The sequence below is a fragment of the Acinetobacter sp. 102 genome (assembly GCF_037028485.1).
Taxonomy (GTDB): Bacteria; Pseudomonadota; Gammaproteobacteria; order Pseudomonadales; family Moraxellaceae; genus Acinetobacter; species Acinetobacter higginsii.
This window is the reverse complement of sequence record NZ_JAZEZK010000008.1, coordinates 1-57,671: the sequence shown is the minus strand read 5'-3', so window position 1 is coordinate 57,671 and position 57,671 is coordinate 1. Positions and strand designations below refer to the sequence as shown.

Here is a 57,671-nt window from a genome sequence, read left to right as displayed (position 1 = left end):
GCAGGATTAATTTCTGGTCAGGCTGAATCGAATGCAAGAGTTGATATTATTGATCAATATGGAAATTTGATCACAACGACTGTGGCCTACAATGGCTCTTTTTCTCACTGGATCAACTATAGTCAATATCAAACACAAACCTTAAGTTTTGTGGTGAGAGATTCTGCAGGGAATCGCAGTGATGTTGTACAAAAAGTTTTGCCTGTATTACTCAATACCCCGCAAGCTGTGACAGATTTATTGCTCGATGCAGAAGGACATAATTTATCTGGTCAGGCAGTTGCTGGCCAGCAAATTATTGTGAGTAATGCAGTTGGCGAGCGTGTGGATAGTAATTGGTGGAATTTTGTTGTTAATGAAGATGGTACATTTAATGTGCAGCTTAATAGCTACTATTTACAAGGACAGACATTATATGTCCGCGCCTTAGATCCAACGAACAATCTATATGGTCCAATCACTGAAGTTATTGCACCTTTAGATAATCTTGCACCACTACTCAATGAATTGGTTATTAGTGAAAATGGGGATGAAATCAGTGGACAAACTGAACCAAAAGCAACAATCAAAGTCGTTGATGCTAATGGTGATGTTCGTGCAGAGTCCAGCTCAGATGAAACGGGTCATTTTAATCTAAGTATTTATCCTCCAGTGATACGTGGTGAGCAGTTGTTTATTACAGCAACGGATTTAGCTCAAAATATCAGTACACCAGTTCATATTATTTTTAATGCCGATAGCAATGCACCCAGCCCAGCTGGAAATATCGTTATGTCTGACAATGGTTTCTTTATATCTGGAGATGCTGCACCTAATAGTTATATCCGTATTGTGGATACCCATAATAATTTCATTAGTAGTGGTTTAACTGATAAATGGGGGCATTTTAATATTCAGTTTTTCATCGCTCAAATCAATGGTGAGGCTCTACGTATTGTTGTAGAGCAAAATGGTTATCAAAGTAACTATACCGAAGTTATTACGCCAGTCGATACTGTCGCACCAACTGCAGCAACACAAATTGCAATCAATGAATATGGTTATCTCATTGGACATGCGGAACCTAAGGCCTTAGTTGAAATAACTTATAATTTTGATGGTCAGCCGTCTTATACCAATACAGTTATTGTGAAAAAGGAGGGAATATTTGAAGTCTATATGAATAATAAAGCAACCTCATTGGCTGTGACTGTAATTGATAGTGCGGGAAACCAAAGTGCTACGGTAATAATTAAACCAACAGAGATTCCCCAGATTAAGGTAGATCAATTTAGAGGAGATCAGACCGATAATATTTATCAAGTAGATCATGGTTCTGATTTTATCCAAGAATATCGTATTGAGCATTATGAAAATTATAAAGAAGTGTGGGTAGATGATAGCCATTATGTATCTCAGTGGTTTGATGGATATTATGAAAAGCAATGGATAGAAGGCCATTATGAACCAGTTTTAATAGAAGGCCATTATGAGGAAATTTGGTTTGACAATGGGGAATGGCGCTACCGTGATTACTATAGTGATCAGGACGGTAAGCGTTACTATACTGATGATGGTTCATATGATGCTTATGTAAATCAGTATTTTGACTCCGAATTAGGATTATGGCAGGACGGTTATGCCCTTAATGGACCTGAGATTGAGCAAGAGTGGGTCAGTAAACTGTATTCTGAGCAGATTTGGTTTGGTGATTCTTACAAAGATCAGTGGGTTGAAGGTCATTATGAAAATGTTTGGATTGAAAGGCATGAGGAGTATTCGTGGGTTGAAAGTGGTTATTGGGAAAATCAACTAATCGAATCTGGTTATCGAGATGTAGACTTTGGTGGGCATGATAAAGTTTTGAGTTCTGTAAGTTATAGTCTGATGGGGAATTATGACTGGGTAAATGACCCAGAAAGTATAGAAAGACATTTAGAAAGTGGGCGTTATATTGAAGATCTTGAGCTAGTTGGTAGTGCAAATATCAATGCCACAGGTAATGGATTGGATAATGTGATTACAGGGAACGCTGGGAACAATATTTTGGATGGTCGTGGTGGTCACGATACCTATATTGGAGGTGCTGGTTCGGATACTGTGATTTATAACATATTGAATTATAGTGATGGACTTATTGATCGCTGGCAAGATTTTCATGTTGGTAATGTCTGGACAGATTTGCAAGCAGATAAGATTGATCTCAGTCAATTATTGATGGATTACACAGGGGATGGTTCGACTGCATCTCTGGAAAAATTCATTCATGTCAAGCAAGAGGGTGAGAATACCATCGTGAGTATAGATCGAGATGGTGAAGCCTCTGCTGAGAGCGGTGTTCAGTTAGTGCTACTCAACAATGTCAACACAACATTGAGTGAATTATTGGGTAACCACCAAATTATTATTTAAACATCTTTTTATGAAAATCTAAGAGCTGTCAATGACAGCTCTTTTTCTTGGCTGTAGACAATTTGTTCAATCAAAATCAGTTTGAAGAAAAAATACTAAAAAAGTCGAGTTTTTTTTAATTCGCCCCTTGAAGCTATTTTTTTTAACCCCACAAAAGTGGCATATCAAAATTTTATGTATTGCCATGAATTGGCGATACGAATTAATCAAAAAGACTAAGTCTGATGGAGTTAACTATGAGCAACATTCGTCCATTACATGATCGTGTTGTGATTCGTCGCGTAGAAGAAGAAACTAAAACGGCTGGTGGTATTTTACTTCCAGGCTCTGCTGCTGAAAAACCATCTCAAGGTGAAGTAATTGCAGTAGGTAATGGTCAAATCACTGACAATGGCGTTCGTGCTTTAGACGTTAAAGTTGGCGATAAAGTATTGTTCGGTACTTATGCAGGTACAACAGTAAAAGTAAGCGGTGAAGAGCTCTTGATCATGAAAGAGTCAGATATCTTAGCTGTACTTGAAGGCTAATCGATACATAACTCACAAATTAATCAGATACAGTATTTAAAAAGATTCGGAGTTTCACATGTCAGCTAAAGACGTAAAATTTGGTGATTCAGCTCGCTCAAAAATGATTGCAGGCGTAAACACACTTGCAGATGCAGTAAAAGTTACTTTAGGTCCTAAAGGCCGTAACGTTGTCATCGACCGTTCTTTCGGTGCACCGCACATCACTAAAGATGGTGTAACCGTTGCGAAAGAAATTTCTTTAAAAGACAAGTTTGAAAACATGGGTGCTCAACTTGTTCGCGAAGTCTCTTCTAAAACAAATGACATCGCGGGTGACGGTACAACAACTGCAACTGTACTTGCTCAAGCAATCTTAAATGAAGGGATCAAATCTGTAACTGCAGGTATGAACCCAATGGATTTAAAACGTGGTATCGACATCGCAGTGAAAACTGTAGTTGAAAATATCCGTACCAATGCAAAGCCTGCTGATGATTTCAAAGCAATTGAACAAGTAGGTTCAATCTCTGCGAACTCTGATACGACTGTTGGTAAACTTATCGCTCAAGCGATGGAAAAAGTTGGTAAAGAAGGTGTTATCACTGTAGAAGAAGGTTCTGGCTTCGAAGACGCTTTAGACGTTGTAGAAGGTATGCAGTTCGACCGTGGTTATATCTCTCCATACTTCGCGAACAAGCAAGATACCTTAACTGCTGAACTTGAAAATCCGTTCATTCTTCTTGTTGATAAAAAAATCGGCAATATCCGTGAATTGATCGCTGTATTAGAAGCTGTTGCTAAAACAGGTAAACCACTTCTTATCATCGCTGAAGATGTTGAAGGCGAAGCGCTTGCTACACTTGTTGTGAACAACATGCGCGGTATTATCAAAGTATGTGCTGTTAAAGCACCTGGTTTTGGTGACCGTCGTAAAGCAATGCTTCAAGACATTGCGATCTTGACTGGCGCGACTGTGATTTCTGAAGAAGTCGGCATGTCTTTAGAGCAAGCTTCTCTTCAAGATCTAGGTACTGCACACAAAATCACTGTTTCTAAAGAAAACACTGTGATTGTTGATGGTGCTGGTAATGCTGCACAAATCGCTGAACGTGTTCAACAGATTCGTGCGCAAATCGAAGAATCTACTTCTGAATACGACAAAGAAAAACTTCAAGAACGTGTTGCTAAATTAGCTGGCGGTGTTGCAGTTATCAAAATTGGTGCAGCAACTGAAGTTGAAATGAAAGAGAAGAAAGATCGTGTTGACGATGCTCTTCACGCAACTCGTGCAGCAGTAGAAGAAGGTGTTGTTGCAGGTGGTGGTGTTGCACTGGTACGTGCTGTAAACGTATTAGATGGCTTAAAAGGCGCGAACGAAGATCAAACTGCAGGTATCAATATTTTACGTCGTGCGATTGAAGCGCCACTTCGTCAAATCGTTTCAAACGCAGGTGATGAGCCTTCAGTTGTGATCAATGCAGTTAAAGCGGGTGAAGGTAACTTTGGTTATAACGCTGCAACTGGTGAATATGGCGATATGTTAGAGATGGGTATTCTTGACCCTGCTAAAGTAACGCGTTCTGCACTTGAACATGCAGCTTCTGTTGCTGGTTTGATGTTGACAACTGAATGTATGATTACTGATATCCCAGAAGATAAACCAGCTGGTCCAGATATGGGCGGCATGGGTGGTATGGGCGGCATGATGTAATTACATCTACGTCTAGATCAAAAAATCCCTGCATATGCAGGGATTTTTTTATTGACCATTTTAGAGGATTTAACGGAATAAAATAATCATCCAAGTAAAAAAGATAATCGCCAAGGAAACAAATTGCGCAGCACTGCCCATATCTTTTGCATTCTTAGATAACGGATTCTTTTCCAGCGAAACGCGGTCCACTACAGCTTCAATGGCGGAATTAAACAGCTCTACAATAATTGCCAATAAACAGACAGCAACCATCAGCGCTTGTTCAACGGCTGATACATGTACCAAGAAGCTCATCGGGATCAAGATCACATTCAGTAATAGGATTTGTCGGAAGGCAGCTTCATGACTAAAAGCGGCTTTAAATCCTGCGATTGAATAGCCTGTGGCATTTAAAATCCGCTTAATGCCACTTTTGCCTTTATAGGGAGAGTATTGCGTCATTACGATAGAGGAAAGAGAGAAAGGCTTATTATAAGAGCAAAGATGTTGCAGTAAATTGGCAATATGTCGCATGCGTGTACCATGAGCCACAGCTTTCTGCCATTAATCTCTACAAAGCTTGCATTTATAAATTGTCAATTTGTGCTGTGCTAAGGATAATAAGCACAGAATTATTGAAGGAAAGCGCTGCATGAAAATTATCGCAGATGAAAATTTGGCATTTACCGATTATTTCTTTGCGGAATTTGCAGAAATACAGCACCGAGCAGGACGTACCCTGACCCATGCGGATGTACAGGATGCCGATGCACTTTTAGTTCGCTCAGTGACCAAAGTAAACCATGCCTTAATTGATCAGAGTAAAATTAAGTTTGTAGGCAGTGCCACCATTGGAACGGATCATCTTGATATTTCTGCCTTAGAGCAACAACATATTGCGTGGAGTAATGCCGCAGGTTGTAATGCACAAGCTGTTGCAGAATATGTGATTACCGCGTTACTACACTTAGATATCAATCTTTTGGAAAAAAATAAAGCCTTCACTTTAGCCATTGTTGGTTTAGGGAATGTCGGCAGCCGCCTTGCTGTGATGGCTCAACTGCTGGGTTGGAATGTAATTGGCTATGATCCTTATGTGCAATTAGACGGTATTGAAAATGTCTCTTTTACTGAGCTGTTAAAACGTGCCGATGCAATTTCAATTCATGTGCCTTTGACCTTATCGGGTGATTTCCCGACGCAGCATTTATTTAATACGGCTGCTTTGGCTACAATGAAACCCTCTGCTGTTTTAATCAATAGTGCGCGTGGTCCTGTCATTGAACAAGGTGCATTAATGGCAGATATTATCACCACGCAGCGTCAAGTCGTTCTCGATGTATTTGAGTTTGAACCAGAAATTTCTGAGCAACTGTTGGATTTATTGGCCTTAGCAACGCCACATATTGCGGGTTATAGTCTGGAAGGGAAGGCCAGAGGCACACAGATGATCTATCAAGCTTTTTGCGATAAATTCTCTTATGAAGCCTCGAAGCATTTTGAGAGTCAATTGCCTCAGGTGGAACAATATTTCGGGCAGCAGGATTTAAAAGCTGTGCTTCGACAACATCTGACTCAAATTTATGATATTGCTGCCGATGATCAGCAACTACGAACTTGTGTACAAGCGGGTAAGGTAGAGCAAACCGCATTTGATTTACTCCGTAAAAATTATCCTTTACGCCGTGAGTGGGCTGCACATGGTGGGCCAAAAGCATGAGTCAAGATATGAAAAGCTACCAACCGACCTGTTCACTTGAGGCCTTAAAAGCACGTGCTGAGATGTATCAGAAAATCCGCCAGTTTTTTGCTGAGCGTGAGGTCTTGGAAGTGGAAACACCAGTTCTGTCTCAGGCAGGTGTGACGGATGTACATTTGGCTTCTGTGCAAGTACAGCGTCATATTCACGGCAAATTAAATACTCAATATTTACAGACCTCGCCTGAATTTCCAATGAAACGTTTATTGGCCAGTGGCAGTGGGGCAATCTATCAAATTTGCAAAGTGTTTCGTGATGATGAGCATGGGCGTAAGCACAATAGTGAATTTACGATGTTGGAATGGTATCGACCAGGATTAGATTTAAAGGGCTTGATGCATGAAACTGCAGATCTGTTAGAAAGCTGTTTGGCACATCGTTTTGGCGATATTCGTCCAGTTGTTCTCAGTTATAAGCATGCTTTTCAGGATCGTTTGGATATTAATCCTTTGCAAGCGAGCTTGAAACAACTCAAAGATACAGCCAATCGTGTTGGGCTTAATCTTGATTTGGGTGATGATCGTCTAGCTTATATGGACCTGTTATTTTCGCACTTTGTCGAACCTAGTCTAGGCTTTGATGCACCTGTATTTTTGACCAATTTTCCACCTGAAATGGCATCACTGGCAAAAGTAAAACAGGATGAGGATGGTGAATCCGTTGCAGCTCGCTTTGAAGTTTATATCGAAGGTTTAGAGTTGGCTAATGCCTATGATGAGTTATTAGATGCTAAAATTCTAGCATCTCGTTTTGAGGCAGATAATGCAGAACGTGCAAAGCAAGGGTTGGCGGTGATTCCAACGGATCAGCATTTATTGGCAGCTTTACCCCATATGCCTGAATGTTCTGGTATTGCTTTGGGTATTGATCGTTTACTCATGGTTGCCATGAATCAGGTCAAAATTGATCAGGTCATTGCATTCCCAGCAGAGATTGCCTAGGGTTTTTATTTTCAATTTTTATAAAAGTTGCATTAATAGCTGTATCAACTCACTTTGGCGATGTGTTCGGGTTTTTTTGAAAATTGATTGCAGATGCTTCTTTACCGTATCTGATTGAATTTCATGTGAAAGAGCAATTTCTTTGGTGGTTTTACCTTCTAGAAGTTGCTCACATATTTTATGTTCAACAGGTGTAAACATAAACAGCTGGGTACAAATGTCTTTTTGATATTTTGGCTTCTGTTTTAATCCAGAGAAGGTTGCAAGTAAGACTGGGCGAAGGCCAAAAATCTTATGGCTTTTTTCTGGGCTGAGTAAATCTAGCGTTAAGAATAAGTGTTGATCGAGCAGCATGACTTTTGAACGTTTATGATTCGTCTGCTCTGGATTGTTTTTATAATGTCGTTCGAGTTCAATCAGATTCTGGTCAAATTGTTGCTGATGTTGTTCATTCAAAACAAAACGACGCTGTTGGATTTGAATCTGTTGCTGATCTTGTAGTAATTGCTGAGCTTCGGAATTGATCTCTAAAATATCGCCATTGAGGTTAATAATTGCAATCGGTTGGTTCATTTTTTGAATTAACTGTGACCCAAGCAGGGTCATAGTGGAATATTCAAAATGATGACGATATTGCTGAATCTTTTGTTGCACGATCGGCAAAATTTCATATATCGGCTGAAGTTCAGTACAGCTTAATGCACCACGCTCAGGGCTAGTGAGAAAGGCAAGTAATACACAGACTTTATGATCATAAATGATTTGGATGGCTGAACAGAAGCGTAAATCCAGAGGCTGTAGCACCCGTTGGTATACTTGGGTTTGAATAATTTCATGTTCTTGAAAATGTTGAGTGCAATGCATCCATCCCTTCATTGGTCCCAAAAGCATTTTCTTTAAACGCGGATCATCATCTATGGCCAAGCGGATTTGGGTCAGTGCGGCTTGTTCAAGTTGATTGGAGTCAAAATTCACGCCGTGATGGACGCTAAAGGAGAGTGCTTGTACTTCAAGGTCAACAGCCAACAGTTGCGAAGCTTGCACATCAAAATAGTGATTCAGTTGCTCTAAGAAAATCATCCAATCATCAGCATGCTGAACTTTATTCAAGATATCCACGACTGGGCTGTGTTGGCTTAGAGTCATCTAAAATCCCATCGAAAATAGAATATATTCCATATAGTTTATATGGATTTTAACTAAATGAAATTATTAAATTAAAAAAATGTGACTTCTTATGCAATTATCAGATGAAATGAGTATTTAAAGTTAAATCAGCTTTGAAAGAAATATGCCTAAACGCAATAGCACATTTAGGCATATTGGGGTTTAGCAGCGTCCTTTTTTGGCTTGTCCTGGAGGGCAGAAATCACCACGACCATCATGATGGTTGTCTGGATCAACAATTACACTGCCATGTGGGGTATGTACGGCACAGGCTGATAAGCCGACTGTAAGTAAAGTGCTGAAGCAGAGCAGTATTATTTTCATCCTTGCATCCTATTGTTATTGCTTTCCCTTCTACTGTAAATCGATCAGTAGGTTTCAGCTAGCAGAAGGATGCAGGTTTTTAACATAGATTTGTATCATTCAGCTGTACGTAAAACCGTTCTAAATCCGACATGCGTTGCCGCCAAATCAAATTCTTGAGGATAGCGGCTGCTATTTCGATAACGGGCGCAAAAGTTGGAAGCACATAGAAAAGAACCGCCTTTAAGTACATATTGCGTTGCAGTGCTGTTTTGTTGACGCAGTTCTGCATAATTGCCCATGTGCTGATCATGTGCGCCGTGATAAACAGATGAGGTCCACTCCCAGACATTGCCAATCATATCGAACAGCTTAAAGGCATTGGCAGGGTAACAGCCGACGGGTGCGACACTTTGAAAATGATCTTCAACCGTATTATTGAAAGGAAATTCACCTTGCCAATAATTGGCTTGTGGATGTTGATGGGCATCCTGTGGTGCTTGGTGTAAAGGGGTATCGGTTTTCGAACCAGCCTTAGCTGCGTATTCCCATTCTTGTTCTGTAGGTAAATCCCGCCCCAACCAAACGGCATAGTGTTCAGCATCATTTTGAGTGATATAGCGAACTGGTTCAGAGGGAAGAGGGGCTTGGCCTGCTATACCATTCGGTGTTTTCCATGTGTAATCTGCTTTTAGTTGCCACCATTGATTTGGGTTATTCACATCAGGAGAAAATACTGCAGCTTGTTTCTGTTTTTCCACATCAGTGACATAGCCTGTTGCTTTAACAAAACTGGAAAACTGGGCAACCGTCACTTCGGTTTGATCGATCCAAAAACCTGCTACTTGGCGTTGTGGTTTGCCAAAATTCAGCTCATCAGGGTAGGCTAAGTTTGAACCCAATTGAAATGAACCTTTAGGAACCCATACCATTCCAGCGGTTTTAGTGTTTTGCCATGCTTCGGGTAAACCAGAATACTGTTGGCATTGCTGTAATGAACCTAGTTGAGCCTCGGTGCTATTTTGAGTATGTGAATGAGTGGTAGCAGGCTTAACTTTACTACAGCCTGTCACAAGGGACAGGCTGCTGAGTGAAACTAAAAAGATAATCCACTTCATTTAAGGAAATATTCCTTAACACCATTTTGTTGGGTGTATTTGTTATAGACATCCACCAGCTCTTGTAACTTGGCAGGATTATCTTGAGCAAGGTTTTGCGTTTCACCTCGATCATTTTTTAAGTTGTATAGTTCCCAGGTTCCTGTACCTAGTTCAGGAGTACCTTGTAAAGCAATTTTCCAGTCCCCCTGACGTGCATATTTACTGCCATGTAATTCATCGGCAAAGCTAAAATTGACTGGGCGAATGGCTTGGGCTTTATTGTCAAGTACGGGTTTCCAAGAATATCCGCTTGGCGTATTGATTTGACGGCCTTTGTATTGACCTTGTGGGACGGCAATATTTGCGTAGTCGAGCACGGTTGGAAACACATCCAAGACTGAGGCAAAACCATGATGAGTTGCTTGGGCTTTGGTTTGGTATGGCAGTTTTACAATTGCAGGTGCGGTGGTTGCACCTTCACCAGCAGTATCTTTCCAGAGATGGAATGGTGCCGCGCTGACTTCCGCCCAACGTGGTCCAACATAGTGATAAGAGCTTGAAGTCCCGACGTTATTAACGCTGTTATCAAAACCTACTTCGGCACCGTAATTGCCACGAATAAAACCTTCTGCACCATTATCGGAAACAAAGAAAATTAAAGTGTTGTCATATAAGTTATTACGTTTTAGATATTGAATCACCCGACCAATATTGGCATCTAGATTTTCCACCATACCTGCGTAGATTTCCATTCTGCGTGCTTCCAATGCTTTTTGCTCAGTTGAAAGCTCATTCCATTTGCCATATTTTTGAGGGGCATTTTGCGTGGCGATTGGTTCAGCCGCTTTAAAGTTTGCTGGAATTAATCCGAGTTGTTTTTGACGGGCTATGCGTGCATCGCGGATTACATCATAGCCTACATCGTAAACACCACGATAACGATCACGATATTCAGCAGGTGCTTGTAAAGGCCAATGCGGTGCGGTGTAAGCAGCATAGGCAAAGAATGGTTTACCTGAGTTTTTTCCAGACTCTAGATAACTGATCAGTTTGTCGGTGAAATAGTTGGTGGAGAAGAAATCATCAGGCAGAGATGAAATCGGAACTGGTTTACCATCTTCTGTATATGAGGCATTACGCTTGTAGGCGCTCGGTGCTTGTTTGAAATGTAGGTCTAAACCTTGCAATAGCGTAAATGAGTGATCGAATCCTTTGGCATGTGCGTTGGTTGCATCGGTCAAGCCTAAGTGCCATTTACCACTGATATAGGTTCGATAGCCGTTGTCTTTCAGCACTTCTGCAATGGAAAGCGAACGTTCATTTAAATAGCCCTCATAACCTGGTTGATTTTCGAGGTGAGGCTTATCACGTTTAAGCTCCGCCATTGCGCCAATACCTGCTAAATGGTGGTCAGTTCCCGAAATCAATTGTGAGCGGGTCGGTGAGCAGGTCGGGGCAGTATGGTAATCCGTTAAAATGCGACCTGCTCGGGTCAGTTCATCAATATTCGGGGTATGAATTTCCCCACCAAAAGCGCCTAAGTCTGAATAGCCTAAGTCATCTGCCATGATGAATAAAATGTTGGGTTGTTTCTTGGTTTCAACCACCGTATTGGAGTCATCGGAGTCACTATTGCTGCAAGCTGAAATTGAAAGGCTAAAAAGTGCAATGGAGAGTGTGCTAAGAAGGCTATTACGAGACATTAGAATCGACTTAATTTTATAGAAGAATTATGGCGAGTTTAGAGAGATGATTTTTATGATAAAAATAATTAAAATTTGATTATTAATCTTAAAAAAAGAAAAGCCCCAATACAGGGGCTTATTTCCAAGATGATTTAAAATGGGATTTTGGTGAGTTGATTCAAGAAATGTGGAATGACCCGTGGCTCTAAAATGATAGTCACCACCACACCATAGGCAGCACCCCAGAGATGTGCACTATGATTGATATTGCTATTGCCGCGTTTACCTGACCAGATGCTATAAGCCACATATAAAATGGCAAAAATAATCGCAGGAACGGGAATGAAGAACACAAAAATCAAGTTCCAAGGCTGGAACAGGATATAGGCAAACAGTACCGCTGAAACTGCACCAGAAGCACCTAAGCTCGCCCATCGTGCATCATGACGATGTTTCAGATAGCTAGGTAAAATGGCAACAATGAGTCCGCCCAAATAGAACAAAACAAAGCCCATGTCATAGAAAAACTGACGATAGAAGCTTTCGATAATATTGCCGAAGAAAAACAGCGTAATCATATTAAACAATAGATGCGTGCCATCGGCATGAATGAAACCATGCGTGATAAAACGGTCATATTGCCCGCGTTGCATTGCAGGAGGCCAGAAAATTAAACGGTTCATCACCGCCTGATTGGAGAAGGCCAATAAGGAGATTGCAACAGTAATAATGATAAGAGTCACAGTGTGACCAAAGGGTAGATGTAACATATAGGTTTTAAATTGATCAGTGTCTAAGCAATAATGCCATTAAAAACTTAATAAACAATGTTCTTGCATAGAATTCCTACAAAAATGGTTGATTTTTTTTTATTACCCTCCATCTTCGGTTAATATAACGACATCAGCTTGAGGATTATTGTTATGTCGACTGAGAACACCAACACTGCTGTCGCAGAAGAAATTCCAAACCTTTTAATTACTCCATCTGCACAAGAGTATTTAGGTGATTTATTAGCAAAGCAAAATACCCCAGGAATTGGCGTTCGTGTTTTTGTAGAGCATCCAGGTACTCCACGTGCTGAATGTTGTATGGCATATAGCGCACCTGAAGAAGTGGTGCCGACAGACTATAAACAGGATTATCCTAATTTTCCTGCTTATGTTGATGCGCCATCAATTCCGTATTTGGTTGATGCGGTGATTGACTACAACAAAGATCGTTTTGGTGGTCAATTAACATTCCGTGCACCAAACTCGAAAGTACCGCGTGTCGGCCCAGATGCTTCAATTGAAGAGCGTATTACCTATGTACTGCAATCTGAAATTAATCCAGGTCTAGAAGGACATGGCGGTAATTGTAGTTTGGTTGAAGTAAATAATGATCCAGAACATGGTTTAACTGCTGTATTGAAATTCGGTGGTGGTTGCCAAGGTTGTTCTGCGATTGATGTTACCTTGAAGCAAGGTGTAGAAACCACTTTAAGACAGCATGTGCCTGAATTACAGCGTGTAGTGGATCAAACCGATCATACACAAGCAGAAGGCGCTTATTTTAAATAATCGCTGGAAATTTACTGTATTTTTAAAAGCCCTTTCGAGGGCTTTTTTTATTGTTTAATCAAAACTGAGATGATTTTTCCTTATTCTATAAATAGATGTATGCAAAACAAAGTGAATATATAAATAATAATAATTATCATTTTTATTGAGTTTTATTTGTTTTTTGTTAGAATTCTCATGAATTTTTAAGCAAATTTTAAGATTTTTTCTGAATTGGGTGAAAATATGTCTAATACAATCGTGCGTCAATCGCTCCTCACAATTTCTGTGTTGAGTAGTATGATGACCGTTGCACATGCAGCAGAAACTCAAACGAATAAAGATGCTGTCCAACTTGAAAAAATTGTTGTGACTGCTAGTAGCCAAGCAGTAGATGTAAAAGATGCACCTGCAAGTATTAGTGTGATTACTCGAGAAGACATAGAAAAACAACCAGTAAGCAGCATTGGTGAATTATTGAATAAAGTTCCTGGTGTTACAGGTGGGACGAGTCCTAATGGCGACGGTTCAAAAATTAAATTACGTGGTTTACCAGATAATTACACTTTAATCTTAATTGATGGGAAACGTATTGGCTCTTCGCGTGATACCAATTATCGTCCTGATTTAGGCCGTCAGGATTTAAACTGGATTACACCTGAAATGATTGAAAGAATTGAAGTGGTACGTGGCCCAATGTCATCACTTTATGGTTCAGATGCGATGGGTGGGGTAATCAACATCATTACCCGTAAGATTCCAACCAAATGGGGCGGGAGCTTAACTCGTAATTATACTGTTCCAACGACTTCCGGGGATTTAGGGCATACTGACCAAATGGGCGTTATGGTGACAGGTCCATTAACTGATAGTTTAGGATTACGTTTAACTGCTGGTCGTACAGAGCGTGAAGCTGATCAGAATATTAAAGCTGGTAAAGGGACTTCTGGATACATTGATGAAAACTATAACGCATTATTGAATTATAAAATTAATGATAAACATCAAGTTGCTGTCGAAGCGGGAATTTCAACTCAAAAAAATAAGGCAGGATTTGGTGAGGTCGTTGGACGTGGTGGTGCGATTAGTGAGGGAGAGATCGCTTGGGGACCAGATAATTTAGAACATCACACTTATAGTATTTCCCATGATGGGGATTGGGGTTTTGGTAAATCTAAACTATCTGCATATTACAATGATTACGATAGTAGTAATGAGACTGGCATTGCGAAGTCAAATGAAACAATTGTTGAGGGGAATTTGAATATCCCATTCAATGTATTGTTTGAACAATCATTAACGGTTGGTGGGCAGTGGAAGAAAAATGAGTTAACCAATACTCAAACCATTGGAACATCACCAGATGGAAGTTGGGATGGGCAGAAATATTCAGATCCAACTGTTGATAATAAGACTTGGGCAGTTTTCTTGGAAAATAATATAAGTTTATTAGACAACTTAAATTTAACGATTGGTGATCGATTAGACCATGATGATAAATATGGTTCACATCATAGCCCACGAGCTTATCTTGTCTTCCATCCAGTCACTGATTTCACCATTAAAGGTGGGGTTGCAAAAGGTTTCCGAGCACCATCATTAAAAGAAACAACTGCAGGTGCTGCGACTTTTTCTAGAGGAGGCGGTTGTAGTTCTCTAATCCCACTGGGTTATACGACAGGTGGTTGTTACATGGCAGGTAATCCAAATCTGCAACCTGAAGAAAGTACCAACTATGAAATTAGCTTCAATTATACGGGCTTTAACGCTGATCTTGGTGTGACGTATTTCCATACTGATTTCAAAGATAAAATTGATTATGCAGCGTTAGATAAGATTAATGGTCGTTGGTATACCCGTTATGAAAATATTGGCAAAGCACGGACGAAAGGTTTAGAGGTTGTTGCAAACTTCCCACTCACAGATACGTTGTATTGGAATAATAATATGACTTATTTCTTTGAGGCAAAAAACTTAGATACGGGTGAAGAACTAATTACTACACCTAAAATTACAGTGAACTCAGCTTTAAATTGGAAACCAACAGATGCTTTTGCTTTTGAATTCAATGCAAAACATTCAGGAAAACAATATTTTGGTAATAATGTAACAACCAGTAGTCTGCAAAAACCGCATACAATTTTTGGGGTGTCTGCAAACTATAACTACAATGATAATCTTACCTTTAGAACGGGTTTGAGCAATTTATTTGATAAGAACTTATCAAATGGTGATGATTCATATTTAGTAGAACGTCAACGTGCATTTGTCGGCGTAACTGTTAAATACTAAGTGAATAAGTCAGAAAGATCGTTTAACGATCTTTCTGACTAAGAATGTTTTTAGTTTTTTCAGAATAATAAAACTTCTCTAAATACACGCGTGCGCGTTGTCTTAAATAACCTGTTGTAATCACTTGCTGTAAAATTGGTGAGAGCAGGTCGGTCAACTGATTTTGAATCAACTCTTCATCGATATTCAGATCACGTAATAAAAGGTCAAAAGTTCGTTCCTGATTACGTGCATACCATGCATATACGCCATCATGCACTTGCTGTTTTAGGTAAGGCGTTTGACGGATATGTTCCCAAATTTCATGTCCCATGCCCACGGTCTTAGGCAAATCTTGTACTTCGACATAATTACGCAAAACTGATAAAGGCATGACTTTAATTTTATGCCAGAGATTGGCTTGAAAATGGTAGAGCTTATTGTCATTAAAATGCTGATTTAAGACTTTTTCACTCATTTGACTGATTTTTAAAATATTTTTTTGCAGGTAATGTCCAATTGTTTCATTTAGATTGGAATCAGTCACTGATTCTAAAACCGATTTCCCCATTTTCATAAAATGTCCAACACCTGGAACACGTTTAGACACCATAGAGTTATCTAAATAATCTTGAATAGAATGCTGAATCAATTGGGTAATTAATGTAGAAAAGGCGGGGTTATTCACCACTGTTTTGATCAAGCGTTGGCGATGTCCACTCTTGCTTGCTACATACTGGGCGATTGAGTCGATGGTCAGTACAGGGATAACATCTTCAATGGTGGTCTGATCATTGATGGGGTGAATCAAGGCAAAGCGAATATGTTCCGCAATTTGTTCGACTAAGAATTCACTGGCAGGCGTGGCTAAAATTTGTTTTTCGATCAGCTCAAAGATTTGTTCAAATGACCAAATATGCTGTAGCTGTTGTAAACGCAACCAATGATAGAACTGTTTAAACTCAAGTTGAATGGTTTCTGCTTGTGCAAACTCAGCGTCAAGAAAATCAAGTTGAGCATCAATCAGTTGTTCTATCATCGGTTGTTTAGACATAAAATCTCAAATTATTCATCAAATTTATGGTGATGGTGCAGTTGCAGGTTTTTGCGCCTGAATCTTGTTTAAAAATGGTAAATATTGCTGAACCACCAATTGATCTGCTTCCAAGATTGGCATATGTCCAACATTATCCAAGATCACAGGTGCTTGCGCATTTTTCATCAGTGATTTTAACTCAGGTGCAACTTCAACATTGATAATTTTATCTTGTTTGCCCCATAAAATGAGCGTTGGTGCATCAATTGATCGTGCAAGTAAAGCAAATGAATCTGGTGTATATAATTTATTGAGTGCAATGATTTGATCGACCATCTTTTGAGTTTGTTCAACTTGGCCAATCATCATTTTCTCTTGGGCTTGAGCAATTTCCTTAGGAATGAAAGGTGGTGTATACATGGCTTGTTGCATTAAGAAATTAAAGTCACCTTTCTTACTCACAATCATGTTTTTCAACTGATTTGGATCTTTTAGGTAAGGGGTGGTAGCAGACTTATAAACACCAGCTGCATCAATCAAGAACAGGCTTTTGGTTTCAAATGGATATTGACCTGCATACAGCATCGCAATTGAGCCACCCAATGAATGACCTGCAACATGCGCTGGTCCTGTGAGATTTGCTGCTTCGACAAAACGACGCAATTTTTCTGTCACGTTTGGAACTGAATAATCAAAGTCTTTCGGAACTTGTGTTTCACCGCTGGCTGGCAGATCTGGAATAACCACATGATAGTTTGCTGTGAGCGCACGTGCGACACGGTTCCAGTTGTCGCGACTTCCCGCTAAACCATGTATCAAAATGACGATCGGTTTTCCTGCTTGCCCACCTTCACTATACGACCATGTGATATCACCGACTTTTAAAGTCTTGGTTTGCAGACCAGCCCATGCACGCTCTTGTTGCAGAACATTCTGAAAGCTCATCTCAATTTCCGCAGCTTGCGTCGTGCTCATCGCAACTGTTGTGAAACTACATACAAGTAACGCAGCGCTTAAGGTGTTACGAAAGGGGAAGGGAAATCGATTTCTCATGTTCATTGTTCTGTCCTTGATTTATTTTTAAACACATTGATTATTAGGGAAGACGCTACAGGAGTCATTTGCATAATTTACAGATGTATGGAAATTCTTGCCAATGAAATCATCAATTTTCTACGATTTTCTCAATGAAAAGAGTGCGAGTTTGATTGAGAGATTCTGTTTTTGTCAGTGACTTTCAAACAGGCGCACATTAAACTGTTTGCCTAGCTCAATCACAAATGGATACACGCATGCTCACCGCACAAGAAGCATTAGAACGTTTAAAAGCTGGTAATGCCCGTTTTGTAAAAGGAGAAGCAGTTCAACAAAAATTGTTGTCTCACCAAGAACGTGCCGAGATGGCAAGTGATCAAAATCCCTTTGCAATTGTTTTAGGCTGTTCTGATTCACGTGTACCCGCAGAAATGGTGTTTGACCAAGGTTTGGGTGACTTGTTCGTGATTCGTGTTGCAGGAAATATTGTTGCACCTTCACAGGTTGGAAGTGTTGAATTTGCTGCGGAACGTTATGACTGTGCAGTTGTGGTGGTATTAGGACATAGTCATTGTGGTGCGATTCAGGCCACGATTGATACCTTGATGCACCCTGATCACCCGCCTTCATCGAATTTAATGTCGATTGTGAATCGTGTTCGCCCTTCGGTTGAAATTTTGATGCAAACTGAATTGAAAAATGATTTGAAAAAGCTTTCTGCACATGCAGTTCGTTCAAATGTATTTGCTTCAGTGAATCAACTTCGTCATGGTTCTGCCGTGCTGGAAAGCCTGATTGAAAAAGGTAAAATGATTGTAGTCGGTGCAGAATATTCGCTTGAAACGGGTGAAGTAACTTTTTTTGATTTTTAAAGCTGATGGCGAGTTGAGAAACTCGCCATTATTTTATCATTCATGCTTTATATCCATCGTTGATAAAATGTGGATGTTTCAATCAGAGAGCAGCTTTACTATGAATATTATGCCGATATCTGAATCACAATTATCAGATTGGCTAGCATTAAGAAGCTTACTCTGGCCTGATCATGACGATGCGCATTTATTGGAAATGCATCAGCTACTTAAACAAACAGATACTTTACAATTATTAGCTTATACCGATAGCCAACAAGCAATTGCAATGTTAGAAGCATCGATTCGATATGAATATGTGAATGGTACGCAAACCTCACCCGTGGCTTTTCTTGAAGGGATTTATATCTTACCTGAATATCGACGTTCAGGCATTGCGACTCAGTTGGTTCAGTACGTAGAGGAGTGGGCGAAACAATTTGCATGTACTGAGTTCGCTTCAGATGCAGCGATTGACAATACGATTAGTCATGCAATGCATCGAGCACTGGGTTTTCACGAAACTGAACGTGTGGTGTATTTTAAGAAAAATATCGGCTAAGCGGCTTTAGCTTGTAATACAGGTACTTATAAGGCGCCTTTAATATAGGGATAGGCCACATTCAGCATAATCGGTTGTGCTTTGGCGTTGGGGTGGATTTGATCATTCTGGATTAAATGTTTCTGCCCAGCCACACCTTCAAGGAAGAACGGCAACAGTTTGACTTTATATTGCTGGCTTACAATTTTGTAATTATTTTCAAAAGCCGTGCTATAGGCTGTCCCATAATTCGGTGGTATTTTCATACCAAACAGTAAAACATTGGCTTTCTGTTTTTGGCTTAGCTGTACCAATTGAGCGAGATTCTTTTGAATCATTTGTGGCGGTTGACCACGTAATCCATCATTACCGCCAAGCTCAATGACCACGATTTCAGGCTTATAGGTTTGTAATAACTTCGGAAGCCTTGCTAAGGCACCGCTGGTGGTTTCACCACTGACACTTGCATTGACCACTTTGTGCTGTTTCGGATACTGTTGGTCTAGGCGTTGTTGTAATAATTGAACCCAGCCTTGCTTTACATCGATGCCATAACCTGCGCTCAGGCTATCACCTAAAATTAAAATAGTCTTTGCTGAAACCAGTGTTGGGAGCAATGCAATGGCAATGATTCCAACTGCTTTTGAAACTGACCAGATAACTTTAGATTTTTGCATCGTATTTCAAATTTGTCCTAAAGGATACGTGACATCATGCCACAACCGATTATCTCTGCCCAAAAAGTTACACAAAATATTCAAATCAATCAGCAAAGTCTCAGCATCTTAAAAGATATTAATTTAGACATCTATCAAGGTGAACAAATTGCTATTACAGGACGTTCAGGTTCAGGAAAGTCAACTTTATTAGGTATCCTCGCGACATTGGATCGACCGAGCCTGGGAGAGTTATGGGTCTGTGGAGAAGCTGTTCATACGCTTACTGAAGAACAACGTGCCCGTGTCCGTTTAGAGAATATTGGCTTTGTATTTCAATCTTTTCAGTTGTTGCCGCAGTTAAGTGCATTGGAAAATGTGATGTTGCCGTTACGTTTGCAACCAGATTTTAATTTCAAGCAGGCAGAACAAAAAGCCTTAGCATGGTTGGAACGGGTCGGATTGATTCGACAAGCACAGCAAACACCGAAAGTGCTTTCAGGTGGAGAGCAGCAGCGTGTTGCGATTGCACGCGCTTTGATTGCCGAGCCGAAAATCATTTTTGCAGATGAACCCACAGGGAATCTGGATGGGCAAACTGCGGAAGAGGTTGAACAACTGTTATTTGATTTAAATAAAGAACTCGGTACAACATTAGTGTTGGTCACTCATGATCAGAACTTGGCTGCACTTTGCCAACGCCATGTCAAACTCGCCGATGGTCAAATTCAGGAAATCGTCAAGTTGCAGGAGGGGGTATGAGTTCAGTCCTGAACCCCTTACTTTTACAAAGTTTTCGTACAGGGGGCTTATATCTGCTGATTATTGCATTGTCTTTGGCAATCAGTGCAACCACGGCACTCAAGTTTAGTAATACTCAAGTCCAAAATGCGGTGGCATTACAAGCTGCTGAAATGTTGGGTGGTGATTTAGTCCTATCAGACAAGGACCCTATTCAGCCGAATTGGCTGCAACAGGCAGATGAACTGAAGTTAAAGCATGCTCCTGTGACCGTATTTAGCTCAATGGCACATACCCAAGATCAATTTGTGATGGTGAATGTCAAAGCGGTAGATGCAAATTTCCCCTTACGTGGTCAGTTGCTGATTCAACCCAAAGCACAGGCGATACAACCAGGAGAAGTCTGGTTAAGTCAGCGAGCGATGGATTTATTGCATGCAAAAATGGGGGAGCCACTGGCAATTGCCGATGGTCAGTTTAAGGTCACGGGCATTATTGAACGAGATTCTAACCAAGAGACAGGATTTTCAGGGTTCTCCCCGACAGTGATTATTCACCAAGCCGATATTGCTAAAACCAATGCAGTTCAGGTTGGAAGCCGAATTGAATATCGATTGCTGCTTGCGGGTGAACCTGAGCCAATCAAGGCCTATAAAAACATATTTAAGCAATCTCAGAAAGATGAACAAGGTACGGATCAGGCCGCAGATCAACAGCTTGAAGGTGAGCAAAATTCACTGAAACTCAGAGATGCCAGTCAATCTAATACCCGCTTAATGAAGCCGATTGAAAATCTGGATACCTTCTTACAGCTAGCTAATCTATTGACCATTTTACTCTGTGGTATCGCGATTGCTTTAACCAGTCAGCGTTATGTACAGCAGAATCAAGATCATATTGCATTGATGCGTTGTTTGGGGGCGAGTAAGCGACAAATTTTATTGGCTTATACGGCCTTGCTTGGAATCGTCAGTGCCTTGTCGATTGTGTTAGGAAGTTTGATTGGAATTGCTTTGGGTTATGGTTTACTGCAGTTGATGTTGCAATTGATTCCACAACTGCAATTAAGCTTCGCAGTTGTCGATTTGCTTTATGCTTTGCCTATTGCGATTTTTACCAGTGTTATGGTGCTGATTGGTTTTATTTTGCCAAGCATTTGGGAATTATTAAACACACCACCGATTCGGGTGATTCGCCAACAGGAGCGTTCACGGAAGTCTTATGTGGCAATGTTCGCGATTGGGATTGTCAGTTTGATCATCTTTAGTTTGGTACTGAGCGATAACTTACAATTAAGCCTGTTGGTGCTCACTGCAATCTTGTTGCTCTGTGTGATCTTGTATGCGGTGATTTGGTTGCTACTTAAAGCAATTAAACAACTGAAACGTCCTTTAGCGGCTTATGTACGAATTCCACATCAAACCGCTTTGCAGATCACCGCACTGGCTTTAGGCTTAAGCTTGATTACGGTATTAAGTGTATTAAGAACGGATCTGCTGCAACGCTGGCAACAACAATTGCCTGTGGGTACGCCAAACCAATTTGTTTATGGTTTACCGCCGTTTGATATGCCTCAGTTTAAGCAACAGATTGAGCAAAATGGTTGGCAATCGACGCCACTGTATCCCAATATTCGCGGACGTTTACTGAGTAAAAATGGACATGCATTCGCACCTGAATTGGTCAAGCAAAACAACTCATTACGTCGTGAGCTCAATCTGACTCAAGCCAGTCTTTATCCTAAAGACAATGTGATTACCCAAGGCGTGGCTCATTTCAGCAAAGCAGGACAAGTGTCGGTTGAGGAAAAAACCGCGCACGAGCTTGGCATTCAAATCGGCGATCAACTCAGTTTTAGTTTACCTGAAGGTACATTAGAAGCAACGGTGGTGAACTTACGTACGGTCGAATGGGAAAGTTTTAGTCCGAATTTTTTCTTCATCTTCTCACCCGAAACCATGGATGAAAATGCTGGCAGTTATTTAGGCAGCTTCTATTTACCACCTGCCGATCAGCCGAAAATGGTGCAATTGATTCAGCAATTCTCCAATACAGTCTTTATTGATGTTGGACGTATTCTTGAGGAAGTGAAGCGCTTGATGAATGTGCTAGTACAGATTGTCACGGTACTCGCCGCATTGGTTGGCTTCTCTGGTGTATTGGTATTGATTGCCTGTTTGAATGTGCTGATGGATGAGCGTCGTAAAGAAGTTGCGTTATTACGTTCATTTGGTGTTGCTAAGAATAAACTCAAACGTATGCTCAGTCTTGAGATTGGTTTTATTGGATTATTGTCAGGTGTGGTGGCGTGTTTGTTTGCCGAAGTGATTAGCGCCATTGCCAGTCACAGGATGCAAATGGCCGTGCAATGGCATCCTGAGATTTGGTTGATTTTACCGCTGAGCATGATGATCATTTGTACTTTGATCGGTCGTTATCGCCTGAGCTACTTATGCGATATTCCACCGCTACAAAGTTTAAGAGAAATGAATCAGTCTTAAAATGTTGACTGATTCTGGCGCAGGATTTCATGCCATAAAGGATTGAGTCCTGTGCTTAAGGCCGTGCAATACCAATAAAATGCAGCAAGTAACAGCAATCCGACACTTAAAGCGATGATCTGGAATAAACCTTTGTTTTGAGTTTTTTGACTGAAATACCATGTTGCAGCTAATAAAGCTCCCATGATCATACCGCCGATATGTGCGGCATTATTAATGCCTGAAACGGTAAAACCAAAGACAAGGTTAATTCCCATAATCATCAGTAATGACTTTTTATCGAGCCAGAAACGCTGTTGTGGCAAAGGTGGAAATAATGAGACCACGGTCAACGCGGCACCAATGCCCATCACTGCGCCTGAGGCCCCAGCACTGATATGTGGAAGCAGTTTAGGATCAAACTGTTGCAACAGTTCATAACCATCACGAATGCTTAAATAACTTGAAAGTACACTTCCCATGAGGCCCGCAAGAAAATACAGACCAATATAGTAGCTTCGTCCAAAGAGTTGTTCTGCAACACTGCCAAAGATATACAGTGCCCACATATTCAGCATTAAATGGATCATGCCAAAGTGGAAAAACATGCTGCTGAATAAACGTTCAGGTTCACCTGTGAAGGTGAGTGGGGTAAAATCTGCACCCCAAGCGATTGCATCTACTGGGGCAGGGTCGGTAATATTCACACCTGAAAGAATCTGCCAGCCAAATAATCCGACATTGACTGCAATCAGTAGCGCAGTAAACCACCATGTTTGTATTTGCAATTTTTGATTGATTTGTGGTGGAGTCGTTTCAGTCATGTGTTTACGCTAGTTATTGATATAAAAAATAGCTTAGCATGAATTTGTTGCACGATGGAGTGATGCACTTTAATGAAAGCCTTTTTAGCACGCGCAGTAATGTTGATTATCGGCGTCATTCTACTGATTCAGTTATGGATCTTTGGTAGTTTGGTCTGGTGGCGTACCCATCCGGTCGAAACGACGATGTTTATGCGTGCAGACTATTTGACTGACTTCAAACCGATTAAACAGGAATGGCGCGATTACGATGAAATTAGTGATAATTTCAAACGTGCAATATTAGCGGGTGAAGATGCTAAGTTTATCCATCATCATGGTTTTGACTGGGCTGGAATTCAATTTGCATTGGAACGGAATAGTGAAAAAGGCGAGCTAGTCGCAGGTGGATCAACTGTCTCGCAACAGCTGGCTAAAAATTTATTTCTTTATAATCAGCGCTCATTCATCCGTAAAGGGCAAGAAGCCATTGCCACATGGATGATGGAACGAATGTGGTCAAAGCGCCGTATTTTAGAAGTGTATATGAACTCAGTCGAGTTTGGTCAGAACATCTATGGGGTTGAGGCAGCGGCTCAATTCTATTATGGCAAAAGTTCAAAAAGTTTAAGCCGAGAACAAGCGGCTTTCTTGGCGGCATTATTGCCTAATCCAAAGTACTATCAAGACAACCGCAATGATCGTAAGCTGCAATATCGCAAACGTGTTATTTTAAAATATATGAATGCGATACAAATTCCGCAATAATCCAAAAAAATTTAAAAAAGCCCAATATTTTTGGGCTTTTTTACCAAATTGACATAATTTTGCAGCATACTTAAATCATCACTTGATGAATGATAATGCGACAAGGTTCGGTATGAATACTGCAGTGACGACAACAGCGCCCATAGAATACAGTTACAACGATCGTTATATTAATCGTGAACTTTCGATTCTCGATTTTCACCTTCGTGTACTTGAACAGGCCGTCGACCCACTTCACCCCCTTTTAGAACGGATGAACTTCCTGCTGATTTTCTCACGCAATTTAGACGAATTTTTTGAAATTCGCGTTGCGGGAGTGATGGAGCAACTGACCTTAGGCAATGAAAGCCGTACACCGGATGGATTAACACCTAAACAAGTTTTAGATCAAATTTCAAAAACAACACATGCTGCAATTGAACGCCAATATCGAATTTTAAATGAACAAATTTTGCCAAAGTTGCGTGAAGAAGACATTTGCTTCTTACGTCGTGGTGAATTAACGCCTGCACAATCTGCTTGGATTAAAAAGTATTTCCAAGAGCAAGTTGCACCTGTACTGACCCCAATTAGTCTTGATCCTGCGCATCCATTCCCGCGCTTAGTCAACAAAAGCTTAAACTTCATTGTGACTTTGGAAGGGAAAGATGCGTTTGGCCGTCAGATTGATCTTGCCGTTGTACCCGCACCACGTTCCTTGCCGCGTGTGGTACGTTTACCAGATGAACTCACCGACGGCAAAGAACATCATGTGATGTTGTCTGCAATTATTCACGAGCACGTGTCTGATTTATTCCCAGGCATGACGGCAACGGGTTGCTATCAATTCCGTGTCACGCGGAATGCCGATTTAGCCTTGAATGAAGATGTAGAAGATCTAGCCAAAGCGCTCAAAGGTGAATTAAGTTCACGCCGTTTTGGTCGTGCAGTTCGTTTGGAAGTGACACATAATTGTCCAAAGCATATTTATGAATATTTACTGGATGAGTTTGATCTAAATGAAGAGCAGCTCTATCGTGTTGATGGACCAGTGAATTTGGCACGTTTATTGTCGAACTTTAAACGTCCACATTTGCGCTATGACTCACATACACCAGTCATTCCAAAAGCATTTAAAAAGTCGGAAAGTATTTTTGCTGCCATGCAGAAGCAGGACATTTTGTTGCACCATCCGTTTGAATCATTTGCGCCTGTGATTCAATTGTTGCGTGAAGCTGCGCGTGATCCGCAAGTGCTGGCAATTAAGCAGACCCTTTACCGTAGTGGTGCTGATTCAGAAATCGTGCAAGTGCTTGCCGAAGCAGCACGAAATGGTAAAGAAGTCACAGCGGTGATCGAGCTACGTGCCCGTTTTGATGAAGAATCCAATATTGAAGTAGCCAACGTTTTGCAAGAAGCGGGTGCGGTGGTGGTATATGGCATCGTAGGTTATAAAACCCATGCCAAAATGATTCTTGTGGTGCGCCGTGAAAATAATAAACTGGTGCGCTATGTACATTTGGGGACAGGGAACTACCATGCTACCAATGCACGTATCTATACCGACTATGGTTTGATGACCACTGACAAAGACCTGTGTGAAGACGTACATCGTATTTTCCAAGAATTAACGGGTATGGGCAAAATGGCGAAGCCGAAAAAGCTACTGCATGCACCATTTACCTTACATGCACAACTGATTAATTATATTGATGATGAAATTGCCAATGCCAAAGAAGGCAAACCTGCGCAAATTATTATTAAAGTGAATGCTTTAACTGAAGTTCAGTTAATCAATAAATTGTATGAAGCATCGCAAGCAGGTGTACAGGTTGACCTGATCATTCGCTCAATTTGCTGCTTACGTCCAGGCCTGCCAAATCTATCTGAAAACATTCGTGTCCGTTCGATTGTAGGTCGTTTCTTGGAACATACCCGTGTTTACTATTTCAGCAATAATGGTAACCCCCGTATTTATGGTTCAAGTGCAGACTGGATGGATCGCAATTTATTTAATCGTGTAGAAGCCTGTTTCCCGATTGAAGATCCAGCCTTGAAGAAGCGTATCTATCAACTCGGTTTATTGAATTATCTCAAAGATAATCAGCAAGCATGGTTGTTACAGGGTGATGGTGTATGGGATCGTGCACGACCTGTAGAAGGTGAGGCACCACATAATGCACAGCATACTTTGCTTGATGCAATTAAATAAATGTCTGAGTGTTCCAACAAGGTAACAGTACTTGTTGGAACATATTTAGCTTAAATCGGAAGAGATGCTTTTATCGCAGTTTTCCCAATCTTGGAGTAAATAATTAAAGTCCCACCCAAACGTTCTAAACGCGTTTGCATACTTCTCAGGCCGACACTCATTCCCGCAGTTTGGACCGCTTCAACATTAAATCCAATTCCGTTGTCCTCAATCTCTAAAATTAATTTTGCATCATTTGAAAAAGACAAGATAAAGCGCACTGAATTTGCTTGGCTATGTTTTAAAATATTCGTCAATGCCTCTTCTGCGACTCGTAGTAAGGTCAGACAAATGAGCGGACTTGGTTGGATTTGCCAAGATTCGGGAAAAGACCATTTTGATGCAATATCAAGTTCATCGAATAGCTGGCTAAACCGATAACGCAATGGAGCTCCCCAGAGCAAAGGCGTATCTGGTACTTTCGCCCCAGTACTTGAGCCACTATCAATCACCTGACGCAAGTCATCTCGTAATAACTTTAACATGGATAAAAATTGTTGATTGCTCAGATTTACATGGCTTTGATCGACAGTCACCATGGAACGAACCAGAGAACCACCTAAGCCATCATGTAAATCATGTGCAAGTTGCAAACGTTCTTGTAGCTTTGCATTTTCTAATTCAAGTTGATGCTGGGTGTTCAGTGAAACAGCCAATTCATCCCTTGCTTCAACAATATTCTGTGCCAAGGTTTGATTAAATTTTTCAATTTTCTTCACATTTTTGGCAAGCCTTAAAGCAAGAATAATCGCAATAAATAAAGTCATTAAAGGCGCTGTATAAGCAACAGCAGCAGCTCTAGTTGAGGACTTGCTAAGAATCAGATACGCGTCATGCAGTACAATAAATAAGAAGAAAACAAAAACACTCGCCAGTAAATAGGCTTCGATTTGTCTTACTTTATAAGCAATAAAAGGGAACGAAATACAGTTGGCGATATTAATAAAAACAGCGCAGATAAAGGTGAGTAGTAAAAACCATGTTAAAGCTGTATCTGGGAGTAAAAGAGCGGATAGAGCTACAACAATAAAGCCAATCAAAAAGATTCTTTCGATATGGGGAAAACGTTGATGCGCAAAACGCCATGCATATAAACAACCACAAATTGCATGCATAAAAATCATGAGGATATTGATGCGTGCAATTTGTAAGGTATTTAAGCCAAAAGGGGGATTGATGATGGCAATGTTGCTCATAATGATCACCCAGCAGAAGGAGGTTAGAGCAAACCAACCAAAAGCTTTTTCCTGTCGACGAAAGAGCCAGACCAGAAAAGCAATCAGGCCCAAGATCAGTGAGAAAGAAAGATTAAAAAAGTTTAAAACGCGTTGTTCATATATGAAGGTTTCATATTGAGGAATTGCGATTTCTGGTGTTGCTAAGATGACATGTCCCAAGCCTGGATCTTGGGTTGCAACCCCAACGACCCGAATCCATAAAGTATTTGAGCCTTGTTTTAATGTAGAGGGCAGTAAATCCCAGTAGCGTGGCATATTCCAACTACGAGACAGTGGCTCAACTAGAGATTTATCTTGCCAGAGGCGTTCGTCGTTTAGATAAATCTCTCCAGCCATGTTAATACTATTAATCACTAAGGTAATCGGTTCATATTGATGCTGTGGACAATGATAATCCCAAGCAATTTTATACCATGCACTACCGGTATAGTCAGGCCAACGTTGATGCCAATGATCAGGCAAAGTTATCGTTTGCCAGTCGGTTTGAGCACGTGGTGCCTGACTTTGTTGGTTTGCTTTTGCAACCTGTATTGAGGTGATTTGAGCTGTACAGCTTGAGTGGCTATTTGCAATAGATGGCAATGAATTCGCCAGCACTGCTTGTGCTAAGCAAAGCGACCAGCACAGTATGAGGTACTTTATAAAAGACCTAATGAACGTGCTGTATTGATGGCTTTGGAGCGACTGCCCACTGAAAGCTTTCGATAAATATGTTTGATATGACATTCGATTGTATATTTTGATAAATGAAGAAAATCAGCGATTTCTCGATTACTCATTCCTTGAGAAACCAGTTTTAAAATTTCAAATTCTCGCGCTGAAAGTAAATGATTTTGTTCTACGACTACAATATCTTTTGTTGTCGGTTCAAATGAAATTTTTGACAGAATCTGTTGGGCTATAAACGGGTCTATAGGTGCACCACCTCTTAATATACTCCGAATTGATAAGGTAATTTCAAAATCATCTCGTTCTTTTAACAGATAGCCTGTTGCACCCATTTGGATTGCTTTTAAAATCGTTTCCTGAGTGCTCCAAGCCGAAATAACCAGAACGGGCGAGCTTTCATCGAGCTGTCTTAGGCTTTCGATAAAATCAATGCCATTGCCATCGGGTAATCCGAGATCAACCAGTGCAAATGAAATTGGGCTTTGTTTAAGTATCTCTTTCGCTTGATAGAGGCTTTGCGCAAAAATGAGAGCTTCTTGTGTATAACCAATGTCCAGTAAGATTCTTTTTAGCCGCTGTTGCATGATTGCATCATCTTCCAGAATAAATACGGGCATAGGTAAAGTGAGTTCATTCTGAGACACAAAAATCATCCTTAACCATTATTGTTTTCAGTTGTCATCATAGGGGGGATTTAATTTTTTGACTATCACTGAAATTAGGTATTGTAAGGTCTATGTCTACAATGTTTTTTTTCAGGCCTCTTTTTTTTCTATTTTTATTCTATTACTTACTTTTAGATCATATATTTTATTTTAACTATTATTTGAATTTTATATGGCTATTAAATATTTTTATTATTAAATAAATTTAATCAAGAATTGTTTTTAAAATACCAGTTTTCAGTGATATTTGAATTTATTCTAATGTGATCTTATATGGTTTCAATAAAACTTATTTGAATAAATGGAGAAAAACCATGTCAGTTAAACATCTAGATAAATTATATTTACGTTCGTTATTAACAGATTTTTGGAAAAAAGAATTAAATACCAATAAAGATCCAGCCAATGGTAAGTGGTATGAAAAGGGGGCACAAAATGATGGTGGATTATATGGGGATGTGAGTGATGCTGATGATGTTGAAATCATTTTTCATCAAGATCAGGCAAAACTTGAAAAAAATCAGGTTACGATTATCCATAGCGATTTTGACAATTCTAAAAGTAATATTGGCACTGAGTTTTCAACCGAGTTATCGGATACTTGTACTTTGGCAAAAACCCATACGACAACAAAGAGCCATACAATCAAGTTTGGTCTTGGGTATGAAGTAAAAGCAAAAGCTGGAATTGTTTTTGTGGATGTATCAGAGACGATAAAAGTGAATTTTGAATACCAATATGCGACTTCAAAAACAGAGTCTACAACGGAATCCAGCTCTCAAACTATCAAGCAAACAATTAAATGCATTGTACCTGCAGGAAAGATCTACAGAGCTTCTTTGGTTTGTACTAAACAGCGATTATTAATACCATTCACTGCTTTAATTGCTTTTAAGGGTACAACTGGGACTTGGTTCGAAAGTCGGGTGGATAACCATTATCATTGGATCTCTTCTATTGGACATGCCTTTCAACAAATTAATGCAAAAAAATTAGCTGGAAATGATAGTGAAAGGTTTACCGTACGTGGTATCGAAGATAAAGGAATGATGGATAATTCTCAGCAATTCGATTTTAAAATTATTATTTCGGATATTACTGATCTCGTTAATTTGGGGAATGTAGAGAAATTAATAGAAAAAGAGGAAAACTTTGTAGAGCTTGTTGAGTTAGCATAATTTGATAGTTTTTAAAATGCCCATATATGGGCATTTTTTTGAATTTTTAGAATTATAAAAATATTATTAAGATGATTTAAATTAATAAATTACTTATTTTAAAATTGTGACGATTTCATCGAAATACCAGTTTTCAGTGATATACAGGTTTTAGTGTAATGTTTTGTAATTGTACCGATTGATTAAAAAATATAGGTACGGATATGAATCACATTTTTAAAAAAATTTGGAATAAATCACTGGGGTGCATGGTTGTTGTATCTGAAAATGCCAGAAGTGCTGGTAAGGCAGATAATACCGTTGGGGCGGTAAGCATTTCGGAGGCTGTCACCACTCGTTCTATTACATCTCGGGGATTTGGTCTGCAAACGCTAGTTTTAAGCATTGCTATGGTGACAGGAAGTAATGTTTGGGCTGGAAATATTGTTCAAGGCATAACCTGTCCTGGTTTCCAGAGTAACAAAACAATAGAAATGAGCGGAGTTGGCGATATTACATATATAACTCAAACTGCTTCTGCCAGTAGTGACAGTTTTTTTGGTCCTGGTGTTGATGGTGCTGTATCGATTGGAGCAGACTGTAATAATCAAACTCTGGCTCTGGATCATGCAGTGGCAATTGGTGGTGCTGCTGCCTCATCAAATGGAGTAGCAATCGGCTCTGGTGCTTTAGCGAGAAGGATTAATAACGTTGCTCTGGGTAATCAGGCTCAGGCGCTAGGTAAAAATAGTATTGCGCTAGGGGCAAATTCTATTGCAGATCGAGAGAATAGTTTTTCAGTCGGGAATACCGTATTACAGCGACAAATTACGAATGTTGCAGCAGGTACACAAGGAACGGATGCGGTTAATTTAGGGCAGGTGCAAAGCCTGTTTTCGGCTATTGCAGTATCGGATAACTATGCGCATAACAGCAGTGATACAGCATTAGGATCGACATCGGGTATTGCACACGCAACGGAGAATAATGGTACGACTTTAACCAAAGTTGCAGGAATTTTAGTCACTTCGACCAGTACCAGCCTTGATGATATCGATTCATTTACTATAAACGGTATTACCACGACCAAAACTGCTGCCCCAGATAAGGTGGCTGCTTTTATTCAGGCAGCGAAAAACGGCGCTAATATTGCTGTCGGTACAAATAGTAGTGCAGTTGGTGTTGCCAATATCGTCACGAGTGCTTCGAGTACAGCGATAGGTTATTCAAACGAAGCGAGAGGGAATGCGAGTGTCGCAATTGGTTATAACAATACCGCATTGATGCATGGCGGTAGTGCAATAGGTCATGATAACGTTGCGGTCAATGATTATGGAACTTCGATTGGGGTCAATAATTATAGTCAGAATAAATCAAGTGTTGCCGTTGGTTCGAATATTTCTTCATTACGACCTACACAGATAACAACAAATGGGCTTGGCATAATTACAGGAATCAATGGAATTCCTGTGACGGCGACAGGTAATACAACAGCAACGATTACGCATGTGAATGGTACTGTTGTTAATGATACGCAACGACAAGCCTTTTTAGAGCGATTGCAATGGGGAGGAAATTTAGCATTAGCAGAGAATAGCAGTGTCCTTGGTGTTGGTGGTATTACTTTAGGTACTAACTCGACCGCTGTTGGTTATGGTAATACGGCGAGGGGAGCAAACAGTAGTGCGCTTGGTTATTTGAATACCAGTGTGGGGCAATCCTCAACAGCAATTGGCAGCGCAACGAGTCCAGCAGGCCGAACCCCTCCAGGTGTTGTTGTAACAGCAGGAACTGTGGATGCTATTGATGGCATAACTGTGGTCAGTACAGCAACAAGTTGGGCTGATTTACGAGATAACCCAACAAAACTGACTTCTGTGAATGGGATGGTATTGAGTGAAGAACAGAAATCAGCTTATGTAAATGCGCTGCGTTATGGTAGTAATGCTGCAATTGGTGCGGCAAGTAATGCAATCGGTAATGAAAATATTACTTTGGATGTGAACAGTAATGCTATAGGTTCAAATAATAAGGCGATTGGTTCTACCAGTAATGCATTAGGTCGGACTAATATTGCCTCTGGTGGTTATGGTAGTGCCGTTGGGCATGCCAATACTTCCTCTGGCGTGGATAGTAATGCTTTCGGTTCTTATAATGTTGCATCAGCATCAAGCAGTAATGCATTGGGTCGTCAAAATACTGCAACGGGTTTTGGCAGTAATGCGCTTGGATATCAAAATACTGCAAATGGTGTGCGTAGTGTCGCTGTTGGTAGCAATAACTTAAGCCAACAAACAGGATCAACTGCAATTGGTGCCGCAACAGGTTTCACCTATGCGTTCTATAGCAATGATGGAACTAAGCTTACAGCGATTAATGGTATTCCAGTCACTGCATCGGATTTTTCAACCGCATCAATTACGCATATCAATGGCTTAGCGGTGAGTCAGCAAGAAGTACAAAACTTCCTTAATTCGATTGATCAGGGCGGATCTGTTGCCTTTGGTACCAACAGTACTGCTGTTGGTAATCAGAATATTTCGGCAGGAACACACAGTACCGCTGTAGGTGTCAGAAACATTGCTGGAGATATTGCTACAGCGGTGGGGCATAACAACACAGCAACAGGAATTGCCAGTACGGCAATCGGTCAGGCAAATAAGGCATCAGGCGTAAACAGTACCAGTATTGGATATGACAATGAGTCAACGGGTATTTTTTCAAATGCCTTAGGCTTTGATAATCAGGCTGCACATCAAAATAGCACTGCAGTGGGTACAAGTAATAAGGCACTGGGTATCAATAGTAATGCTGTCGGATATTTTAATATCGCGCAAGCTGTAGACAGTTCAGCTATTGGTTTGCAAAACTCGGCAATGGGGGTACGCAGTAGTGCAATCGGTTATAAAAATGAAGCATCTGGTTTAGATAGCAGTGCTTTAGGTCACGAAAATAAAGCACAAGCAATGGAGAGCGCTGCTTTAGGTACGGACAATCTTGCTAGTGGGATAGGAAGTAATGCTGTCGGTAATGCGAACCAAGCTTTAGGATTTAAGAGCAGTGCCCTAGGTTCAAATAACTTGGTAAAAGGTCAATTAAGTAGTGCTGTTGGTAGTTACAATAGCGTAACTGGCAAAAGTAGTAGCGCGGCAGGTGTAGGCGGAGCAGCTTTAGGTAATGGTAGCTCGGTGATGGGTGGAGCGTTGGAAGATCAATCAAGTTTTGATCCGACTCAAGCTTTAACTGTTTTGAGTGGTCGAGTGATTGAGATGGACTCATCCACGATGACTGGTAAAATTGATGGTTTAGATTTTGCCTTGGACTCTAGTAATCCTACACATCCAGTGACTTTGGGCGGTAGAGCATTCACAATAGATGAAATGAATGCCTTGATGCAGGCGGTTGAAAAAGGTGGTGCAATCGCAGTTGGTGAACAAGCATTGGCAGCGGGATCACGATCTACGGCATTTGGAGATAAAGCGGCAGCAATTGGTGCTGAAAGTAAAGCTTATGCAGATAATAGTGTTGCTCTAGGTGCTGGCTCAATTGCCGATGAAGCCAATACCATCTCTGTTGGTAAAGCTGGGGCAGAAAAACGTATCACCAATGTAGCAGATGCGCAAAATGATTATGATGCGATCAATAAGAAGCTTCTTACAGCTACGGTCGCAGATGCTGTTTTTTATGATGCGAGCAGCAACAAAGAAAAAATTACGCTTGCTGGCGCAACAGGTACCCAAATTACGAACCTAAAGGATGCGACTTTAGATAGTAGTTCAACTGATGCAGTAACTGGAAAACAGCTACATGCGACAAATAATAATGTGACAAACCTAGACGATCGTGTCACAACCGAAGTGGGAACATTAAATACCCGAGTGACTAATGAAGTCGGAACTTTAAATACTCGTATTGATGGAGTCGATACCACAATTGCAGGGATTGATGGACGAGTTAGCACCAATACCAATGATATCGCGACACTTGATGGTCGTGTCACAACGGAAGTCGGTACATTAAATACCCGAGTAACCAATGAAGTTGGGACTTTAAATACTCGAATTGATGGAGTCGATACCACAATTGCAGGGATTGATGGACGAGTTAGCACCAATACCAATGATATCGCGACACTCGATGGTCGTGTCACAACGGAAGTCGGTACATTAAATACCCGAGTGACCAATGAAGTGGGGACACTCAATACGCGGATTGATGGTGTTGATACAACGATAGCTGGTATTGATGGGCGCGTAACAGTAAATACCAATGATATTGCGACACTTGATGGTCGTGTCACAACGGAAGTCGGCACTTTAAATACCCGAATTGGTAATGAAGTCGGAACACTGAATACACGTATTGATGGGGTGGATACCACAATTGCAGGGATTGACGGACGTGTTAGCACCAATACCAATGATATTGCGACACTTGATGGTCGTGTCACAACGGAAGTTGGGACTTTAAATACTCGAATTGATGGGGTCGATACCACAATTACAGGGATTGATGGACGAGTTAGCACCAATACTAATGATATTGCGACACTTGATGGTCGTGTCACAACAGAAGTCGGTACATTAAATACGCGTATTGGCAATGAAGTGGGAACTTTAAATACTCGTATTGATGGACTAGATACCACAATTGCAGGGATTGATGGACGAGTTAGCACTAATACCAATGATATCGCGACACTCGATGGTCGTGTCACAACCGAAGTGGGAACATTAAATGCTCGAGTAACTAATGAAGTCGGTACATTAAATACCCGAGTGACCAATGAAGTTGGGACACTCAATACGCGGATTGATGGTGTTGATACAACGATAGCTGGTATTGATGGGCGAGTAACAGTTAATACCAATGATATCGTTGCCTTACAAAATGGTTTAGGTAATGTTTCTGCAAGTGCAGTGATTTATGACAGTGCGGCTAAAGATACGATTACTTTGCAAGGCACATCTGGGACGAAAATTACCAATCTGAAAGATGCAACTTTAGATGCAAACTCTAAAGATGCTGTGACGGGTAAACAGTTGCATGCAACTAATAATAGCATTACAGCATTGGATGGAAGAGTTACAACGGAAGTAGGGAATCTAAATACAGCATTAACCACGGGTTTATCTAATACATTAACCGATGCTAAATCTTATGCTGATCAACAAGCGACGACGAGCTTAACCACATCGAAAGGCTATACAGACCAACAAGCTGTGATTCTAGATGGAAAGATTACAACAAGTGCGAATACCATCAACACACGTATTGATGGAGTAGATACCCGCATTGGTACGGAAGTAGCGACTTTAGGCGGTAAAATCACAACCAATACAACAGCTATTAGCACTTTAGATGGGCGTGTGACAACAGAAGTCGGGAATCTAAATACAGCATTAACCACAGGTTTATCTAATACATTAACCGATGCTAAATCTTATGCTGATCAACAAGCGACGACAAGCTTAACCACGTCGAAAGGTTATACAGACCAACAAGCTGTGATTCTGGATGGAAAGATTACAACCAGTGCGAATACCATCAATACACGTATTGATGGAGTAGATACCCGCATTGGTACGGAAGTAGCGACTTTAGATGGTAAAATCACAGCCAATACAACAGCCATTGGTCAAAATGCCTCAGCCATTAGTGCTCTAGATGGTCGAGTCGCAATCAATACGAATGATATCGCAGCATTACAAAATGGTTTAGGTAATGTTTCTGCAAGTGCAGTGATTTATGACAGTACCGCTAAAGATACGGTTACTTTGCAAGGCACATCTGGGACGAAAATTACCAATCTGAAAGATGCAACTTTATCAGCTACATCAACGGATGCTGTTACAGGTAAGCAATTACATACAGTAGATGGTCGTATAACAAATGAAGTTGATACATTAAACACTCGGATTGGTTATGAGGTTTCGGGTTTAGATGGCAAAATAATTACCAATACCAATACCATAAATACCCGTATTGATGGTGTGGATACTCGAATTGGTACAGAAGTCGCGGCTCTAGATAGTAAGATTGGTCAAAATACGACGGCGATTGGAAAAAATGCTACAGCAGTCAGTACATTGGATAGTCGAGTTACAACTGAAGTTGGTACTCTAAATACCCGTATTGATGGTGTAGATACGACAGTTGCTAGTATTGATGGTCGAGTCACAACCAATACCAATGATATCGCAGCCTTACAAAATGGCTTAGGTCATGTTTCTGCAAGCGCAGTGATTTATGACAGTGCCGCTAAAGATACAGTTACTTTGCAAGGCACATCTGGGACGAAAATTACCAATCTGAAAGATGCAACTTTATCAGCTACATCAACGGATGCTGTGACAGGTAGACAACTACATACTGTAGATGGTCGTATAACAAATGAGGTTAGCACTTTAAATACGCGAATTGGCAATGAAGTGACAAGTTTAAATACGCGTGTTGATACAACCAATACTGCATTTATCCAGACATTGGGAGGCGGTGCATTATGGAGTAATGGTGTATTCACAGCGCCAACTTTTAGCATTCAAGGGCAAGTGAAAAATACCGTGAGTGATGCCTTTGTCGCCGTTGATCAACAGTTAGGTACAATTAAAACCTCGGTATCAGATTTAAAAACACATACAGAGCAACAAGCTGTATCTAACTTAAATGATGCAAAAAATTATACAGACCAACAAACCACCACAGCATTGAATAATGCAAAAAATTATACCGATCAGCAGACCACTACAACCTTAAATGATGCAAAAATCTATGCTGATCAAAAAGTGGCAGATGGTAAAGCTTATACAGATCAGCAAACAGTATCGGCTCTAAATAGTGCGAAAACCTATGCTGACCAAAAAGCAGCTGATGGTAAAGCCTATACAGATCAGCAAACTACATCTGTGCTGAATGATGCAAAAAGCTATACAGATCAAAAAGCAGCTGCATCTTTGCATGGAGCGAAAGACTATACCGACCAGCAAACAACAGCCGCGGTTCAGACTGCAAATGGATATACCGATAGTAAAATTGCAGATGTACAAACTCAATTAACAGCCAGTAATCAGTATATTCAAGTGAATGGCATGAAGGATGCTCAAGCTGCTTCGGCGACAGGCGACAACTCGGTTGCAATAGGAGCCAATACTGTCGTAACAGGTAATCGTTCAACTGCTGTAGGTGTTGGCAATCAAGTTTCAGGCAATGGTTCTGGGGCTTTTGGTGACCCTAATATTGTATCTGGGAATGCGAGTTATGCTGTTGGTAATGACAATACCATTAAAGGTGATAAAACCTTTGTGTTAGGTAATAATGTGAATACCGAGGCAAAAAATGCCGTTATATTAGGCAATGATTCGGAGTCAAATCGTGACAATACGGTTTCATTGGGAGCTAAAGGTAAAGAACGTCAGGTAATTCATGTTGCAAATGCAACAGAAGACACAGATGCGGTAAATTACCAACAATTAAAAGCATCAGAAAAATCAGCCAATAGCTATACCAATGAACGGGTCAATGCCCTAAATAGTGCATTCCAAGATTATAGAGTCGAAACGGAACAGCGTTTCCAAAAAGTGGATGAACGTTTCAATCGTCAAGGTGCTATGACTGCTGCAATGATGAATATGGCAAGCAGTGCTTCCAGTGTGAAAGGGCTAAATCGAGTGGGTGTTGGGGCTGGTTTTCAGGGACAGGAACAGGCCGTTTCGATTGGTTATCAACGCATAATTAACGAAAATACCTCACTTACTATCGGCGGTGCATTCACCAAAGAAGAGAGCTCTGGAGGTGTCGGTGTTGGCTTTGGTTGGTAAAATAATTTAAGCAGTCTTAAAGGAAAACCCATTCATTTTGAGTGGGTTTTCTCTATTTACAGGCTTAGTTGGTTTTCATTTCTAAGACCAGTTGATTAATCAGATCAGCTGCTTCCAATTCTCTGATTTGTCCAACATTGCTGCCCGCCCAAAAGGCACCATAACTAAAATCATGCTGTCTGCCAGCAACACTCATTAACTGTTTAGCTAAATCATAGGTATATGGATAAGCAGGGACTTTGGGGCGATTGGGTGAATCAACCTGTGTATGCCAAGTACCGAGTAAGCCCCGTGCAGGTCGGCCAGACAGACTGGCACTGATTTGAGTAATGTTTTGGCTAAATAGAGCTTTACGGTAGGCTGCATTTGCACTTGAACTTTTACATTGTACAAATGCTGTACCTAATTGTACCGCAGCAGCTCCTAATTTCAGTATGGTTCTAGCCTGTTCACCATTCATAATGCCACCTGCGGCAATCACTGGAATATTGCAATTTTTAGCGATGAGTTGAACCAAATCAGCTGTCTTTATTGCAGCATCAAAATGTTGATTGAAAATACCACGATGCCCACCTGCTTCAATTCCTTGTGCGATAATGATATCGATGCCAGCAGCCTCAATCGCTTGGGCTTCAAGCAAATTGGTTGCAGAGACCATCGTGATAATCCCAGCATCTTTTAGTGCTTGAATTTGATGGGGGTGTGGAATCCCAAAATGAAAACTCACCGCTTTGGGGCTAGTTTCAAGTACCACATGCAAATAGTCATCATTGTCTAAAAAGCTGGGATAAATGCAATTCAGGTGTGTGGGTGGTTCTGCTTTAAACTTCTCAAATTGAGGACGAATATAATCAATCCAATGTTGTGCCGTTTCAGGATTCAAAGGTTCTGATTGATGACAAAAGAAGTTCACTTGAAAGGGCTGATCTGTTAACGCTTGAGTTTTTAAAATATGGGCTTTAGCTGCTTCTGGCGTATTTGCACCAAGACCTAAGGAACCTAATGCACCTTGATTAGAAACTTCTGCGGCAAGTTCTGGAGTCGAAACACCTGCCATCGGTGCTAGTAAAATCGGATGTTTTATTTCTAATAATTGTAAAATTGACATGATGCTTTACTCATTCCATTTTTAACCACCTTAACGTAAAAACAAAAAGGCTTGCAAATAATAATCGCTATTTACTTGTTGAATATAGAGGTTATTTTTATATTAAAAAACTTAGCTTTCTATATAGGTGTGACATTAAACAGAGAGCCGACCCAACTAGAAAATGCCATTGCCAAGACGCCCCATAACGTAATACGTATACTGCCTTTTAACATAGAGGTACGTGCGAAGTAACTGGATAAAGCACCTAATAAGGCTAATGAAATAACACCTGTGATCAGGACTGAGCGTGCGACCCACGTGCTTGGACTGAGTAAAATCGCGAGCATGGGGAGGGCCGCACCACAAGAGAAAGACGCTGCTGAGGACAAAGCCGCTTGAACTGGGTTGGCAGCAGTATTTTCATGAATCCCAATTTCATCTCGTGCATGTGCACCGAGAGCATCGTGTTCAGTCAGTTGCTTGGCAACCTCGTGGGCAAGCTCTGGATTCAAACCGCGTGAAATATAAATCTGAGTCAGTTCTTTTAATTCAGCATGCGGGTTTTTTTCTAGTTCTCTAGCCTCAAATCGCAGATCTGATTTTTCAATATCTTCTTGAGATTTGACCGAAATGTATTCGCCGGCTGCCATTGAGGTAGCACCAGAAATGAGTCCTGCGATACAGGTAATCAATAAGGTATGAGAACTTGCGCCGCTTGCAGCCATACCCATAATTAAACTGGTGACGGAAATAATGCCATCATTGGCACCTAAAACAGCGGCTCTCAGCCAGCCAGAACGTTGTATCACATGCGGTTCTGCATGTTGGGAGTAGGACATAATCTTGCTCTTTTAGATCGAGTGAATTTCATTATTTATAAAAGTAAATGTAGCGAATATTTGTAAAATTCTATTGATGATTCATAAACTTAATCTATTATAAAATAACTTATTTTAACGATAGCATAACCATGATTTGGTTATAATATGTGAATAATTTAACACTTTAACTTTAGATTACATTGACTTTTTATTGTCTATATTCTGAGTATTTTTAGTCGAGATCTGCGATGAACAATTCCAAAAATAAGCTGCTGAGTCATACACTATTAATTTTAGGTCTTATCTTACCAGTTCAACATGCATTCAGTGCTGACTCTGATTTTGTCAAAGAAGGGGATGCAGCATATAAACCAGGTAACCCAATTTATGATCGTTGGGACAAGTTTTATAAAATTGAACAAAGCCAGCCAGTAGAAGCTGAGAAAATCTTACTTGAATTAGGACAACTCACGCCACAAGATATTAAAGTCTGGAAAAGTTTGACCTACTTGCAGATTCGTTTAAATAAGCAAGACGAGGCAATTCAGAGTGTACGCAAAGCTGAGCAGCTTGCACCCGAAGATGATCAACTGAAATTACAAGAAGCGTATTTGTTGAATCAGCAAAAAAGGAACAAAGAAGCTTTAGTGATTTTTAAGAATCTATCGACCTCATCCGACGCTGAAATTGCTGCAAAAGCACAGCAAGCAGTGCAAAATCTGAGCGGGGCATCTGTTCCCTCGACGTTTAAAGATGTGTATTTTGCCCCGTCTTATGAGTCTCGCTATGACGATTTTATTTTCCCCTTAAAAATGCGTTATGGGAAGAATCTTGATAATGGTCGGGCACAAGTCTATGGCTTTGTGAATCTAAACCGTGACACCAAATCTAAAGGCGGCGTACGTCCAGAAATTATTGATGAGAATGCCGTGACCATCGGCTTGGGAGCGAATTATCAACCTTGGCAATCGATCCCGATCCGTGCTTATTTAGAAGTGGGTGGCAGTTATGATCTGATTGACCGTAATCGGGACAAATTCCGGGAAAGTGTGGTGGGTGGGGTTACGGGCTATCAAGAGTGGTATGCCAATCCTACTGCAGAACAACGCACGGTATGGAATGATTATTTTACTGACTTGTATGGCAATGTCGCGAGCTATTCACGTGAAGATTATAATGTGATTGCTGATTTGAGATTGCGTTCAGGTTTTAATGTTTATCGTGGTGAAGCGGGAACAGTACAAGCCTATGGCAAGCTACATACCTTAGCGGATTCGGAAGGCGAAAATTACAATAATTTATTTGAATATGGTGCTGGCGTTGCTTGGCAACCATTTAACTATATTCCAGTAAAATTACGTGTTGAGCATCTATATGGGCATTATTTCAAAGATGCTTTAGCCGATGGAACTGAAAACTATAACAATACCCGTACTGAACTGGTTTTTTATAAGAGTTTTTAACGAGCATTAATGGGTATTTGCTCCATACCTGAGCTTGTACCACAGGGCGACAGTATAAACAGTCATACGGTTCATATAATGTGGACCGTCAAAAATATATACTTTTTGCCCTTCATAGCTTTTAAGTTGTTCAATGATTTCCCAAGGATAGGCGGAGCGGAATTTTCCACCTTTCGTTGGGCGGAAAGCTTCTAATACGATGATAATATTATCTTTTCCAAATTCTTTTTGAAGATCTTCTAAAACGATACGCGCTTGTTGTGGTGAACGGGTTCCGACACCGACACCATCCTGAAAGAATACGCCTGTATGGCTAGGCAGCCAGCTTTTTAACCAAGCATCTAAATGCTCTGGTGCTTGTTCACCACTATAGATACTGATCCAAAGTGGTTTTGGTAAAATTCGGATCGCTTTGGCAAGATCATTGACACAGATCCAAGTCGGGTCTGCTTCCACTGGAAAGTAATAACCTTTAAGTGGAATGGATTTAGTATTCTCGATGATTTTTTTAGAATTCTCGGCAAGCTGCAATACATTGGAGCGGGCTAACCTTTCATCATATTCTCCTGCTAATCCAAGTAAAATATGCTGAGCCCATGCTTTTTGCTGGAGCTGTTTCAGATTAATGTTTTTATCCCATTTTTCTAAACCCATGTCATGATCAAACCATGATTTAGATTGCACCACCGACCATTGTGGCACGAAAGTAGAAACACCAAGTAAGTTCCAATTGCCTGACGGTGGCGTTGTAGCCAAGTCAGGTTGCCAGAACATACCTTCAATTTGTGGAGGTTGTACATCTGTTTTGAGATGATGAATACAACCTCCTAAAAATAACAGGGCTGATAAAGCAAGCGTGATTAACGTTGTGGATTTAGTCAGCCTTATTTTTAGCATTTGGTCTTTTTCGCCAGTACCAGAGCAAAATTGCAAGAATCATGATAGCAGAGATTATAACGACCAAGATAAAGAATGATGATTGCTTAACAAGAGGGGCTTTCTGGTTGCCGACCATAATCTTTTGTAAAATGAAGACCTGACCACTTTCAGTCACCAATATCTTGCTGGCATTATTGGGGATATTTTGTTGAACCTTTTCCCAAAGCTTGGTGAAGTTTTGAGCGCCTTGCATCGAGTCTGTAATAATATCAAAGCGTTGATCATGGAAACTGACCAAGAAGCCATTCACAGTCGCAGGTGGGTAAAGTGTGCTTTGGTGCATTAATACCTGTTGGCGATAGATATTGGGGTTGACCTGTACATTGAGAAGTTCGGGTTTTGCTGGATCAAGTTTGACTAGATTGAGTGGGATTGGATCATTGGTCATCAGCATTTTTTTAGCCACTTGGCTGACGATCATCGCGATTTCCAAGCTTCCCGCATTGCTATCAATCGCAATGGTTGGATGGGTTGCAAAAGTCATTGATAAGGATGCAACCCCATTTTTGAGTTTATGTGGGAGTTTTACCGTCGACTTTTGTGTATCAATCCAGAGAGAACCTTTTGCGGTTGGTAAACATTGTGAATTTACAATCACCGAATTTTCAAGCTTTAAGTTAAAGGTCGTATTGTTCGAAATAGTTTTGGCAAAATAGTTAAATTGACGGTTAACGGGGTCCGAATCTAAATTGGCTGTTTTCAAACTCCCAGCAAAACCGCCATCAATCCAAGTGGTAATGTTAGAGCCTTCCAATAAACCACTCTGCACACGCAATGCAATTTGACCTTGTAAAATATCCGTTGGCTGCCAAACTGCGGGGAAGTTGAGGAAGAGATTTTTTTCAGCTTGGTTCAAGCGGAAATCACTAATACCTAAATCGGCAAGGGTGTGAATTTGTTTGATTTTAGCCCAGTTTGGTGCTGCAAGCTTATTGGGAAGAAAGGTTGCTGAGGTATTCAGTTGTTGTAAATATTCTGAATTGAGTAAGCCGTTAATTGCAGAGGTCAGTTTTTCTGGTTGGTCATATTGAATTTGTAAGGTTGGAATATCATTGGCAGTGCTAATTTGCACTAAAGTCCCTTTAGGTAACGGACTGGCTGATTTTACAATTTCAATATAAAAGTTGGGTGTCTGCTCCGTTGGTGCGTTTTGTTCATACCATTGGATAGGCGTGACTGAACCCCATGCACTGATCAAACGTCCTAGCATTGAAGCTTCATTGACATTTGCGGGATTATATTTCAAGACTCCAACAAATGGCGTTGGACGGACAACCTGTGGGTTAAATAAAGCATCAGGCAAATCTTTTAAGCGATAAATGGGACGGTGGCGTATATATTCAATTTTAGAATTGCTTAAATAAGTCACTTGATCGACATCTTCACTACAGAAGGTAGTCCGATCAGCAGCAGGCGAGGTATTTGGCGAATACTGCTGTAAAATAAAATCTAAACGATGAAAACCGTTTTGAGTTGCAGGAATGTCGAAGCTTAATGTCCCGTCGCCATTTAAGGTGGTGTTGTAGATCAGCTTGTCATCAAATTTGACGAGTAAAGTGGTGAAATGCTCTGTGGAGTAATCGCTAGTAAAACGGATGTTCTGCCATTCAGAGCCTTTTCCTACATAAAAGAAGTGCGGTTCAATGGTATATTTATTGGACGTGTTGATGTTGTCAAAGGTCCATGTATTTAATGTATCCGCAGATGTGAATACGGGCAAGGAGAGGACTACACTTGCAAGCATAGCTTTTAAAAATGGATGATGTAAGGTTTTATTTTTCATTTATTTTTTCTCCTTGCTACGCTCAGTTTTATACCACTGTAACGAGTTTCCCTGAATCTTATTTTTAAGCATGTCATAAGCCGCTTTAAACACTATAAATAAGAATACTTGTGAATACGTGACATAAGATAAAACCGCGAAGAAATATAGTTGAGGTTTGGCTCTTTCTAAAGATAGGGTGAACCACATTTGTGCGACATATAAACAGAAGGATAAGCCCCAAAGTAACGTAAATGGACCAGGAACGGTAATCCCTGCAATACCCAATAAGCCTAAGGTTAACGTGATGTGACTCCAGATCAGCGCAGGTACAAATAGCACATAGCACATGATGTTGTTAAAAATTTCGATGCCGATAGGGAATGGTTTTCGAAGTGCGATTGGTAAATATTTACTGGTAACGTAGAAATTCCCTTGAGTCCAGCGTGAGCGTTGTTTTACAAATACACTTAGAGAAGGAGGGTCTTGTTGCCAACCAACCGCGTAGGGTACCCATTTAATTCTTCTTTGCCCGAGGAAAATTCTAAAGCTCATCTCGGTATCATCGACCAAAGATTTTTCATCAAAACCACCTAGCGTTTCTAGAGCATCGCGCCAGATTACGTAATTGGTGCCCATTAAGGTCGACAGTTCAAAACGCTGCCAACGGCCACCTTGGAAAATCCATTGGAAGAAAATAAACTCGATCGCAATAAAACGAGTCAAAATACTGTCACGCCAGTTACGGGTACGGACTTTCCCGTTTACCGCCACTAATTTTTTATCGGCCAGTAAGGTCTGGGCTAATAGGCGGACACAGTCGGGTTCAGGTGTACTGTCAGCATCATAGACTACAATGAGCTCACCGGTGGCATGCGGTAAACCGTTATTGAGTGTACGAGACTTACCTTTTCCTCCCATCCCTTTGGGGACATTGACAATTTTAATGCAAGGATAAATGGCCGCCATTCTTTCCGCAATTTCTAGCGTATTGTCTTTTGAACCATCATTAATCAGCAGCACTTCATAAGCATGGGCAGGATAATCCTGTTGTGCAATCGCATGTAAAGTATCTTCGATGACCACACCTTCGTTATAGGCTGGAATCAAGACACTTAATACGGGCCATCGTTCAGGAATAGGCAGATTTTCCAGTTCTTTTGCTGCATTTTTAGAATATTTCCATGCCTGAAAGCTCAACCATGCCCAAAAGGCTTGTGGAATCCAAATGCCTAAAAAGCCAAATAAGAAAAGAATATCAATTGCGGGCATTTATTCTTCTCCTACGAATGATAGAAATAATCAAGATCAGGAGTAATCCGCCGCCAAGTAATAAAGAAATCCAGGAGATAGAACTCCCAAATGTACTGAGTAAACTCGGATAATGTGCTGAATAGATATAATCCAGTGGAATAACCACTGTACTTAGCCCAATCAAAATATAGCCAAATAAACTGGTTTCAACTCCCTCCGTACTGCTGCTAAATTGTGTGCGATTCAGATCCCATGAGATCCCCAGTTTTGGATACTCAATAGTATTTACGGGCATTCCAAGTGGTGGGTTAATTATCACTTGATAACCTGAGCTTTGTGCAGGATCGGTAATGGCTTGATAAAAATAGTGCTGATGATGTTGAATTTTTCGTGCTGGAATACGTAATTCATCGGGGAGGTCTGATTGAATAATATAACTACCAGCGGGTTGAGCAATCAGGTTTTCATCCCAACCCGTTTCAATCAATGCCGCTAAGGGACGTAGGCCAATGGCAGTTGAGAAAGTTGCTTTAGCTGCAAAATATTTTGCATGAGCCATTTGATAGAAGGCAATCGGAATAGCACCCTCATTGACGGCTTTTTTAATTTTATAATATTTAACCGCGCTAAAATATTCATTGGGTAAAATCACACCTGGTTTAACGCCTTGTTCAACCAATTGTTTAAAGCTTTCGGAGTCCAACTGATCAGATGTGAACACAGGCCACCATGTCGCAGGCTGAGGAAAGAGTTCAGCGACTGTTTGAGGTGTTTGAATTTGAGTACTTAGATCCGTTTTTGCTGCTTCGATCTGACAGTGATAGTACTGCTGATAAAATTGCTGCAAGGTTGTATCTGGAAAATGGCTGGTTGCAACCAGCACACCACAAATATTAAGTAAGACAGACATCAGCGCACCTCTCGACTGGAAGGTGTTAAGTATTCAGTATGTTGCTCAATATGCAGTTTGAGTACAGTCAGTTCCTGAAGATCTTGAATAAAGCGTGGATAGATTTGATTTTCGTCACTACTGGGTTCGTGAATGACAATACTTTTAATTTCACTGAGTTCTTCGTTAATAAAGTGGTAAATTACGCTATCTCGCTCAGTGGATAATATGGCCATAATTTTATTTTGGGTTTCTTTCCAAATATCTTCTCCCAGCATTTCACGAATCAGTACGGTGTTATTAATACGGGTACTGATGATTCGATAGTGGTCTTTATGCGTGAGCTGAAGCAGCTTTTTTAATTCGCCTTGGAAATGTTTCAATGCAGTGAGCGGCAAAATATCGTGTTGATAATTTCGATCATAACTCTGAATGTCGCGGAAGCTCTTTAGCGCATTTTGAATATTATGACGTATCGCACTTAAAAAGATCGGTGTAATTGGTAGCACAAACAATAATAGCAGTTGACGTTCGACATAAGTTTGATTGGCGAGGTCAAGGAAAAAATAGACAGCAACACCAACAAATGTGACGAGCCCGAGAACTAAGGCCATACCAACATTTAAAAAAGCCCCTGAAATTAACAAAATAAGTAAAAACACCCAGCTTCCGCGATAACTTGCTGGCAGCCACTCGTACGCAACGATGCCCATAAAAATTTGAGCTGAGATAATCCACAAGACGAGTGCTGGAGCGGGATTTTTTTGCATAATAATTTTAGTTTTAATAAATGTCTTTTGTGAAGAAGTTAGCATTATTTTACAGTTTTGACGACAGTTTTTCTGTTGTTAGCTTTGTAAAATAATTTTATAAACAGTAACATACAGTATAGTCTGTATTTCAAAATAATAAAAAGTATCCTATTTTAGAAGTTTATTTAACTTATGTAAGCTCTGTTAATGTGATTTGAATGCATCGATTGCACGTAACCGACTGGCCTTTAAATCCACTATCGGCTTAGGATAATCCAGTATTAAAGCCTGATTTTTTGCATAAGGTTCATGAATCATTTTGTTATCAAGATGGGCAAGTTCTGGAATCCATTTACGGATATATTCGCCTTCAGGATCAAACTTTTGTGATTGCGTCGTCGGATTAAACACACGGAAATAAGGAACAGCATCCGTGCCTGTCGAAGCACACCATTGCCATCCCCCATTATTGGCAGCCAAGTCACCATCAATCAGGTGCTGCATAAACCATTGTTCACCTTTACGCCAGTCGATGAGGAGGTTTTTGCTTAAGAACATGGCACAGATCATACGGACTCGATTATGCATCCAACCCGTGGCTAACATTTGCCGCATACCTGCATCAATAATCGGAATCCCTGTTTGTCCTTGTTGCCATTTTTCTAAAGCAATAGGATCTTCTCGCCAGTTGATCTTTTGGGTCTGGGATTGAAAGGGCTGATGTTTGGAGACTTTGGGAAAATCAAACAAGATATGTTGGTAGAACTCCCGCCAAAGTAATTCATCTAACCATGTTTGTTGTCCTTCAGATTGAATCTCAAAATGACCGTGTTGCTGTCTAAACAAGGCTTGCAGGCATTGCCGAATCGAAATAATCCCAATATTTAAATAGGCAGAAAGCTGACTGGTGCCAGATAGCGCAGGTAAATCCCGTGCTGTTTTATAGTCAGTTAAACGTTCATCAATAAATTGATCTAAGAGCATGAGTGCATGTGCTTCTCCAACTTGCCATTTGCTAAAGTTGGTATGTGGGATTTGCTTTATATAGTCGCGTTGTAATGTTTGGATGTCATCTTGTTGAAAGGTGGATATATCAAGTGACAGTGGTTGCTGCTCTGTTGGGGAAGGATAACATTGGGGTAAACCGTGCTGTAAACGTTGATAGCAGGTTTTCTTAAATGCACCAAAAACCTGATACGGAGAGTTTGACTGATTGCGGATAGAGGCCACTGGAAATAGAGTTCGATCATGGAAAAGGATCAATTCTTTTTTATATTGATTGAGTTGCTGCTGTACAGTCTGATCTCGTTTGAGTTCATTGATGCCAAGTTCTATATTGGCATATATATTTTCAATATTAAGTTTTTGAATTAAACGTGAGAAAAAATCAGGGATATCTTTCCAAAATGGAATTGTTTGAACCAGCAGAGGAATATTCAGGTCTGCAAGTTGCTGTTTGAGTTGTTGTAATTGACGTAGATAAAATTCGATTTTAATCGCTGCATCGTCATGTTGCTGCCACTGTGAAGGGGACAAAACGACAAGTGCAATTGTAGGACCTACCTGAGTCGCATGCCAAAGTGCCGCATGATCATGGATTCTTAAATCTTGGCGAAACCAAATCAGTTGATAGGTTTGAGACATAGCTGTGGGATTATAATCGAAAGTTGAATAACGTTAAGCGATTTTCCGATTTTGGAAAAGCACTTGGCAATAAAAAGGCAAAGCCGAAGCTTTGCTTTTTCCATCTAATTCAAAAATGAATTAGTGGTGGTGACCACCTGCACCGTGAACGTGACCATGATCTAATTCTTCTTGAGAAGCATCACGGATTTCAACGATTTCTACTTCAAAAGTAAGATCTTGGCCAGCAAGTGGGAAGTTCGCATCAACGATGATGTTGTCGCCTTCAATCGCTTTAACAGTTACGATTTGAACGCCATCATCAGTTTGAGCTTGGAATTGCATACCAGGTTGGATGTTGTCCACACCTTGGAACATTTGAGCTGGAACTTCTTGAACGAGGTCTGGGTTGTATTCGCCATAACCTTCAGCAGCTGGAACGTTTACAGTGAATTTTTCGCCTACAGTTTTACCTGTAAGTGCATTTTCTAAACCAGGAATGATGTTGCCTGCGCCGTGCAAATATGCAAGTGGTTCACCTTGAGATTGATCAAGTGTTTCACCCTCAGCGTTTGTTAAAGTGTAGTGGAATGAAACCACGTGGTTAAGTGCAATAGCAGTCATGTTTTGAATCCATGTCATCAATAGTTTTAGCTGTATATCATAAAGTGAAAAATAGATTTTGTTGACTATTTTCCACTTTTTGAAACGATTTAGTTAAATATTGAGACGAAATATCAAATTTCAACTCAATACAGCTTAATTTTTGGACGTACACGACGTGTTAGAAAATCCTTCATGGTGAGCATACCTGCTTGGGTATAGCCATGAATATTGGCTTGATGCAATCGGTATAACGATACATACATGGTTTTTGCAATAAAGCCCTGTACGCTGACATCGCCTAACAACTCGCCTACAGCTTGATTATGGCTTAATGACACCAGAGATCCTTTCTCATTAAAGCTAAACATCGGTTGTGGAGAACCCGACAAACGCGCTGCCATTGCATCAACCAAGAATGTTGCTTGCTGACTTGCCACTTGTGCACGTGGGCCTAATGGCGGTTGACGCGCATCTAATTGACAGTTAGCACAATCTCCAAAGGCAAATACATTTGGGTCAGAATAAGTCTGTAGTGTTGCATACACCATTAAACGATTAATCTTGTCACGTTTAAAATCAGTAAATGATTCTAGAACTTTCGGTGCTTTGACGCCTGCTGCCCAAACCGTAATATCGGAGTGCAAGACACTACCATTACTAAAATAGACATTTGATTCATCGACTTTTTGCACTTTATGTTGGGTCAGAATTTCAATACCCATTTTTTTCAGTTGCTTGGCACTGTGTGCAGCCGTTTTTTCAGTCAGTGCAGGGAGAATGCGATCAGAGGCTTCAATTAGGGTAATCTTAACCTGCTTTGGATCAATTTTCTTTAAACCATATCGATAAAAGTTTTTCGTGGTTTCAATTAGTTCCGCTGCAAGTTCAACCCCCGTTGCACCTGCACCAACAATGCCAATATTTAAAGCACGTTCAGTTGGTTGGTTTTGTGCTTCGATATATAGATGAAACAAATCTTGTTGGAAGATATCAGCCTGTTTTCGACTATCTAAGAAGTGGCAATGTTCACGCACACCTTCGGTACCGAAGTCATTGGATACAGAACCAACTGCAAGTATCAGCGTATCGTAACTGAGACTTTGAGTCAGGGGAGTATGTTCTTTAGAAAGTTGTGGGGGAGAAATGCTTATTTGTTTTTGATCTTTATCGACACCGATTAAGGTGCCTAGGACAAACTCAAAATGATGTTTTTCTGCATGAGCAAAATAATTGGTTTGTTCTTCGTGAGGATTAAGTGAGCCAGCTGCAATTTCGTGAAGGAGAGGTTTCCATATATGAGTGAGGTTTTGGTCAACTAGGGTAATTCGGGCTTTCTTGCGTCGACCAAAACGTTCTCCTAGTTGTGTCGCAAGCTCTAAACCACCTGCGCCACCGCCTACAATCACGATATGATGTAAGGTTTTACTCATGATTAACCTAATTTTTTTTGTGAAAGGATGGCTGGATTATGCCATCCTTTTTTTTATATTGTATTGGTAATCTTGATAGAAATAGTAGGTTTTTTTTAACCTTGGTTTAAAGGGTAAAGTTTTGGGTTTTTAGTGTCATTTGTTGAGAAAAAACTGAACAAATTAGAAAACCAGATCATAATTTTCTGAAAAATATTGGCTTCTTCAATCTGTACATCATTCTCAATTTGTAAGCTACGTATCAGTTGATTGTTTTGATAGATTGATACCGTTGCCAAGTTCATGACTTGAGTCAAAGGGGCAGTTAAATGCTGTTCATTGAGCTCAATATTGATATGTGTATTGGTGGTTTGAAGCGGTTCAACGGTCGTGACTTGCTGGTTAGCATCTGTCAAATGAATACGTTGTGTCAATAAATCAAAAGTGTTTAAATCAATGGGTGCGGTTTGACCATATAAAGAAGTGGTCACAATGGTCGGTTGCTGTGTTTCTACTTTAAATATCTTCAAAGTTGATTTAATCACAGGTAATTCGGCAATGAGTCGTTGTTTTGGAATCACTTCCTCATCACGGGTATAGGTATAAGCCAAGTTCATTAACTTATGTGCAACTTCAGCGCGCTTTACGGCACTTGATGTGCCCAGAACCACAACAATCAAACGACGTTTTTCAACTTGTGGATTAAAGGTCGGACGCTCAGCAGTGAGGGCTAAGTTGTAACCCGCTGCTTTGGTAAAACCTGTTTTTAAGCCATCTGCAGTTGGATCCATTTTCAAAGCAAGATTGGTTGCATGGTGAAAATGTTGGTTATAACTAAAACTTGGCATTTTTGAATAATATAAATATTCAGGGGTTTGTTTCACAATCGCTTTTGCAAGTAGGCTTAAATCTGCCGCTGTTGAATAATGATCGGTCATGGTAATCCCAGCAGGATTGCTGAAATGTGTATCTTTCATGCCCAATGCTTGTGCTTCTTGATTCATACGAGCAACGAACTGCGGCACACTGCCTGAAATTTTTTCAGCAAGGGTGACAGCTGCATCATTGGCAGACATTACAATTAAACCTGCCAATAGCTGATCCACAGAAATCTGTTCACCAGCTTTCAGGTACATCTGTGACTCATCCCACATCACTGTACTGACCACAGGTGTAGCAGTCAGTACTTCTTCTTTACGTAATTTACCCGCTTCGATCTCTTTTAATGCGATATAGGCAACCATCATTTTGGTTAAAGACGCTGGCGCACGTTGAACGTGACTATTGTGTTCAGCAATGATTTGCCCTGATTGAGCATCAATCACTGACCATGCTTGTGCTTCAACTGTTTCAGGGGCGATGTTCAGTAAATTTGCATGTGCAAGGTTTGCACAGACGAGACTAAATAACGTAAAGAGGGAGAGGAGAAATTTCACGTGAATACCTTGTATTGCCGATCCGATGGCCTTAAATGTGAGAGGAGAATGCTATGACTTTTTTGTTGAAGAATCTAGGGGCTATTGACAATTTATATATGAATTGCGTTGTAGGCTAAAAAATCATCAGGCAAGGCATGAAACGCAGGGAATGGCTATTCCCTTGCCAAGTTTCATAACGAAGTATGAGGATATTTTAGCCACAACCCTTTGGGACAGGAACATTTTTTGTCGCTACTACGTTATGCATTGTTCATTTAGAATGACTAAATTTCACAAGACATGCCTTGTATCGCCTAAAAAATCCCCACTGTCACAACCATAGATAAAGTGACAATAGCCCCTAAACTTTTGCTGACAATTACGACATCTACGCATGACTTTGTAAAAAAATGCTAAGCTGTGTGAAATTGTTCCTATTTTCATGATTAAAAATTATGTTGCACTACCAAATTGAGTTCGACGATTATCGCCAGCATCTGATTCATGTCACACTTCGTTTTCTTGCAAATCCCAATCAAGAGCTTTGGCTACCGACTTGGATTCCCGGTAGTTATTTGATTCGAGAATTCTCAAAACATATCGAGTCAGTGAAAGCATCAGATGAAGCTGGACGTTTACTGACGATTAAAAAAACTGAAAAAAATCGTTGGCGTTTATTCAATACCGATCACGAACTGATTACGGTTGAATATGATGTGTATGCCTATGATTTGTCCGTACGTGGTGCCTATGTCGATCAAACACGGTTATATGTTAACCCTGCATGTGTTTGTTTAGGGCTGATAGATCAAGAACAAGCAGCATGTGAGCTTGAACTATTCCTACCTGATGAATTAAAACATTTTCAAATCGCAACAGGTTTGCCATCAAAAAGCTTAGTGAAGGGGCGTTTCACCTTAAAAGCAGAAAACTATGACCAACTGATTGATAGTCCATTTGAATTGGCAGAGCAAAGTCGTTTTAGTTTTGAAGCCAACGGTATTCCGCATGAGTTTGTAATTTCTGGAAAACACACGACCAACTTGTCGCGTTTAGAGGCGGACATTCAAAAGATCTGCCAGACTGAAATCAACATGTTTGGTTCAGCACCATTCCAAAACTATACCTTTATGACCATGGCCACAGGCAATAGTTATGGCGGTTTGGAGCACTGCAACAGTACCAGCTTAATTACCCCACGTGATGATTTACCGAAGGCAGATGAAACAGAAGAACCTTCTAAAGATTATCAACGTTTCTTAGGTCTGTGCAGCCATGAGTATTTTCATTCATGGTTAGTGAAATTTATTCGTCCTGAAAATTTTGCCAACTATGATTTGCATAAAGAATCGTACACCAGCTTACTGTGGATTTTTGAGGGTTTTACGTCTTATTACGATGATTTGATTTTATTGCGTAGTGGGGTGATTTCGCAGAAGTCTTATTTAGAGCTACTGAAAGCGCAAATTGATCGTTATTTACAAAATCCAGGACGCTTGATTCAATCCGTTTCCGAGTCGAGTTTTGATGCATGGATTAAGTTCTATCGTCAGGATGAAAACTCAAATAATGCAGGGACCAGCTACTATAACAAAGGTAGTTTAGTGGCACTTTGCTTAGACTTAGGCTTACGCTTACGTGGTTCTAACTTAGATGCTTTGATGCGTCGTTTGTATGAAAATACCCAAAATGGTATTCAGGTCAATGATCGGACTATTTTTGAATTATGCAATGAATTGACAGGTGATAACTGGATCGAGCAAATCAATCATTTGATTAACACCACGGATGAGTTACCACTTGATCAACTATTCCCTGAATTTGGTTTAAGTTATAACATCAAAGATGATAAGGCTTTACCTTTTGGCTTAAAAGTGGCTGATAAAGCGGAAGGTGTGGTGGTGCAACAGCTTCGTCGTGACAGTGCCGCAGCTCAAGCGGGCTTGTCGGCGAATGATGTCATTATCGCGATTGATGGTATCAAAGCATCAGAAAAACTTTTAGCCAAATATGCGAAGCAAAAAGGTCGCTTTACAGTTTATGCATTCCGCCGCGATGAGTTATTACAACTGGAACTGCAAGCGGGTGAAAACTCACTGATAACAGTTGAACTCAAAGTTGAAGATCAGCAAAAAGTTGACCGCTGGTTGAAGGGTTAGAACTTGATAAAAAGGACGCTATGAGCGTCCTTTTTATTAGCTGCCTCGATAAGTCGAATAACCATAGGGGCTGAGCAGTAATGGAATATGATAGTGCGGCAAGGTTCCATCAACTTCAAAAATAACAGGAATTTCAGGGAAAAAACTGCTTTGTTTTTGCGCTTTATACCAGTCACCTGTTTTAAAAGTCACTTTATAAATACCCGACTTTAATTGTTGTTGCACCGGATAAAGTGCAGTAATTCGTCCATTCTGATCAGTTTTGGCCTGATTGATTTCTATCCATTGATTTTTTTGTTGTGCTTCGAGAACAACGGTGACATCAGCAGCAGGTAGACCATTTTGCTGATTGAGAACATGCACACTCAATGAGTTTGTCGCTGCAAACAAGCTGCTTGAAGCCGATAGTGCGGCGATGGCGAATAGATTTTTATACATAGCAATATTCCACCTTTCTTGATTAATGTTTTGGTATGTACTGCCGTCAGCTGTTGTGAGGGCAATGTATGGCATGAGATAGGAGCGCAAAAAGCACTGTTGATCAGTGCTTTTTTAATGTTGTTTTAGAATGAATATCTTGCGCCTAGATAGAACTCGCTTGAGTATAGATGTGCTTTCATTTGCTCATCTTGCAAGTTACGTGCATTGGTGAAGTTATTTAAACCGCTATCGGCTTTACCCAAGTCGACATAACGGTAGCCCAAATCAAGGTTAAGGTTATCAATTGCTTTATAACTAGCCCCTGCACCAATGCTATACACCAGTTGGGTTTCGGTATTTGAAAGGTATTGGCGAGAGGAATTACCTTGCCAGCCAGAAGATTCGGTACGTGCAACACCTAATCCAAGGTTGCCGTATACAGCGACATTTTGCATCACTTCGAAATCACGATAAGCATTCAACATCAAGCGTTGTGTATCGACTTTATGATGATTGAGGCTGGTTGGAAAGTTGCTTGAACCGCTGGTAAATTCAGCATTATTTTTAAAGCTATATTCACCTTCAGTACGCCAACCATTGCCAAAGTCATAGCCGAAACCCAATGAGGTATTGGTTAAATCTTTTTTATCTTTACCCGCGATAAATTGACCAATGCCAGGGCGTAAGCTGGTTTCCATATTGTCGGCTTGGAGCTTAGCAGCGGCAACTTTTGCAGAGATATAATAACCTGCATCATTGACGTCCTGAGCGTAACTTAGGGATACAGCAGTCAGTAAAACAGATGAAACCGCGAAACGGGTGAGTAGCTTGTCCATATTCAATTTTCCAAAATCAGTAGAGGAATGTTTGGTGATAAAAATCTTTATTTCCTCAGAACATGGTAGGAAGAAAAAAATCTTAGCGTGATGACAATTGGATTACCGATTTGTAATCTTGGCAATGAATAAACAAGGTTAAGATGTGGGATGCATATTTTAATTGTCGAAGATGAATCTAAAATCGCGCAGTTTTTAGCGAAAGGATTAAATGAATCAGGTTATACCTGTGCTATTGCAAAAGATGGCATAGAGGCATTGTCACGTTTGCAACAAGACGTCTTTGATTTACTGATTTTGGATGTGATGTTGCCACAATTGGACGGTTGGCAAGTTTTGCAAACATTACGTACTTTTTCGAAAATACCAGTTTTAATGCTAACTGCAAAAGATCATGTTCTGGATCGAGTAAAAGGTTTAGAGCTTGGAGCTGATGATTATTTAATTAAACCATTCTCTTATGTGGAACTCTTGGCACGAATTAAAAGCCTGTTACGCCGTGTACCGAATGTAGAAAAAGAAATTTATCAAATTTCAAACTTAAGCTTAAACCGACTCAGTCGGGAAGTGTATCGTGCTGATACTAAAATTGATTTAACTGCCAAAGAGTTTGTGTTGTTACAGTTGTTGATTCAACATCGTGGTGAAGTACTGACACGAACGCAAATTGCCTCAATGGTTTGGAATATTAATTTTGATACGGATACCAACGTGGTGGATGTTGCGATACGCCGATTAAGAGCAAAAATTGATGATCATTTTGTTCCCAAGTTAATTTATACCGTCAGGGGCATGGGCTATAAGGTTGATTTAAAAGATGGCAATAATGAATAGACTGTCATTGGCATCCCGCTTAAGTATTGCCTTTAGCTTAATTTCCTGTGTAGTTTTTATCAGTATTGGCGGTTTGTCTTATCAAAATTTTCGTGAAATGGTCTATACCCAGCAAGATAAGGCCTTGGCTGCTCGGATCAAACGGATGGAAGTTTTTTTGACTGATGCACATACTGTTCAGATATTGGGGAAATATCCTAAGCTTTATGAAAATATGGTGGGGCACGAGGACAGTATTTTTATTGTCAAAGAATCAGCACGGGATCTCATTAGAATTAATCCATTACAGATCAAAATCCCTGAACTGAATTATTCTAATAAAATTCAGTATCGTAATAATACAGTTGAGCATCCGAGTACACGTTTTGCATTTCAATCCATCCAATATGGTCATAAGCAGTATCAATTGATTGCAGGACAACAATGGGATGGGGCGAATCAGATCCTGAGTCAATATTTTTGGAAAGTCTTGTTTTATAGCGGTCTAGGTATTTTATTGTCCAGTCTTCTAGGATTTATGGTGGGACATTATTTATTCCGTTCCATGCGTACTTTAATTGCCGAGACCAGTAAAATTAATGTGCAAAAACTGAATCATCGTATTGAAGTTGAATCCACCAATATTGAAGTTCAGCAACTGAGTCAGGCGATGAATGAAATGCTGGATAAAATTCAGCAGGATTATCAGAAACTGGCGCAATTTTCAGAAGATATTGCACATGAACTGAGAACGCCACTCAATAATTTAATGGGACAAACTCAGATTTTATTGTCACAACCCCGTAAAACAGAAGAATTAGAAAATTTATTATATTCGCATTTGGAAGAGTATGAACGACTCACCAAAATGATCGAAAGCATGCTGTTTATTGCACGTTCTGAACATGATGAACAGATGCTTGAAAAAAAGTCAGTCAATGTCAAACAGCTGATGAGGAATGTTATTGATTATTTTGATTGTTTGATTGAAGAACATCAGATGACGCTCCAACTGGATGTCATGGATGATTTCAATATCATGGCGAATGAGGCATTAATCCAGCGTGCGATTGCGAATTTAATCAGTAATGCCATTTTACATGGTCGAGCACATGGTGTGATTGCAGTAGCGGTAAAGCAACGTGATTTAAACTGTGTCATGACGATTGTGACAGAAGGCGTTTTTATTGATGAAAAGCATTTGCCTTACTTATTCGACCGGTTTTATCAGGTCGATGAAAGTCGACATCAAAAAGCACAAACAGGTGGTCTGGGTTTGGCTATTGTGAACTCAATTATGCAGTTACATGCGGGTTCAACTGAGGTCGAAAATCGATTTGAAGGGGTGGCGTTTAAATTGATCTTACCAC

Annotated in this window: 44 protein-coding genes (1 of these 44 running past the window's edge); 19 read left to right on the top strand and 25 right to left on the bottom strand. The window is 40.4% G+C overall.

All coding sequences use genetic code 11. The features are described from left to right. The 3 genes from WA352_RS09585 to groL form a co-directional block, all read left to right on the top strand. Positions 1-2,391, top strand: partial view of an Ig-like domain-containing protein gene (locus tag WA352_RS09585; protein ID WP_336142305.1) — the final stretch only. It extends 3,600 nt beyond the left edge of the window; 2,391 of the gene's 5,991 nt are visible here — the last part of the coding sequence; its start codon lies beyond the left edge, outside the window; the stop codon is at positions 2,389-2,391. A gap of 236 nt (positions 2,392-2,627) precedes the next feature. Next, positions 2,628-2,918, top strand: coding sequence for a co-chaperone GroES (locus tag WA352_RS09580; RefSeq protein WP_004652030.1), 291 nt, complete (start codon positions 2,628-2,630; stop codon positions 2,916-2,918). A gap of 58 nt (positions 2,919-2,976) precedes the next feature. Further along, positions 2,977-4,611 (top strand): chaperonin GroEL, encoded by a 1,635-nt coding sequence (gene groL, locus WA352_RS09575; RefSeq protein WP_004801460.1) that lies wholly within the window; start codon positions 2,977-2,979, stop codon positions 4,609-4,611. Between the two features lie 69 nt (positions 4,612-4,680). On the opposite strand, the gene WA352_RS09570 is transcribed toward groL, so the two are convergent. Further along, a complete protein-coding gene (locus WA352_RS09570; RefSeq protein WP_005208172.1) occupies positions 4,681-5,055 on the bottom strand; it encodes a diacylglycerol kinase in 375 nt (124 codons plus the stop codon). A 190-nt stretch (positions 5,056-5,245) separates the two neighbouring features. Between WA352_RS09570 and WA352_RS09565 the strand changes: the two genes are divergently transcribed. Then, entirely contained in the window at positions 5,246-6,313 is a 1,068-nt protein-coding gene (locus WA352_RS09565) for a 4-phosphoerythronate dehydrogenase (protein ID WP_336142299.1), read from the top strand. Continuing rightward, positions 6,310-7,293, top strand: coding sequence for an EF-P lysine aminoacylase EpmA (epmA, locus tag WA352_RS09560; protein ID WP_336142297.1), 984 nt, complete (start codon positions 6,310-6,312; stop codon positions 7,291-7,293). Before WA352_RS09565 ends, epmA begins: the two co-directional genes overlap by 4 nt. 18 nt (positions 7,294-7,311) lie before the next feature. On the opposite strand, the gene WA352_RS09555 is transcribed toward epmA, so the two are convergent. The 5 genes from WA352_RS09555 to WA352_RS09535 form a co-directional block, all read right to left on the bottom strand. Then, positions 7,312-8,439 (bottom strand): helix-turn-helix transcriptional regulator, encoded by a 1,128-nt coding sequence (locus WA352_RS09555; RefSeq protein WP_336142294.1) that lies wholly within the window; start codon positions 8,437-8,439, stop codon positions 7,312-7,314. 183 nt (positions 8,440-8,622) lie between these two features. Further along, complete coding sequence (locus tag WA352_RS09550; RefSeq protein WP_336142292.1) at positions 8,623-8,784, bottom strand: hypothetical protein; 162 nt, start codon at positions 8,782-8,784, stop codon at positions 8,623-8,625. A gap of 95 nt (positions 8,785-8,879) precedes the next feature. Continuing rightward, positions 8,880-9,881, bottom strand: coding sequence for a formylglycine-generating enzyme family protein (locus WA352_RS09545; RefSeq protein WP_336142289.1), 1,002 nt, complete (start codon positions 9,879-9,881; stop codon positions 8,880-8,882). Continuing rightward, complete coding sequence (locus tag WA352_RS09540) at positions 9,878-11,566, bottom strand: arylsulfatase (RefSeq protein WP_336142286.1); 1,689 nt, start codon at positions 11,564-11,566, stop codon at positions 9,878-9,880. Before WA352_RS09540 ends, WA352_RS09545 begins: the two co-directional genes overlap by 4 nt. A gap of 134 nt (positions 11,567-11,700) precedes the next feature. Next, the gene (locus WA352_RS09535; RefSeq protein WP_004652042.1) at positions 11,701-12,318 is read right to left on the bottom strand and encodes a rhomboid family intramembrane serine protease; all 618 of its coding nucleotides are present in this window, start codon (positions 12,316-12,318) and stop codon (positions 11,701-11,703) included. Positions 12,319-12,471: 153 nt separating this feature from the next. Here WA352_RS09535 and nfuA point away from each other — a divergent pair, with 153 nt between their 5' ends. Continuing rightward, the gene (gene nfuA, locus WA352_RS09530) at positions 12,472-13,110 is read left to right on the top strand and encodes a Fe-S biogenesis protein NfuA (protein WP_004652044.1); all 639 of its coding nucleotides are present in this window, start codon (positions 12,472-12,474) and stop codon (positions 13,108-13,110) included. A gap of 225 nt (positions 13,111-13,335) precedes the next feature. Continuing rightward, positions 13,336-15,381: a TonB-dependent receptor domain-containing protein gene (locus tag WA352_RS09525; protein ID WP_336142282.1), complete on the top strand. Its 2,046-nt coding sequence runs from the start codon at positions 13,336-13,338 to the stop codon at positions 15,379-15,381. Between the two features lie 22 nt (positions 15,382-15,403). Here WA352_RS09525 and WA352_RS09520 read toward each other — a convergent pair whose 3' ends face one another. Continuing rightward, complete coding sequence (locus WA352_RS09520; protein WP_336142280.1) at positions 15,404-16,414, bottom strand: hypothetical protein; 1,011 nt, start codon at positions 16,412-16,414, stop codon at positions 15,404-15,406. Between the two features lie 24 nt (positions 16,415-16,438). Beyond that, positions 16,439-17,455, bottom strand: coding sequence for an alpha/beta fold hydrolase (locus tag WA352_RS09515; protein WP_336142277.1), 1,017 nt, complete (start codon positions 17,453-17,455; stop codon positions 16,439-16,441). 233 nt (positions 17,456-17,688) lie between these two features. On the opposite strand from WA352_RS09515, the gene WA352_RS09510 reads away from it, so the two are divergent. Next, on the top strand, positions 17,689-18,303 hold the full coding sequence (locus WA352_RS09510; protein ID WP_005145019.1) for a carbonic anhydrase: 615 nt from the start codon (positions 17,689-17,691) through the stop codon (positions 18,301-18,303). Between the two features lie 100 nt (positions 18,304-18,403). Continuing rightward, complete coding sequence (gene aac(6')-I, locus WA352_RS09505) at positions 18,404-18,844, top strand: AAC(6')-Ighjkrstuvwx family aminoglycoside N-acetyltransferase (RefSeq protein ID WP_336142275.1); 441 nt, start codon at positions 18,404-18,406, stop codon at positions 18,842-18,844. Positions 18,845-18,870: 26 nt separating this feature from the next. Here aac(6')-I and WA352_RS09500 read toward each other — a convergent pair whose 3' ends face one another. Then, complete coding sequence (locus WA352_RS09500) at positions 18,871-19,500, bottom strand: arylesterase (RefSeq protein ID WP_336142272.1); 630 nt, start codon at positions 19,498-19,500, stop codon at positions 18,871-18,873. A 36-nt stretch (positions 19,501-19,536) separates the two neighbouring features. Here WA352_RS09500 and WA352_RS09495 point away from each other — a divergent pair, with 36 nt between their 5' ends. Both WA352_RS09495 and WA352_RS09490 read left to right on the top strand, forming a co-directional pair. Then, positions 19,537-20,241 carry an ABC transporter ATP-binding protein gene (locus tag WA352_RS09495; RefSeq protein WP_004801429.1) on the top strand — a complete coding sequence of 235 codons (705 nt, stop codon included), beginning with the start codon at positions 19,537-19,539 and terminating at the stop codon, positions 20,239-20,241. Beyond that, on the top strand, positions 20,238-22,721 hold the full coding sequence (locus tag WA352_RS09490; protein ID WP_336142268.1) for an ABC transporter permease: 2,484 nt from the start codon (positions 20,238-20,240) through the stop codon (positions 22,719-22,721). The genes WA352_RS09495 and WA352_RS09490 overlap by 4 nt, the downstream gene beginning before the upstream one ends. Here WA352_RS09490 and WA352_RS09485 read toward each other — a convergent pair. Beyond that, positions 22,718-23,524 (bottom strand): rhomboid family intramembrane serine protease, encoded by an 807-nt coding sequence (locus WA352_RS09485; RefSeq protein WP_336142267.1) that lies wholly within the window; start codon positions 23,522-23,524, stop codon positions 22,718-22,720. The genes WA352_RS09490 and WA352_RS09485 overlap by 4 nt on opposite strands. Positions 23,525-23,596: 72 nt before the next feature. On the opposite strand from WA352_RS09485, the gene mtgA reads away from it, so the two are divergent. Then, positions 23,597-24,271, top strand: coding sequence for a monofunctional biosynthetic peptidoglycan transglycosylase (mtgA, locus tag WA352_RS09480; protein WP_302924367.1), 675 nt, complete (start codon positions 23,597-23,599; stop codon positions 24,269-24,271). Positions 24,272-24,383: 112 nt separating this feature from the next. Then, on the top strand, positions 24,384-26,462 hold the full coding sequence (gene ppk1, locus WA352_RS09475) for a polyphosphate kinase 1 (protein WP_302924368.1): 2,079 nt from the start codon (positions 24,384-24,386) through the stop codon (positions 26,460-26,462). Positions 26,463-26,512: 50 nt separating this feature from the next. Here ppk1 and WA352_RS09470 read toward each other — a convergent pair whose 3' ends face one another. Next, on the bottom strand, positions 26,513-28,336 hold the full coding sequence (locus WA352_RS09470) for a sensor histidine kinase (protein WP_336142262.1): 1,824 nt from the start codon (positions 28,334-28,336) through the stop codon (positions 26,513-26,515). A gap of 41 nt (positions 28,337-28,377) precedes the next feature. After that, positions 28,378-29,061: a response regulator transcription factor gene (locus WA352_RS09465; RefSeq protein ID WP_336142261.1), complete on the bottom strand. Its 684-nt coding sequence runs from the start codon at positions 29,059-29,061 to the stop codon at positions 28,378-28,380. Between the two features lie 326 nt (positions 29,062-29,387). Between WA352_RS09465 and WA352_RS09460 the strand changes: the two genes are divergently transcribed. Together WA352_RS09460 and WA352_RS09455 are read left to right on the top strand one after the other, a co-directional pair. Continuing rightward, a complete protein-coding gene (locus WA352_RS09460; RefSeq protein WP_336142259.1) occupies positions 29,388-30,251 on the top strand; it encodes an ETX/MTX2 family pore-forming toxin in 864 nt (287 codons plus the stop codon). A 203-nt stretch (positions 30,252-30,454) separates the two neighbouring features. Beyond that, complete coding sequence (locus WA352_RS09455; RefSeq protein ID WP_336142256.1) at positions 30,455-38,047, top strand: ESPR-type extended signal peptide-containing protein; 7,593 nt, start codon at positions 30,455-30,457, stop codon at positions 38,045-38,047. A 64-nt stretch (positions 38,048-38,111) separates the two neighbouring features. Here WA352_RS09455 and WA352_RS09450 read toward each other — a convergent pair whose 3' ends face one another. Together WA352_RS09450 and WA352_RS09445 are read right to left on the bottom strand one after the other, a co-directional pair. Then, positions 38,112-39,155 (bottom strand): NAD(P)H-dependent flavin oxidoreductase, encoded by a 1,044-nt coding sequence (locus WA352_RS09450; protein ID WP_336142254.1) that lies wholly within the window; start codon positions 39,153-39,155, stop codon positions 38,112-38,114. 119 nt (positions 39,156-39,274) lie between these two features. After that, entirely contained in the window at positions 39,275-39,976 is a 702-nt protein-coding gene (locus tag WA352_RS09445; RefSeq protein ID WP_171549260.1) for a VIT1/CCC1 transporter family protein, read from the bottom strand. Between the two features lie 230 nt (positions 39,977-40,206). Here WA352_RS09445 and WA352_RS09440 point away from each other — a divergent pair, with 230 nt between their 5' ends. Continuing rightward, positions 40,207-41,421 carry a tetratricopeptide repeat protein gene (locus WA352_RS09440; protein ID WP_336142250.1) on the top strand — a complete coding sequence of 405 codons (1,215 nt, stop codon included), beginning with the start codon at positions 40,207-40,209 and terminating at the stop codon, positions 41,419-41,421. Between the two features lie 6 nt (positions 41,422-41,427). On the opposite strand, the gene WA352_RS09435 is transcribed toward WA352_RS09440, so the two are convergent. From WA352_RS09435 to WA352_RS09395, 9 genes are all read right to left on the bottom strand, one after another. Then, the gene (locus WA352_RS09435) at positions 41,428-42,318 is read right to left on the bottom strand and encodes a hypothetical protein (protein WP_336142246.1); all 891 of its coding nucleotides are present in this window, start codon (positions 42,316-42,318) and stop codon (positions 41,428-41,430) included. After that, positions 42,296-44,143, bottom strand: coding sequence for a hypothetical protein (locus tag WA352_RS09430; RefSeq protein ID WP_004801397.1), 1,848 nt, complete (start codon positions 44,141-44,143; stop codon positions 42,296-42,298). The genes WA352_RS09435 and WA352_RS09430 overlap by 23 nt, the downstream gene beginning before the upstream one ends. Beyond that, complete coding sequence (locus WA352_RS09425; protein WP_004801394.1) at positions 44,144-45,394, bottom strand: glycosyltransferase family 2 protein; 1,251 nt, start codon at positions 45,392-45,394, stop codon at positions 44,144-44,146. Then, positions 45,381-46,286 (bottom strand): hypothetical protein, encoded by a 906-nt coding sequence (locus WA352_RS09420; protein WP_336142240.1) that lies wholly within the window; start codon positions 46,284-46,286, stop codon positions 45,381-45,383. The genes WA352_RS09425 and WA352_RS09420 overlap by 14 nt, the downstream gene beginning before the upstream one ends. After that, entirely contained in the window at positions 46,286-47,035 is a 750-nt protein-coding gene (locus tag WA352_RS09415; protein ID WP_032864835.1) for a membrane protein, read from the bottom strand. The genes WA352_RS09420 and WA352_RS09415 overlap by 1 nt, the downstream gene beginning before the upstream one ends. A 186-nt stretch (positions 47,036-47,221) precedes the next feature. After that, positions 47,222-48,661, bottom strand: a complete 1,440-nt coding sequence (phrB, locus tag WA352_RS09410) for a deoxyribodipyrimidine photo-lyase (RefSeq protein WP_336142237.1) — start codon at positions 48,659-48,661, stop codon at positions 47,222-47,224. A gap of 120 nt (positions 48,662-48,781) precedes the next feature. Next, positions 48,782-49,264 (bottom strand): FKBP-type peptidyl-prolyl cis-trans isomerase, encoded by a 483-nt coding sequence (locus WA352_RS09405; protein WP_004801387.1) that lies wholly within the window; start codon positions 49,262-49,264, stop codon positions 48,782-48,784. Positions 49,265-49,389: 125 nt separating this feature from the next. Continuing rightward, positions 49,390-50,676, bottom strand: coding sequence for an NAD(P)/FAD-dependent oxidoreductase (locus WA352_RS09400; RefSeq protein WP_336142234.1), 1,287 nt, complete (start codon positions 50,674-50,676; stop codon positions 49,390-49,392). 95 nt (positions 50,677-50,771) lie between these two features. Further along, entirely contained in the window at positions 50,772-52,091 is a 1,320-nt protein-coding gene (locus tag WA352_RS09395) for a D-alanyl-D-alanine carboxypeptidase PBP6B (protein ID WP_336142231.1), read from the bottom strand. A gap of 437 nt (positions 52,092-52,528) precedes the next feature. On the opposite strand from WA352_RS09395, the gene WA352_RS09390 reads away from it, so the two are divergent. After that, positions 52,529-54,232: a M61 family metallopeptidase gene (locus WA352_RS09390; RefSeq protein WP_336142228.1), complete on the top strand. Its 1,704-nt coding sequence runs from the start codon at positions 52,529-52,531 to the stop codon at positions 54,230-54,232. 36 nt (positions 54,233-54,268) lie between these two features. Here WA352_RS09390 and uraH read toward each other — a convergent pair whose 3' ends face one another. After that, complete coding sequence (uraH, locus tag WA352_RS09385) at positions 54,269-54,670, bottom strand: hydroxyisourate hydrolase (RefSeq protein WP_336142223.1); 402 nt, start codon at positions 54,668-54,670, stop codon at positions 54,269-54,271. Positions 54,671-54,795: 125 nt separating this feature from the next. Beyond that, positions 54,796-55,488 carry an outer membrane protein gene (locus WA352_RS09380; protein ID WP_336142222.1) on the bottom strand — a complete coding sequence of 231 codons (693 nt, stop codon included), beginning with the start codon at positions 55,486-55,488 and terminating at the stop codon, positions 54,796-54,798. Positions 55,489-55,638: 150 nt separating this feature from the next. Here WA352_RS09380 and WA352_RS09375 point away from each other — a divergent pair, with 150 nt between their 5' ends. Together WA352_RS09375 and WA352_RS09370 are read left to right on the top strand one after the other, a co-directional pair. Next, complete coding sequence (locus tag WA352_RS09375; RefSeq protein ID WP_336142219.1) at positions 55,639-56,322, top strand: heavy metal response regulator transcription factor; 684 nt, start codon at positions 55,639-55,641, stop codon at positions 56,320-56,322. Then, the coding region (locus tag WA352_RS09370) for a heavy metal sensor histidine kinase (protein ID WP_336142216.1) at positions 56,306-57,671 on the top strand (1,366 nt) is incomplete at its 3' end. The genes WA352_RS09375 and WA352_RS09370, both read left to right, overlap by 17 nt.

Excerpts from the sequence above, each read along its gene's own strand:
- WA352_RS09570 (WP_005208172.1), bottom strand. The coding sequence starts at position 5,055 with ATGACGCAATACTCTCCCTATAAAGGCAAAAGTGGCATTAAGCGGATT.
- WA352_RS09400 (WP_336142234.1), bottom strand. The coding sequence starts at position 50,676 with ATGAGTAAAACCTTACATCATATCGTGATTGTAGGCGGTGGCGCAGGT.
- epmA (WP_336142297.1), top strand. The coding sequence starts at position 6,310 with ATGAGTCAAGATATGAAAAGCTACCAACCGACCTGTTCACTTGAGGCC.
- WA352_RS09500 (WP_336142272.1), bottom strand. The coding sequence starts at position 19,500 with ATGCAAAAATCTAAAGTTATCTGGTCAGTTTCAAAAGCAGTTGGAATC.
- nfuA (WP_004652044.1), top strand. The coding sequence starts at position 12,472 with ATGTCGACTGAGAACACCAACACTGCTGTCGCAGAAGAAATTCCAAAC.
- WA352_RS09540 (WP_336142286.1), bottom strand. The coding sequence starts at position 11,566 with ATGTCTCGTAATAGCCTTCTTAGCACACTCTCCATTGCACTTTTTAGC.
- groL (WP_004801460.1), top strand. The coding sequence starts at position 2,977 with ATGTCAGCTAAAGACGTAAAATTTGGTGATTCAGCTCGCTCAAAAATG.
- WA352_RS09545 (WP_336142289.1), bottom strand. The coding sequence starts at position 9,881 with ATGAAGTGGATTATCTTTTTAGTTTCACTCAGCAGCCTGTCCCTTGTG.
- ppk1 (WP_302924368.1), top strand. The coding sequence starts at position 24,384 with ATGAATACTGCAGTGACGACAACAGCGCCCATAGAATACAGTTACAAC.
- phrB (WP_336142237.1), bottom strand. The coding sequence starts at position 48,661 with ATGTCTCAAACCTATCAACTGATTTGGTTTCGCCAAGATTTAAGAATC.
- WA352_RS09465 (WP_336142261.1), bottom strand. The coding sequence starts at position 29,061 with ATGATTTTTGTGTCTCAGAATGAACTCACTTTACCTATGCCCGTATTT.
- WA352_RS09445 (WP_171549260.1), bottom strand. The coding sequence starts at position 39,976 with ATGTCCTACTCCCAACATGCAGAACCGCATGTGATACAACGTTCTGGC.
- WA352_RS09415 (WP_032864835.1), bottom strand. The coding sequence starts at position 47,035 with ATGCAAAAAAATCCCGCTCCAGCACTCGTCTTGTGGATTATCTCAGCT.
- WA352_RS09555 (WP_336142294.1), bottom strand. The coding sequence starts at position 8,439 with ATGACTCTAAGCCAACACAGCCCAGTCGTGGATATCTTGAATAAAGTT.
- WA352_RS09430 (WP_004801397.1), bottom strand. The coding sequence starts at position 44,143 with ATGAAAAATAAAACCTTACATCATCCATTTTTAAAAGCTATGCTTGCA.
- WA352_RS09565 (WP_336142299.1), top strand. The coding sequence starts at position 5,246 with ATGAAAATTATCGCAGATGAAAATTTGGCATTTACCGATTATTTCTTT.
- WA352_RS09495 (WP_004801429.1), top strand. The coding sequence starts at position 19,537 with ATGCCACAACCGATTATCTCTGCCCAAAAAGTTACACAAAATATTCAA.
- WA352_RS09580 (WP_004652030.1), top strand. The coding sequence starts at position 2,628 with ATGAGCAACATTCGTCCATTACATGATCGTGTTGTGATTCGTCGCGTA.
- WA352_RS09460 (WP_336142259.1), top strand. The coding sequence starts at position 29,388 with ATGTCAGTTAAACATCTAGATAAATTATATTTACGTTCGTTATTAACA.
- WA352_RS09515 (WP_336142277.1), bottom strand. The coding sequence starts at position 17,455 with ATGAACATGAGAAATCGATTTCCCTTCCCCTTTCGTAACACCTTAAGC.
- WA352_RS09510 (WP_005145019.1), top strand. The coding sequence starts at position 17,689 with ATGCTCACCGCACAAGAAGCATTAGAACGTTTAAAAGCTGGTAATGCC.
- mtgA (WP_302924367.1), top strand. The coding sequence starts at position 23,597 with ATGAAAGCCTTTTTAGCACGCGCAGTAATGTTGATTATCGGCGTCATT.
- WA352_RS09390 (WP_336142228.1), top strand. The coding sequence starts at position 52,529 with ATGTTGCACTACCAAATTGAGTTCGACGATTATCGCCAGCATCTGATT.
- WA352_RS09450 (WP_336142254.1), bottom strand. The coding sequence starts at position 39,155 with ATGTCAATTTTACAATTATTAGAAATAAAACATCCGATTTTACTAGCA.
- WA352_RS09550 (WP_336142292.1), bottom strand. The coding sequence starts at position 8,784 with ATGAAAATAATACTGCTCTGCTTCAGCACTTTACTTACAGTCGGCTTA.
- WA352_RS09435 (WP_336142246.1), bottom strand. The coding sequence starts at position 42,318 with ATGCTAAAAATAAGGCTGACTAAATCCACAACGTTAATCACGCTTGCT.
- WA352_RS09525 (WP_336142282.1), top strand. The coding sequence starts at position 13,336 with ATGTCTAATACAATCGTGCGTCAATCGCTCCTCACAATTTCTGTGTTG.
- WA352_RS09425 (WP_004801394.1), bottom strand. The coding sequence starts at position 45,394 with ATGCCCGCAATTGATATTCTTTTCTTATTTGGCTTTTTAGGCATTTGG.
- uraH (WP_336142223.1), bottom strand. The coding sequence starts at position 54,670 with ATGTATAAAAATCTATTCGCCATCGCCGCACTATCGGCTTCAAGCAGC.
- WA352_RS09380 (WP_336142222.1), bottom strand. The coding sequence starts at position 55,488 with ATGGACAAGCTACTCACCCGTTTCGCGGTTTCATCTGTTTTACTGACT.
- WA352_RS09535 (WP_004652042.1), bottom strand. The coding sequence starts at position 12,318 with ATGTTACATCTACCCTTTGGTCACACTGTGACTCTTATCATTATTACT.
- WA352_RS09520 (WP_336142280.1), bottom strand. The coding sequence starts at position 16,414 with ATGTCTAAACAACCGATGATAGAACAACTGATTGATGCTCAACTTGAT.
- WA352_RS09485 (WP_336142267.1), bottom strand. The coding sequence starts at position 23,524 with ATGACTGAAACGACTCCACCACAAATCAATCAAAAATTGCAAATACAA.
- WA352_RS09375 (WP_336142219.1), top strand. The coding sequence starts at position 55,639 with ATGCATATTTTAATTGTCGAAGATGAATCTAAAATCGCGCAGTTTTTA.
- WA352_RS09420 (WP_336142240.1), bottom strand. The coding sequence starts at position 46,286 with ATGTCTGTCTTACTTAATATTTGTGGTGTGCTGGTTGCAACCAGCCAT.
- WA352_RS09455 (WP_336142256.1), top strand. The coding sequence starts at position 30,455 with ATGAATCACATTTTTAAAAAAATTTGGAATAAATCACTGGGGTGCATG.
- WA352_RS09490 (WP_336142268.1), top strand. The coding sequence starts at position 20,238 with ATGAGTTCAGTCCTGAACCCCTTACTTTTACAAAGTTTTCGTACAGGG.
- WA352_RS09440 (WP_336142250.1), top strand. The coding sequence starts at position 40,207 with ATGAACAATTCCAAAAATAAGCTGCTGAGTCATACACTATTAATTTTA.
- WA352_RS09405 (WP_004801387.1), bottom strand. The coding sequence starts at position 49,264 with ATGACTGCTATTGCACTTAACCACGTGGTTTCATTCCACTACACTTTA.